Here is a 57083-nt window from a genome sequence, read left to right as displayed (position 1 = left end):
GCCGGCGACGCGCTCTCGATGATCAATCCGTTCACCGGCGAGGGGATCTTCTACGCCCTGCTCTCCGGGGCGCTCGCGGGCGCCGCGGCGGCCCGAACGCCGGAACGGGCGGTGCGACGCTACGCCGACTCGCTCCGCCGTCGGCTCGGCACCCACCTGCGGCACAGCTCACTGGCGGCCTGGCTGGCCCGGCGACGGCGGGTGGTGGACGCGGCGGTCCGGGCCGCCCGGCGCGACGACCGGGTCTACCGGAGCGTCGTGGAGCTCGGGCTGGGCGACGGACGGCTGGACGCCCGCACCCTCGCGATGATTGGGATCGGTCTCCCGGCGCGGGATGAGGCTCCGCGGCGCTGATGCCTCGGGTAGGTCGCTACGCTGCTAGGTGATGTCTCTGCGGAACCTTGTCTACTCCGTGTACGAGCGCCGCCTCAAGGCGAAGCTCGTGGGTAAGCCGGTGCCCCGGCACGTTGGCGTCATGTGCGACGGCAACCGCAGGTGGGCCCGGGACATGGGCTTCGTCGACCCGAACGACGGCCACCGGATGGGCGCCGAGCGGATCAAGGAGCTGCTGCGCTGGTGCGATGCGGCCGGCGTGGGGCATGTCACACTCTGGCTGCTCTCCACCGACAACCTCACCCGGCCGGCCGCCGAGCTGGACCCGCTGCTCCAGATCATCGAGGACCTCACCACGGAGCTGGCCGAGGAGGGCAACCCCTGGCGGCTGCGGATGGTCGGCGCGCTCGACGTGCTTCCGGCGCACCACGCCGCCGCGCTCAAGGCGGCCGAGGAGCGCACCCGGGGGCGTAGCGGTGGGGCCCAGGTCAACATCGCCGTCGGGTACGGCGGCCGGCGGGAGATCGTCGACGCGGTGCGCTCGCTGCTGCTGGAGCACGCGGCGACCGGGGGCGGCATCGAGGAGCTGGCCGAGGTGCTGGACGTCGAGCACATCGCCGAGCACCTCTACACGCGCGGCCAGCCGGACCCGGACCTGGTGATCCGGACCAGTGGCGAGCAGCGCCTCTCCGGGTTCATGCTCTGGCAGTCGGCGCACTCGGAGTTCTACTTCTGCGAGCTGAACTGGCCCGACTTCCGGCAGGTCGACTTCCTCCGGGCGCTGCGTTCGTACGCCAACCGCCAGCGGCGCTTCGGCGGCTGACCCTCCGCCCGAGCAGGCACCGGCCGGGTCAGGTGAGGTGCCGGCGGTATCAGGCGAGGTGCCGGGCGGCCTCGGCGAGGAAGTCGCCCAGCGCGGCGGGTGAGTCGATGGTGAGGTCGGCGGCGTCGGCCACCTGCTGACCGGTCTCCGGGTTGGCGACCGCGACGCAGACGCCGAGGAAGCTCGGATCGGCGGCGGCGCGGGCGCGCAGCGCGGCGAACGCCTTGATGTCGGAGACGTCGTCGCCGAAGTACCAGGCCGCGTTCACGTCCCGGACCGCCTCGCCGATCACCATGCCCTTGTCCCGGTCGACCGGTGGTTTGAGTTCGAGCACCATCCGCCCGCCCTGCACCCGCAGCCCGAGCCGGTCGGCCTGGGCCTGGCCCCACTCCTGGACCGCCTCGCCGAGCTGGGGCGCCGTACGCCAGTGCAGCGCCACCGAGAGCCGCTTGAACTCGACGAGGGTGCCGGCGGGAAGTTCGGTGCGCGCCAGCTCGGCCAGCTCGGCCATCGTGGGCACCCACGGCAACGCGGCCGGCTCGGTCACCGTCTCGCCGCCGGAGTGGCTGTGCTCCAGGCCGTAGAGCCCGTAGAGGTCGACCCCGGCGAGGCCACCGAGGCGATCGCGGAGGAAGTCCACCGGTCGGGCCGAGACGATCGCGATCCGTCGGACGAGGGGGGCGAGCGCCTCGATCGCGCCGAGCACCCTCGGTGCGGGCTGGACCGCGGTCGGGTCGTCGCCGACGGGCGCGAGCGTGCCGTCGAAGTCGAAGAAGAGCACGGTTCCGGCCGCCCGGTCGGCGTTGGCGCGCCAGGCGTCGTCGGCACTCAAAGGGGTCCTCGGCTGCTGGTTTCCCAGATTCAACGGCGGCACGCGCGTCAGCGTACCCCGGCATCGCGGGCTCATTCGTGGCTGAGCGGGGCCCCTTCGCGGGGCGTCGAATCAGCGTTCGGCGGCTCCCCTTCCCCTTCTCCCGAACGGCACGACCGCCGCGTCCTGGCCGTGGTTGAGCAGGTAGCCCTCCACGAAGCCGGTGTTGCGGTCGCCGGCGCGCGACTCGATCTCGTCCAGCCGGGCCACGAGGAACTCGGTGAGTGCGCTGACCCGGTTGTTCAACCGCTCGTTCAGCTCGGCCAGCACGGCCAGAACGACCGCTGTGCCGGCGGTGGTGAGCGTGAAGAGGTTGACGAGCAGGGGAAGCTGCCCGCCGTCGACCACGAGTGTCACCGCGTTGCCGGTGACGCACAGTGTCATCGACACCGTGGCCACCACGACTGCCAACCATTTCAGGGTCATGGACAGACCCCTCCTTCTGTCCCGCAGGGCTGGGTTCGGCCTTGTCCCGTCCCCCCGCCGACGACGAGCCCAAGCAGTACGAATAGGGACGCTAGCGTGCCCGTTCCGGCCCCGGAGCGAAACGAATGAGGCTGACCTGCTGTTCTTTCGCTATCTGAGGAACTACCCGGCCTGTTTCCCGCGCTTTCGGACATCCACCCGGAGGGTTGGGCGATAAGCGAGGTACCGAATGGTTTCTCGAATATGGAACTTCTCCGCGTCCGACACGTTCGGGTCGACGAGTCGGCGCAGTAGCGCCTCCACGTCCGGGTCCATCGGTGGGCCGGGCTGGCCGGCGTGCGGGGCGGTGGCGGCGCGTTCCCAGCCGAGCGCGGCGAACGCGGTGGCCGGGTTGAGGCCCAGGCCCTCGCAGAAGGCGACCACCCGTTCGGCCTCCGGGTCGCTGGCCCAGTCGCCCCGCACCCAGCGGTTGATGGTCTGCCGGGAGACGCCGGTGCGTCGGGAGACCTCTGTGCCGCTCCAGGCCCGGGTGGCTCGTGCCTCGTCGAGCGCGCGTCGGACGAAGGTGGCGAAGGCGATCTTCCGGGCGTTGGCGGTCTCGGTCACCTCGTGACGGTACGGCCACCCGGACGTGGAAGCGGTCCCTGGCGCGCGACTGTCACGTGAAAGTGACGGCTGGCTCGGCTTTGGGGTCAACGATCCAGCTCTGCTTTTGAGGGGTGTCACCTGGGCAGAATAGATGACCATTGGTGGCGCCGTAAGCGGACGAAAAGCTGATACTGTCACGCCCATGGGACAACCTACGGTGTGTCACGTGCCTGAGACGATTGGTGCTCACATGCGTCACGCCCCCGGTGCGAGGGGGGTGTGGTGACCGAACTCGCGACGCGTGCCCAGGCCTTCGGTCTGATCGCCGAGGGCGTCGCCGCCGGCCTGAGCGCTCCCTGGCGCCTCTACCTCGCCCGGGGCTGCCGTTACCTGTCGCTGAGCGTCGGCGACCGGGACGAGTGGAACGCCTGGCGTACCCACCTCGGCTGCCCCGAGCTGAGCGTGCGGGTCTACGAGTCCGGCGGGGAGATCCGCCGGTCCTCGGTGGCGGAGGTGGTCCTGGACTGCTGCCGGATCAGCGTCGAGCTGGTCGAGGAGGTCAGCACCGGCGACCTGGACCAGCTGCTGGTCGCCGACCCGGCCTCGGTCGACCCGGAGGAGCGATGACGCGGCACCGGCGGCGACCGGGAGCCGCCCGATGAGCCCCTTCCTCGCCATCTTCCTCGTGCTGGTGCTCGGTGCCGCCAGCTACGCGGCCGGCCGGCTGCACGGCCAGCTGAGCTACCGCATCGGCTACCGGTTCGGCTACCGGCAGGGCTACTTCGACGGCGACCGCGGCGCCTGGAACCGGCGTCGCCGGGACGCGCAGGCCGCCATCGCCTCGGCGCTCTCCGCGCCCGAGCCCGCGCCCAGCACCATCCGAGTGGCCGGGACGGTGCCCCGCCCCGGCACCACGTACACCGGCTCGTCGTTCTCGGCGCCGGCCGCCCCGGTCACCGGGCGGCACCCGACCGGCACCCTGGTCAGACGAACCGGTTGAGACGGCCGAGGCGGCTCGCCGGCCGGCAGCCGACCGACCGGCACGAAGGCGCGGTGCGTCGTCCGCGGCGGACACGCACCGTCGGGGCCACGTCAGACCGGTGACCGTGGTCCCACCGGCCGGGATGCGCGCAGGGGGCATGCATCCCGGCCGGCCCCGCCGCCCCCGGCTCGGCAGCCGGCGTGCCCGATCGCGCCGGCTGCCGCGGGGGCGTTCCTGGCGGCCGGGCGCACCGGCGACCGGTGCGATGACAGGCCGTTCATGTACCGGTCGGCGGAGAGCAACCTGCAACCTCTAGCCGGGATGCCCGAGCCCGGCTAGCGTCTAGGCATGGCACGGGGTTCTCCCGGGCCAACCGGCAAGCCCGGACCTGCGACCCACGCGCATGGGGCCCGCATCCGACCCCGTGTCCCCGGGCACCGGCGGTGGCGGAACGCGGATGGCCGGGTGCACATCCGCCGGAGCAGGCCTGTGACGACTCGCCGTACCACTGCCGGTGCCGATCAGACCCCGGCCGCGACTGCCGTGACCCGCCGAGCCACCCGGAGCCGCCGCACGGCGGCCACCGCGCCGGCCGACGCCAAGGAGCCCCGACCAGCCGGCCAATCCTTCGTTCTGGACACCTCGGTACTCCTCTCCGACCCGGCGGCCTTCCACCGGTTCTCCGAGCACGAGGTGGTCCTGCCGCTGGTGGTGATCTCCGAGTTGGAGGGGAAGCGCCACCATCCGGAGCTGGGCTGGTTCGCCCGGCAGTCGCTGCGCATGCTGGACGAGCTGCGGGTGCGGCACGGCCGGCTGGACCGGCCGGTGCCCGCGAACGACAGCGGCGGCACGCTGCGGGTGGAGCTCAACCACACCGACGACGGGGTGCTGCCGCCCGGCTTCCGCAACGAGAGCAACGACGCCCGCATCCTCTCCGTGGCGTTGAACCTTGCCGCCGAGGGGCGGGCGGTCACGCTCGTCAGCAAGGACATGCCGCTGCGGGTCAAGGCCGCTTCGGTCGGTCTGCGCGCCGACGAGTACCGGCACGGCCAGGCCAGCGACCCGACCTGGACGGGCATGGCCGAGCTGGAGCTGAGCGAGGAGCAGATCGGCCAGCTGTACGCCGGTGAGACGCTCGACCTGGACGAGGCGGCGGGGCTGCCCTGCCACACCGGCCTGGTGCTGCACTCCGGGCGGGGGTCGGCGCTCGGCCGGGTGCTGCCGGACAAGACGGTACGGCTGGTCCGCGGCGACCGGGAGGCGTTCGGCGTCCACGGTCGCTCGGCGGAGCAGCGGATCGCCCTGGACCTCCTGCTGGACGAGTCGGTCGGGATCGTGTCGCTGGGCGGCCGGGCGGGCACCGGTAAGTCCGCCCTCGCGCTCTGCGCCGGGCTGGACGCGGTGATGGAGCGTCGCCGGCACAAGAAGGTCGTCGTCTTCCGCCCGCTGTACGCCGTGGGCGGCCAGGAGCTGGGCTACCTGCCCGGCACCGAGTTGGAGAAGATGTCGCCCTGGGCCCAGGCGGTCTTCGACACCCTCGGCGCCGTGGTGCACGAGAACGTGCTGGAGGAGGTCACCAGCCGGGGGCTGCTCGAGGTGCTTCCGCTGACCCACATCCGGGGCCGCAGCCTGCACGACGCGTTCGTCATCGTGGACGAGGCGCAGTCCCTGGAGCGCGGTGTCCTGCTCACCGTGCTCTCCAGGATCGGGCAGGGTTCCCGGGTGGTGCTGACCCACGACGTGGCGCAGCGGGACAATCTCCGGGTCGGCCGGCACGACGGGGTCACCGCGGTGATCGAGGCATTGAAGGGGCATCAGCTCTTCGCCCACGTGACGCTCAGCCGTTCGGAGCGTTCGCCCATCGCGGCGATGGTGACGGACCTGCTGGAGGACAACCCGTTGTGATGACCCCTTAGTGCCAATTCATCCCGATTTACGGTGTGGTCCAAGTCACAAATCCGTCCCTTGGTTTCCCATCGGCCTCACCGTGCGCGATCGTGTCCCACGAGCGCTCACGCACCGAAGAGATCGTCAGGGATCATTCGTTACACCTGTCACGACACCGGTGCGTCGGCTGCGACCGGACGACGGTCGGGGCGCTCACGGCGCGGCCCGGCCGTTGACGACCCGGGCACCCGCCGTGTCCTTGCCCCCGACGAAGGGACCACTTCGTGAGTCGGCTGTGGAGCCGGTTGGGTGCCCGTACGGCCGCCGTCGCGCTGCTCTCCGTGGGCGTTGCCGGCGGCGTCTATCTCGGCGATGACCGGGAAGCCCAGCAAGAGGGCCTGACAGCACAGGTCAGCGCAGAGGTCGACCAGGCGGAGCACGAGTACCAGCGCGAGCGCCAGGCCGTCCACCAGGTGCAGTCCGCTCGGCAGCGGGCCGCCGAGTACCAGGCGAAGCTGCGCGCCGCCGAGGCCGCCAAGGCCGCCGCCGAGCGGGCCAAGCGGGCCGAGGAGGCGGCGGCGTCCCGCAAGCGCGAGCGCGAGAAGGCCGAAGAGGCCGAGAACGCGGCCGCGAAGCCGTACGACGGGCCGATCCCCGCCTCGTGCGAGGAGTACAGCGGCAACCGGAAGATCGGTTGCGCAGAGATGATCAAGGCGGGCTTCCCGATCAAGGAGTTCCCCTGCCTCGACAAGCTCTGGACCAAGGAGAGCGGCTGGAACCACAAGGCCCGCAACGCCTCGTCCGGCGCGTACGGCATCCCGCAGGCGAGGCCCGGCGACAAGATGAGCTCGGTGGCGGACGACTGGCAGACCAACCCGGCCACCCAGATCGAGTGGGGGCTGGGCTACATCGAGGGGCGGTACGACACCCCCTGCGGCGCCTGGGCGCACTCCCAGAGCAGCGGCTGGTACTGAGCCGGAAGCGTTCGGAAGCGGGGCGGGTGCTGAACACCCGCCCCGTTTTCCGTGCTCGGTACGAGACGTGAGTGGCGGTCGGGCGGGATTACTGATAGCAGTGGTGGGGTGACCCTGCTCTCCGGAAGCAACGACCCCCACCGGTTCGGCACCGAGGCGTTCTACGCCGCGCTCGGCCGTGCCTTCGTGGCGATGTGCGCGGTGGTGCCGTTCCTGTTCCTCATCGAGGTCGCCGACCAGGGTCTCTCGTTCGGTCTGGACGCGGCCGCGGGCATCATCCCGAAGCGGATCGACGGCCTGGACGGCGTCTTCTTCTCGCCGTTCCTGCACCACGGCTTCGACCACCTCTACAGCAACAGCATTCCGCTGATCCTGCTCGGCACCTTCGTGCTCGCGGCAGGCGCCCGCCGCTTCCTCTGGTCCACCCTGTTGATCATCCTGGTGAGCGGGCTCGGCGTCTGGTTCACCGGCTCGCCCAACTCGGTGGTGGTCGGCGCGAGCGGCGTGATCTTCGGCTACCTGGGGATCCTCTTCACCCGCGGCATCTTCGAGCGCAGCTGGTGGAACTTCGCAGTCTTCCTGCTGGTCGGGCTCCTCTACGGCTGGCAGCTGGTGGGCGTCCTGCCCACCGACGAGCGGATCTCCTGGCAGGGGCACCTGTTCGGGCTGCTCGGCGGGGTGGTCGCCGCCATCCTGTTCCGGCGTCGCCGGCACGACCCCAGCCGCTCGGAGTCCACCTTCTCCATGCCGTGAACAAGCCGGCCCAGGCCGCCGACCGCGCCGTGAACGGGCCGGGCCGGGCCGCGGACCGCGCCGTCGCGGAGCACGACGCCGGGCCCGCGTACCCGCCGTGACCTGCCCGCGCGCCACCGGCGGGACATGCTTGCCCCGGGCCGGGCGAGGGCCATACCGTCGACATCAGCACGCGTTGATCCGCGAGCGGGAAGCGACGGTACGCCATGCGCGAGGTCGATGTCGCCGTGATCGGAGCCGGTCCGACCGGCCTCTTCGCGGCGTACTACGCCGGTTTCCGCGGGCTCTCGGTGGCGGTGATCGACGCGCTGCCGGAGCCGGGCGGCCAGGTCACCGCGATGTACCCGGAGAAGCTCATCCTCGACGTGGCCGGCTTCCCGTCGGTCAAGGGCCGCGACCTGGTGGCGAACCTGCTCGCCCAGGCCGCGCCCTTCGACCCGTGCTACCTGCTGGGCACCCGCGCCGAGAAGCTCACCTACGCCGATGAACGTCCGGTGCTCGGCCTCGCCGGCGGCGAGCGGCTGCGCTGCGGCGCGGTGGTCGTCACCGGCGGGCTGGGCAGCTTCACCCCACGGCCGCTGCCGGTCGCCGAGGAGTTCGTCGGGGCCGGGATCGTCTACTTCGTGCCGCAGCCGACCGAGCTGGCCGGCCGGGACGTGTTGATCGTGGGCGGCGGTGACTCCGCCTTCGACTGGGCGCTGACCCTGCACCCGCTGGCCCGCTCGGTGACGCTGGTGCACCGGCGGGAGAAGTTCCGGGCGCACGCCGCGACCGTCTCCCGGGTTCTGGCGTTGCCCATCCGGGTGGTGGTCAACGCCGAGGTCACCCGGCTGCTCGGTGCGGAGGTGGTCACCGGCGCGGAGATCACCGTACGGGGCGGCGCCCCGGAGACCCTGCCGGTCGACACCGTCGTCGCGGCGCTCGGTTTCACCGCCGACCTCGGCCCGCTCGCCGAGTGGGGACTCCGGTTGGACCGCCGGCACATCGTCGTCGACAGCACCATGGCCACGAATCTGCCCCGCGTCTTCGCGGCCGGCGACATCACCGAGTACCCGGGCAAGGTCCGGTTGATCGCCACCGGCTTCGGCGAGGCCGCCACGGCGGTGAACAACGCGGCCGTGGTGATCGACCCGAAGGCGCACCTCTTCCCGGGCCACTCCTCGGACGGAAGCTGACCGGTATCCGATGCTGTTCCCCGCGTGGTCGCATCGTGATGTGCCACTGCCAGCCTGGGCGAATGTCGGAGCTCTATCCGCCACCGCGTGACAGCGCCCCGGCCATGCTGGCCTGGCTGGGGCACCCGGTCTCGGTGGCCGCCCTCATCCTGCTCCTGGTCAACGATCGGTTGCTCAAGGCGGAGTTCGCCGGGCCGATGACCGGCAAACTCAGCGACGTGGCGGGTCTGGTGGTCGCGCCACCGCTGATCGCCGTCCTGTTCACCCTGCTGGCCCCCCGCCTGCCGAACCGCGCGGCCGTCGGGCTCGGTCTCGGTCTGGCCGGGGTCGTCTTCACGGTGGTCAAGTCCCATGCCGACGCCGCTGCCGCGGCTTCGGCGGCCTGGAGCGTCGTGAACGGGCCGTCGCTGGTCCGGGCAGACCTCACCGATCTGCTGGCCCTGCCCGCGCTGGCCTTGGCCGCCTTCAGCTGGACCCGGGCCCGACGTGAGCGGGTACGGCGACGTACGGCACGGCTGGTTCGGCTGCTGGTGCTGCTGCCGGCGGCGACGTTCGCGGCCGCGGCCACGAGCGCGGTGCACTACCCGGACGCGGTGCGGGTCGCGGTCGTCGACGGTCGTCTCGTGGCCGAGATCGGCAGCGGTTACGGCGACTACGCCACCGATGCCGGCTCCTGGCGGGTCAGTGACGACGACGGAGGCAGCTGGCGGGACGCCACCGAGGCGGAACAGGGCGCGCTGCGAAACCGGGTAAGCCGAGAGGGCGAGCCGGCGCGGCAGGCCTGTTCGTCGGCGAACCCCTCGCACTGCTACCGCCTGGTCACCGGGCGGCTCCGGGTCGACGAGAGCGATGACGCGGGCCGGACCTGGCGGACGGCCTGGGAGGTGACCGAGCAGCAGCGGGTGGTGCTGATTCGGCAGTACGAGGAGTCCGGGGTCGGCGGTCCGCGGGTGAGCGGGCAGGAGTTGGTCGTACGGGACACGACGGACGGCCGGCACGTCGTGCTGGTCGCCAACGGCCGGGACGGCTTCGCGCTCCGGTACAGCGACGGCGCCTGGGAGCGGATCGGCTTCGCCGGGGCGGAGGTCGGGAATCATCCGTTCGGCGGACGGGCACCGACGCTGGGAGAGAGCAGCCCCGCTTCCCGGGGTCAGGATCCGCTGCGGGTGACGCTGCTGTTGGCCGGACTGGCGGTACTGGTCCTGGCAGTGTCCGGTGCCCGGGCTGGGAAGCGGGCCGGTACGGCGCACTGGCTGCCCATCACTCTGGGGCACCTCGGAGCGCTGCTGGTAGGGATGCTGCTGGTGGTCTGGCTCGACACCGCCCTGCTCGGCGCGGTGGCACCCCTCGGGCTCGGGCCGCTGCTGATCGGGACCGCCGCGTTGGCTCTGGTTCCGGCCCGAGCCCCGAACGTCCCCCGCCGCTGGGCGCTGGAGGTGTCCCTGGCCGCCGCGCTGACCGCGGCGATGGCCGCCCTACCCCTGGTCGGGTGGCTCTACGGCCGGCCCGTGTACGTGTGGACGGCGCTGCTGCTGGCGTTCCTGGCCGGCGTGCCGGGACTGCTGCTGGGATGGCGCACGGCCCGCCTCGTCGGGGCACCCACGCTTCAGGCCGATCCGCCGTACCCGTCGGTCCCGGTAAGGCCGCCGACCTGACGGCGCGCCCGCTGCTCAGGCCGTCAAGCCTGCGCCGACCGCGACGGGGCCAGGGCGGCGACGAGCACGGCGACCAGGGTGAGGGCGGCCCCGCCCAGGGTGGTGAGGCTGGGGTGCGAGGCGGCCGTCGGCACGACCAGGTCCACCAGGACGGCGCCGACGACCTGACCGGCGATGGTGGCCAGGCCGAGCAGCAGCACGCCGGTGAACCGGACGATCGCCGCGGCGACCGCGATGAAGACGATGCCGATCGGCCCACCCAGGTAGAGCCAGGGCTCGGCGGGCAGGCTTCCGGCCGGCCAGCCGCGTACCGCCACGTCGATGGCGAACGCGACGAGCAGGGCCACGGTACCGACGGTGAAGTTCACCAGGGTGGCCGTCAGCGCGCTTCCCGAGGCCCCGCGAACCCGCCCGTTCACCGCCTGCTGCCAGGCGATGCCCACGCCGGCGAGCAGCGGCAGCACGGCGAGCACCAGCGTGTCCGGCTGGTCGAACCGGTCACTGACGGAGAGCAGCACCGCGACCACGGCGAGCGAGGCCCCGGCCAGCCGCTGGCCGGTGATCGGGTGCGCGCCGGCGGGGCCGATGCCCGCCCGGTCGACCGCCAGGCTGCTGCCGGACTGGCCGGCCACCACGGCCACGGTGAAGACCGCGACGCCGAGCGTGCCGATGGTGAGCCCCTGGGTGGCGACCAGGAACGCGCCGAACACCCCGCCCAGGCACTGCCAGGGCCGCAGCGCGCCGCCGCGCAGCGCCGTGCGCAGGGCGGTCAGACCACGCCGCCCGGTCGGGGAGGCGGGAACCAGCACCAGCAGCACCAGCAGCCCGATGCCGAAGGAGATCACCGCGGCGCCGAAACCGTCGCGGAGACGTACCCCCAGCTCGCCGTTGATCCGCGACTGCACGGCGACGGCGACCCCCGAGAGGGTCGCCAGACCCACCCCGGCGATCCGCTGGGTCGCCGGCAGGACGGGCCGTTCGGTGGTGGCGGCGCTCACTCCTGTTCGGCCAGGGGGCGGCCGTCGAAGTCGACGGCCGAGTAGAGCGCCAGCTTCTCCAGACGGTGGTACGAGTCGATCACGCGGATCGTGCCGCTCTTCGAGCGCATCACGATCGACTGGGTGTACGCCCCGCCGGCGCGGTAGCGCACCCCCCGCAGCAGGTCCCCGGAGGTCACCCCGGTGGCCACGAAGAAACAGTTGTCCCCGGTCACCAGGTCGTCGGTGAAGAGCACCCGGTCCAGGTCGTGCCCGGCGGCGAGCGCCTTCTCCCGTTCCTCGTCGTCCTTGGGCCAGAGCTTCGCCTGCATCATCCCGCCCATGCACTTGAGCGCGCAGGCGGAGGTGATCCCCTCGGGGGTGCCGCCGATGCCCATCAGCACGTCGACGTCCGACTCGCCCCGGGCCGCCGCGATGGCGCCGGCGATGTCCCCGTCGGAGATGAACCGGATGCCCGCGCCGGCCCGCCGGATCTGGTCGACCAGGTCCTTGTGCCGGGGCCGGTCCAGCACGCAGACCGTCACCTCGGAGACGTCGGTGCCCTTGACCCGCGCGATCCGCCGCAGGTTGTCGGCCACGCCCGCGTTGATGTCCACCACGTCCGCGTAGGCCGGGCCCACGGCGAGCTTCTCCATGTAGAAGACGGCGCTGGGGTCGAACATCGCGCCGCGCTCGGCGACCGCCAGCACCGCGAGGGCGTTCGGCATCCCCTTGCTCATCAGCGTGGTGCCGTCGATCGGGTCGACCGCGACGTCCACCTCCGGACCCGTCCCGTCGCCGACCTCCTCGCCGTTGAAGAGCATCGGGGCGTTGTCCTTCTCGCCCTCGCCGATCACCACGACGCCGCGCATCGGAATCGAGTTGATCAGTTTGCGCATGGCGTCGACGGCGGCCCCGTCGCCGCCCTCCTTGTCGCCACGGCCGACCCACCGGCCGGCGGCCATCGCCGCCGCCTCGGTGACCCGGACCAGGTCGAGGGCGAGGTTGCGGTCCAGATTCTGCGGGACGCGGGTCCTGGTGTTCGTCATGACGGCTCCTCCTCGCGACGGTGCGGGGTGGGCCGGGCGTCGCGGGCGTGCTCCGCTGCCGGCTATGTCGCTGATCCTCACACGATCGCGGATGCGGCGCTGGGGCGGGGCGGTGATGGCCCGGATACCGCCGGTCGGGGCGGCTGCGAGAATGGCGGGGTGGAACCCGCACAGCCAGCCGACCGCGTACCCACCGACCGGACCCCGACCGACGGCCCCGACCCGGCCACCGCCGGACCGGCGGACGCCCGCGCCGAGATCGACGGGCAGCCCGCCGAGACCCCGGTGGCTGCCGCCGACCGAGTGCCGGCGGCCGGCGAGCCGGCCCTGGTCGAGGCGAGCGCCGCGCTGCAGGATCCGCCCGAGGCCGGCCGGCCCGAGCCGTCGACGGCAGCCGCGCGGGAGTCTGCCGCGTCGCCGGTGGTGGCCGCCACGCGCCGTTCCGAGCGGTCACCGAAGGACATGGCGATCTCGCTGCTGGTGCTGCTGGTCCCGATCGCGCTGCTGTTGGCGTTCTACCGGGGCTTCCTCGGCGGTGACCAGCCGACCCCGGTCGACCCGGCGCCCGCCGTCGAGCAGGCCCAGGCCGCGAACGCCTTCCCGGTGAGCCAGCCGGCCGGTCTCGGCGAGGAGTGGCGTCCGGTGAACGCCCGCTACCAGGCGGCGGAGGGGGGCTCGACGCTGCGGATCGGCTACGTGACCCCGGAGGGGAAGGGGGCGCAGCTGCTGCAGAGCAACGTGCCCGCCGAGCAGTTGATCCCCACCGAGCTGACCGACCGGGCGCAGCCGCAGGGCCAGACCGAGCTGGCCGGGCGGAACTGGCAGCGGTACACCGCCCGGGAGAACGAGCAGGCGCTGGTGCTGCTGGAGCCCGGCCGTACGGTGATCGTCGTGGGCGACGCCCGGGAGAACGAGCTGCGCGAACTCGCCGGCTCGCTGCGCTGAGCCGACCACCCGGTCCCGAGGTCGATCGGCGATTTGTCGTCCCCGTTCCCGAAAAGGGGAAGCCGGGCGATTGCCCGGACCGTGGGCAGGGAACAGAGGAGGGGCGAGCGGGTCTGCCGATTTCTCGGCGGGGCCGGCTCGCGCGGCGTGGCCGAGGATCGCTGCGCCGCCCCGTTCCGGCGCACGAGCCCGCGTCGGGTGACCTTCTCGGGAGACACGGATGACTGTTCGACGACGACTCGGCGCCGGCCTGGTGGCTGCCGCGCTCTTCACCCCGGGCCTCGCCGCGTGCAACGCCGAAGCCCCGGGAGGCGCCGCCTCGCCGACCGCCTCCGCAACGGCCACCGCCACCGGCAGCGCGTCGCCGGGGAGCGGTGACGCGAAGCAGGCGCTGCTCGCCTCCACGGCGGCGATCCGCGACGGCAACTTCCGGTTCAGCATGACCGGCGCCGGGAGCACTGCCGAGGGGCAGGTGCACGAGCCGAGCCAGAGCGCGCGGATGAAGGTGTCGATCGGTGACGCCTCCTCCGACCTGTCGATGACGCTCGACGTGATCCACTCTCGGCCGGACAGCTGGGTGAAGGTCGACCTCGGCGGTCGGGCGGCGCAGAGCGTACCGGGGCAGGAGGCGCTGAACCTCGGCAAGTACCAGCACCTCGACCAGACCCGGATCAAGGGCAACCGCAATCTCGGCTTCGACTTCGACCGGCTCGACCCGGCCGGCAGTGAGGTGCTCACCCAGGGCGTCACCGAGGTACGGCGTACCGGCGAGGGCGCCTACGCCGGCACGATCGACGTGTCGAAGGCGGCCGAGGCCGGATCGCTGGACGCCACCATGATCACTGCGCTCGGGCCGCAGGCGAAGTCCGTCCCCTTCACCGCGCGCGTGGACGCCCAGGGCCGGCTCAGTGAGCTGGTGATCCAGGTCCCGGCGGCCGGTCAGCAGAAGGCTCAGGACGTGCGGATCACCTACTCGGACTACGGCAACGCCACCGCTGCCCAGAAGCCCGCGCCCGACCAGGTCGTCGAGGCCCCGGCCGAGCTGTACAACCTCTTCAACTGATCCGTCGCGGTTCTCGAGCCCTCGATCGCGCGGCTGCGGTTGCGGCACCCGTTCCGGGTGCCGCAACCGCGTCTCCGGCGGGTGGGCCCGGGGTGGGCGAGGTCAGGAGGTCTCGGCTTCCCGGGCGGCTTCGATTCGTGCCCGGGCGCCGTCCAGCCAGCGCTGGCAGATCACCGCCAGCGCCTCGCCCCGCTCCCAGAGCGCGAGCGACTCCTCCAGCGACGTGCCACCGGCCTCCAGGCGCTCGACCACCGACGCCAGCTCCGCGCGGGCCTGCTCGTAGCTGAGCCGCTCGTCCGGCCCGGCCTTCGTCTGCTCTGTCATCGGCTCCATCCCAGCACAAGGCCGTCCCGTGCCACGAGCGGCTTCCTGTCGTTCCGTAACTCGGCGCGGCTCGCAGGGCCGCCGCGGCAGATCGAGCGGGTCACCCGTCCACCGTCGCGGCCAGCTCGCCGTCGGCGAGGCGTACCCGCAGCGGGTCGCCCTTGCCCACCTCGGAGGCGGCCCGGACCACATGCCCGTCGGCGCGTTGGACGATCGCGTACCCGCGATCGAGCGTGGCCGCCGGAGAGAGCGCGCGGAGCCGGGCCAGGGTGTGCCGCAGCTCGTCGTCGGCGGCGGTGAGCCGGTGGCGCAGGCAGCGCCCGGAGCGCTGGCGGAGCAGGGTCAGCTCGGTGCTCCGCTGGTCGATCATGACCTGGGGGCGGGCCAGGACCGGCCGGGAGCGCAGCGCGTCAAGCCGGTGCGCCTCGCGGTCGATCAGGTTGCGTACGGCGCGTTCGAGGCGGTTGCGCGCCTGCCCGATGAGGCGTACCTCCTCCGACAGGTCCGGCACGACCCGCTTGGCCGCGTCGGTCGGTGTCGAGGCGCGCAGGTCGGCGACGTAGTCGAGCAGCGGCGCGTCGGTCTCGTGGCCGATCGCGCTCACCACCGGCGTGCGGCAGGCGAAGACCGCCCGGCAGAGTGCCTCGTCGGAGAAGGGGAGCAGGTCCTCGAGGCTGCCACCGCCTCGGGCGATGATGATCACGTCGATGGTCGGATCGGCGTCGAGCACCTTGAGCGCGTCGACGATCTGCGGCACCGCGCCGGGCCCCTGCACCGCCACGTTGACCGTGCGGAACTCCACTGCCGGCCAGCGCCGGCGGGCGTTGGTGAGCACGTCCCGTTCGGCCGCCGAGGCGCGGCCGGTGATCAGACCGATCCGGTTGGGCAGGAACGGGGTGCGGCGCTTGCGGGCCCGGTCGAAGAGCCCCTCGGCGGCGAGCAGCTTCTTGAGCTTCTCCAGCCGGGCCAGCAGCTCACCGAGGCCCACCTGGCGGATCTCGTCGGCACGCAGGCTCAGCGTGCCGCGGGCGGCGTAGAACTCGGGCTTGGCGTGCAGCACCACTCGGGCGCCCTCGCGCAGCTCGGGTGCGCCGGCGTCGAGAACGTCGCGGTTGGTGGTGACGGTGAGGCTCAGGTCGGCCGACGGGTCCCGCAGGGTGAGGAAGACGGTGCTGGCGCCGGGGCGGCGGCTGATCTGCGCCACCTGCCCGTCGACCCAGACCCAGCCGAGTCGGGCGATCCAGGCGCCGATCTTCTGGCTGACCACCCGGACCGGCCAGGGCTCCTCCGACGTGCTCCGATCCACCTCACCCGTGCTCACCCGCCCACCCTACGGCCCACCCCCGACCATCCTGCTGTTGATCATGGGGTTGACGGCGGAGTCGAGCTCCGGAACCGCCGTCAACCTCATGATCAACAGGGTGGGTGAGGCCACGGGCAGGTGGCACGGGGGGGGTCGCAGCGGGAGCCCGGTCCCGGGCGGGCACGTACGATGGACGGGTGACTCAGGATGAAGCGACTCCCCGGACCGGTAAGCGCGTGCTCCTGGCCAAGCCCCGCGGCTACTGCGCGGGAGTCGACCGCGCGGTGCAGACCGTGGAGGAGGCGCTGAAGCTCTACGGCGCCCCGATCTACGTCCGTAAGCAGATCGTGCACAACAAGCACGTGGTGCAGACGCTCGAGGCGCAGGGCGCGATCTTCGTCGAGGAGAACGAGGAGGTGCCGGAGGGCGCCACCGTCGTCTTCTCCGCGCACGGCGTCGCGCCCGAGGTGTACGAGCAGGCGAAGTCGCGCTCACTGAAGGCGATCGACGCGACCTGCCCACTGGTCACCAAGGTGCACCACGAGGCGAAGCGCTTCGCCGCCGAGGACTACGACATCCTGCTGATCGGCCACGAGGGGCACGAGGAGGTCATCGGCACCTCCGGCGAGGCCCCCGAGCACATCCAGCTCGTCGACGGCCCGGACGCCGCCGACCAGATCACCGTCCGCGACCCCAACAAGGTCGTGTGGCTCTCCCAGACCACCCTCTCCGTAGACGAGACGCTGGAGACGGTCGCCCGGCTCAAGAAGCGGCTGCCGCTGCTCCAGTCCCCGCCCAGCGACGACATCTGCTACGCCACGTCGAACCGGCAGCACGTGGTCAAGCAGATCGCGCCGGACTGCGACGTGGTGCTCGTCGTGGGTTCGCGGAACTCGTCCAACTCGGTCCGGCTCGTCGAGGTCGCGCTGGACGCCGGCGCCCGCGGCGGCCACCTGATCGACTTCGCGCACGAGATCGACGACGCCTGGCTCTCCGACGCCCGTACGGTCGGCGTGACCTCCGGCGCGAGCGTCCCCGAGGAGCTGGTGCAGGAGGTGCTCGAGCACCTCGCCGCGCGGGGCTTCGGCGAGGTCGAGGAGATCACCACCGCCAACGAGCGGCTCACCTTCTCGCTCCCCCAGGAGCTCAAGCGGGACATGCGGGCCGCCGCCGCGGCGCGTGGCTGACCCGGGAACTCCCGGCCGTCCCGACACGTCCGATACCGGTATGAGGACTCTTCGGCTCGCCGCCGTCGCCCTGGTCGCCGTCGCCGCGCTGAGCGCCTGCGGCGGTCAGGACGGCACCGGCACCACGACCACCACGCCCACCGCCACGGGAGCAGCTCCGGTGACCGACCAGCCCGCGACCCCGTCCACCTCTCCGACCGACCCGGCCACGCCCAGGCCGGCCTCGACCCCGCCGCGCGGGACGATCAAGCCGGGCGGTCCCACCCTGCCGCCGCCGGTCGGCGGCACCGAGCTGACCGGCACGATCGTGGCCGGCGTCGAGCCGAACTGCCTGCTGCTCGACGGCTACCTGCTGATAGGTGGCCCGCGCGACGTCCTCGCCGTGGGTGCCGAGGTGACCGTCAGCGGACGCGTCCAGCCCGGCATGATGACCACCTGCCAGCAGGGCACCCCGTTCGTCGTGGAGGCCGCGCGGCGCTCCTGAGGCGGGTGCCCCGGCCGCCTCGGCGAGCCGGGATCAGCGCGACGGCAGCTCGTTCTCGGCCGCGTCGAGCAGCTCCGGCGCCTGCGGCTGCCGGGGCGCCAACTCGACCTGCGCCGGGGCCTCCAGCTCCCGGTCCGAGACGCCCAGCTCGGCGAGCTTGCGGGCACTGACCAGCACCCGCGCCTCCAACGAGCCGACCGCCCGGTTGTACGCGGTCACCGCGCCGCCCAGCGCCGTACCGAGCTTGGAGACGTGGTCGCCGAGCGTGGCGAGCCGGCCGTGCAGCTCCCGGGCCAGCGAGTGCACCGCCGCCGCGTTGCGGGCCAGCGCCTCCTGCCGCCAGGAGTAGGCGACGGTACGCAGCAGCGCGACCAGGGTGGCCGGGGTGGCCAGCACCACGTTGCGGGCGAAGGCGTGCTCCAGCAGCGTCGGGTCGCGCTGGAGGGCCACGTCGAGGAAGGGATCCGCCGGCACGAAGAGCACCACGAACTCCGGTGTGCTGTCGAACGCGGCCCAGTAGGTCTTGGCGGCCAGGGCGTCGACGTGCGCCCGCAGGTGCCGGGCGTGCGCGTCGAGGTGGGTGTCCCGGCTGCGCTCGTCGCGCGCCTCCATCGCCGTGAGGTACGCGTCGAACGGTGCCTTGGCGTCGACCACCACCGAGCGGCCGCCGTGCAGTCGTACGACCAGGTCGGGGCGGACCACCTGGTGATCGGTGGCTGCCGTGACCTGCTCGGCGAAGTCGCAGTGCTCCAGCATGCCGGCCGCCTCGACGATCCGGCGCAGCTGGTGCTCGCCCCATCGGCCGCGGACCTGCGGGGCGCGCAGCGCCGCCACGAGCTGCTTCGTCTCGGTGCGCAGCTCACCCGAGACCACGCTCATCGAGCGCACCTGCTCACGCAGCTCCGCGTACGCGTCGACCCGCTCGTGCTCCAGGTCGGCAACCCGCTGCTCGTAGCGGCGCAGGGTCTCGTGCAGCGGCGCGACGGCCCGGGAGACCGCCTCCTGGGACTGCGCGGTCGCCTCGTAGCTCAGCGCCCGGAGGGACTGCTCCAGCCGCCCCTCGCCCTCGCGCGTGGCGCGCAGGGTGGCGTCCAACCGGGCGATCTCGGCCGAGGCGCGGGACCGGGCGGCGAGCCACCCCACCGCGCCGCCGGCGCCGAGACAGACCACCACCACGGCGAGCGTCGGGAAGTCCATCACCGAAGCTTGCCAAACGCGTACGACCTTGCCGGCTTCGGTACCGTCGTGGCCATGAAAATTCTGCTCGTGGTCGTCCTCGTGGCGGTGGTCGTGGGTGCGTTGGTCTGGTGGCGGCGCGAGACGGCTGCCCGGCACGCCCGCGAGCTGGCTGACGTGCGCGCCGACGCCCAGCGCTGGTACGAGCGTCTCGGCGGCCAGGTGATGAACCTGCACGGTGACGAGCCCGCGGTGCGGCAGGCGCTGGTCGACGCGTCCGAGCGGTACAACGCCGCCGGAAGTCAGCTGGAGCAGGCCGCGACGGTGCACCAGTTCCGGCTGGCCCGGGAGACGGCGCTGGAGGGGCTCGCCTACGCGCGGGCGGCCCGGATCGCGCTCGGCATCGATCCCGGCCCCGAGCTGCCGCCGCTGACCGCCGCGGCGGGCACCGGGGAGCTGACCCGGGAACGGCAGGTCGAGGTGCAGGGGCAGACCTTCAAGGCGGGGCCCCAGCCGGGCCGGGATACGCCGTACTACTACCCGGGCGGCCGGTTCCAGGGGCGGCCGGTGCCGGCCGGCTGGTACTCGACGCCCTGGTGGAAGACCGCGCTCGGCGCCGGAGCGGGGGTGCTCGGCGGCGTGCTCATCGCCGACGCCCTCTTCTCGCCCGCCTTCGCCGACCCGGGTTACGGCTACGAGGCCGGCTACCAGGAGGGCTTCGCCGACGGCAACGACTTCGGTGACCAGGGCGGCGCGGACCAGGGCGGCGGCGATTTCGGCGGTGGCGGCGATTTCGGCGGGGGCGACTTCGGCGGCGGCGACTTCGGGGGTGGCGGCGACTGATCCCGCCCCGCGCGGCGCGCGCCCCGACCGGCGCGGAAGAGCCTGATACCGCTGCAGCAATTTATGACTCAGCGGTATCAGGCTCTCGTCGGTGAGTGTGCGAATCCGGAGGCCCCAGCTTCCGACGCGCGCCTGGAAGCGGCGCCCCTGCCGGAGACCTGGCAACTCGTCCGCGCGCCCTCCGGGCCGGCCCGAACGTGCCGCGCGGCGGTCAGCCCGTGTTGCGCATCCCGGCCGCGATCCCGTTGACCGTGGTGAGCAGCGCCCGCTCCAGCGCCGTACCGTCGCTGGGAGCCCGCCGACCGCCCGGCGCGGTGGCGACCGCCCGGCCGGCGGCGCCCGAGTCGCGGTACTGACGCAGCAGCGCCACCTGGAGGTGGTGCAGTGGCTCCAGGTAGGTGTCCCGCACCGCGAGGGTGCGCTGCAGCACCGGGGAGCTGTCGAGCAGCGCGGGGGACCCGGTGACGGCGAGCACCTCACGCCGGGTCAGCTCGTACTCCTGCTCGATCTTCTCGAAGATCGGGTGGAGCTGCTCCGGTACGAGCGTCTCGACGTAGCGCCGGGCGATGCCGAGGTCGGTCTTGGTCAGCATCATCTCCACGTTCGACAGGAACGTGCCGAAGAAGTGCCAGTTTCGGTGCATCTCGGCCAGCACGTCGGCGAGGCCGGCCTCGCGGGCCGCGGCCAGCCCGGAGCCGACCCCGAACCAACCCGGCACGATCTGCCGGGTCTGCGTCCAGCCGAAGACCCACGGGATGGCCCGCAGACCGGCCAGGCCCGCTCCCGTGTTCGGTCGCTTCGCCGGGCGGGAACCGATGTTGAGCGCGCCGAGCAGCTCGGTCGGCGTGGACGCCCAGAAGTACGCGGGCAGGTCCGGATCCTCCACCAGCGACCGGTACGACCGGTACGCCGACGCCGAGACGACGTCCATGGCGGCGTCCCACCGCTCCAGCATCTCGGCGGGCTGCCGCGGCGCGGTGTGCAGCAGGGTCGCCTGGAGCACCGCGGCCAGGGTCAGCTCCAGGTTCTCCCGGGCCAGCGACGGCAGGGTGTACTTGTCGGAGATGACCTCACCCTGCTCGGTCACCTTGATCGCGCCGTCGAGGGTGCCGTACGGCTGGGCCAGGATCGCCTCGTGCGTCGGCCCGCCGCCGCGCCCCACCGTGCCGCCACGACCGTGGAAGAGGCGCAGGTGGACCCCGTGCCGGGCGGCCACGTCACGCAGCGCCCGCTGCGCCCGGTGGATCGACCACTGGCTGGTGGTGATGCCCGCCTCCTTGTTGGAGTCGGAGTAGCCGAGCATGACCTCCTGCACGTCGCCGCGGGCCGCGACCAGCGCCCGGTAGGCCGGCAGGGAGAGCAGCTCGTCGAGGAGCTCACCGCCGGCGTTCAGCTCCGCCGGGGTCTCCAGCAGCGGCACGAAACCGACCCGGGCCCGGCCGCTGTGCACGTCCACCAGGCCGGCCTCGCGGGCGAGCACCACCGCGGCGAGCACGTCGTCCACGCCGAGCGTCATCGAGATGATGTACGACTCGATGACCTCGTCGCCGAACCGGTCCTGCGCCTCGCGGACGGCGCCGAAGACGTCGAACGTCTTGCGGGCCGGCTCGGTGAGCGGGGTGTCCAGGGTGGAGAGCGGCCGGCGGCCGGTCAGCTCGTCGGCGAGCAGCTTCGTCCGCTCCAGCCGGCTGAGCGCCGGATAGTCCGAGACCTCGCCGACGGCGGCGTAGAGCTGCGCCAGCACCGCGTGGTGCGCCTCGGCGTGCTCCCGGACGTCCATCGTGGCCAGGTGCAGACCGAACGCGGAGACGGTGCGGATGGTCGAGGCGAGCCGTCCCACGGCGGTGAGCTGGCCGGAGTTGCGGGCCAGCGAGGCGCGCAGCAGCTCCAGGTCGGCGATCAGCTCGCTGGAGCCCCGGTAGTCGCGGCCCGGCACGTGCGGCGTGCCCTGCCGTAGCCGCTCGCGGGTGTTGGCCAGCTTGGCCTTCACACAGCGCGCCTTGAGCCGGTACGGCTCCTCGGCGTTGACCCGGCGGAACCGGGGTGCCACCTCGGGCAGCGCGTCCAGGTCGGCGGCGAGGCTCGCGGAGAGGTCCAGCGACACCCCGCGCAGTCGCCGGGAGACCGACACCTCGTTGATCAGGTGCTCCATGGCCGTCTCGGTGGCCTGGATGCCGTGCTCGTGCTGGATCCGCAGGACCTCGCGGGTCACGGTCGGGGTGACGAACGGGTTGCCGTCCCGGTCGCCGCCGATCCACGTGCCGAAGCTCAGCGGCCGGGCGGTCGGCGAGGTCTCCACGCCGAGGGCGCGCAGCGTCTCGGCGAGGTCGTCGAGGACCTGCGGGGCGGCTTCGGCGTACAGGTCGCGCAGATAGTAGATGGCGTTGCGGGCCTCGTCGGTCGGGTCTGGCCGATCCAGCCGCAGCTCGTCGGTCTGCCACATGAGGTCCAGCAGCTCGGCGAGGCGCCGGTTCGCCGGGCCCTCGTCGCTCGCCCCGTAGAGGATCGCGTTGGCGGTCTCGGCGTCCAGTTCGTCGGCGATCGCGCGCAGCTTCGACAGGATCGACCGGCGGGCCGCCTCGGTCGGGTGCGCGGTGAAGACCGGCCGGACGGCGAGCCGGCGGGCCACGGCGGCGACCTCCTCGGCCGGCACCCCGCGCTCGGCGATCATCTTGGCCGCCTGGTCCAGCCAGCCGCCGTGCGTGGCCCGGCGGCGGCGCAGGTCACGGGCCCGGTGCACCTGCTCGGTGATGTTCGCGAGGTGGAAGTAGGTGGAGAAGGCCCGGGCCAGCTTGGTGCCGGTGGTCACGTCGAGCGTGGCGAGCCGCTGGGCGGCGGTGGGGGCCTCGGAGCGGACCAGCGCGCGGATCTCCTCGACGAGGTCGAGCAGCGGGCGGCCCTCCTGGCGGGCGAGGGTCTGGCCGAGCAGGGTGCCGAGGCGGCGGATGTCGGCTCGCAGGGCGGCGTCGGGGCCGTCGTGGTCGTGCTGGTCGGTCACGGGGCGCTCCTTACGTGGCGTACGAAGGACAGCGCTGTCCGACTTACTGGATCGTATCCGCGTGGACGTGGATGTAAGGAGGGGACCCTGGCTATCGCTTTTTTCATAGCCGGGGGCTCTTGCCATCGTCGCGGGCCGGTCGTAGGTGAGGCTCGGACGCTCTCCACCCGTGGAAAAGGGATTGTCGAGCCGACTAGCGTTCGATCATGCCGCCGTTGCGTTATCCGCCGAAACCGAAACCGGGCGACCGCGTCGCCGTCGTCTCGCCCTCCGCCGGGCTCCCGGCGATCTTCCCCCACGTGTACGAGCTGGGGCTGCGGCGCCTGCGGGAGGAGTTCGGCCTGGAGCCCGTCGAGTACCCGACCACCCGGGTGATGGGTGCCGACCCCCGGGACCGGGCCCGGGACCTCACCGCCGCGTTCGCCGATCCGTCGATCACCGCCGTGCTGGCGACCGTCGGCGGCGACGACCTGATCACCGTCACCCCGCACCTGGACGACGCGGTGCTGCAGGCCAACCCGAAGCCGTACTTCGGGTACTCCGACAACACCAACGTCCTCAACCACCTGCACCGGCTCGGGTTGGTCGCGTACCACGGTGGGTCGGTGCTGGTGCACCTCGGCCGTGCCGGCGCGCCGCACCGGCTGACCTTCGACTCGCTGCGCGCCGCCCTCTTCACCTCCGGCTGGTACGAGCTGACGCCCGCGCGGGAGTGGGGCGACGAGCCGCGCGACTGGCGTGACCCGGCGGCGCTGGCCGAGGAGCCGGTGATGTTCCCCGGCGAGGGCTGGCGCTGGCAGGGCCCGGAGCGGGTGGTGCAGGGGCCGACGTGGGGTGGGAACCTGGAGATCCTGCACTGGTTGCTGGCCGCCGATCGGGTCCCCTCGGCCGCCGAGCTGGCCGGCTCGGTGTTGATCCTCGAGACCTCCGAGGAGCTGCCGCCCGACACCGAGGTCTTCCGGATCGTGCGGAACATGGGCGAGCGCGGCCTGCTCGCCGGGTTCCCCGCCATCGTGGTCGGCCGGCCGAAGGCGTGGGAGTTCGACAAGCCGCACACGCTGGAGCAGCGGATCGCCTGGGGCGAGGCGCAGCGGGCGGCGGTCACGAAGGCGCTGGCCGCGTACCACCCGGACGCCGTGGTGGTCTTCGACGTCGACCTCGGTCACACCGACCCGCAGTTGATCATCCCGTACGGCGGCGAGATGCGGATCGACGCCATCGAACGCCGGATCAGCGTGCGCTACTGAGCCCCCGGCCGGGATCCCCGCAGCCTCCCGGAGGTCGCCGGCTCCGCCTCGCCCGAGGCGGCGACCTCCGGGCGGTCGTCGCGCCGGGTGTCAGGCGTCGACCACCGCGAACGCGCGGACCGGGAAGGTGCCCATGCCGGCGACCCGGGGCGGGGCGGCGGTGAACCGGAAACCGTCCGGCGGCAACGCGTCGAGGCCGGTCAGGTGCTCCACGATCGGGATGCCGGCGGCGAGCAGGGCGGTGTGCGCCGGGCGCTCGCCGTTCGCCGCCGGGCTCATGTCGTCGATGTTGATCGAGTCGATGCCGACCAGCGCGGCTCCCGCCTCGGCGAGGGCCCGTGCGGCCTCCCCGGTCAGGTGGGGCGCCTCGGGCGCGCCGTACCGCGGGGTGCCGAAGTGGGCGGCCCAGCCGGTGTGCAGCAGCACCGCCCTGCCGGCCACGTCGTACGGGGCGAGCATCAGCCGGTCCAGCGCCCGGGCGCCGGGCGGCACCCGGACCACGATCCCGGGCAGGTCGGCGAGGCGGTCCAGCGGCACCCCGGTCAGGTCGGCCCCGTCGGGGAAGCGGTGCGCCGGGGTGTCCAGGTACGTGCCGGTGTTGGCGATCATGTCGATCCGGCCGACCTGGAACTCGGTGCCCGGGGCGTAGTTCGCCCGGGACGCCTCCCGGGTCAGCCACTCGCTCACCCGGGGCGCCGGCCAGCCAGGCAGGGTGACCAGCCCGTCGTGGATGACGTGACTCAACTCGACGAGCCGGCGGCCGCCGGGCGCCGCGCCGGCCACGCCCCGGCCGCCCTTGTGCGGCTCCTGGATGATCGTCACGTTGCTGATCCGTACCTCGGCCACCATCAGCAGGCCGAGGTGGCGGACCAGGAGCGCCGCCAGGTCGGCGTCGCTGATCTTCCGGCCGGGGAGGTCCAGCCGGAAGCCCTCCGTACGCAGCCCGCCGCCGTTGGCGAAGCTCACCTCGGCGTCGAACTGCGCCCGCCACTGCTCGCTCATCCCGAAACCCGACCACGGCGCCCCGCGCCCGGTCAAGATCCCCACCCGTCCTCGAGGATCCGCGCGACTCCGGGGAGGCCGCAGCTGCGGGGAAGTAGCGGCCTCCGCTGGCCCGGAGACCACCACTTCGGGGAAGTTGCGCGGATCTTGCTGGATCGACCCGGCGGTGCGCCGTCGGCCGGCGGGGTCGCAGACGGGTGGGCAGGTGACGGGCGGGGCGGAACGGGGCCACCGTCGGTCGGCGGAGATAGGCTGGTGGTCGTGCACCCCCCGTCCGGCTGGACGCGGGGTCTCTGTCGTGTGCCCCGAGCGCACCACACGCGTCGACTCCTCTGGAAGTGATCGCAGATGCTCACCGGACTCTTCTCCGCCGCCCTGGCCGACCCCGGGCTGGCCCGGGCGCGTGACCTGGCGCGCTCCGGTGCCGCGCACGCCGACGGCCTCGACATCACCGCCCCGTCGGCGCTGCGCCCGTTCGCGGTGGCCGCCGTGGCCGCCGACGCCGGTCCGGAGGGCGCCGGTGGCGCCGGCCGGCCGGTCCTCGCGGTCACCGCGACCACCCGGGAGGCCGACGACCTCGCCGCCGCCCTGGGCAGCCTGCTGCCGGCGGAGCAGGTGGCGGTCTTCCCGTCCTGGGAGACGCTGCCCCACGAGCGGCTCTCGCCCCGCTCCGACACCGTCGGCCGACGGCTCGCCGTGCTGCGCCGGCTGGCCCACCCGGAGGCGGCGGACGCGCACGGTCGTACCGGCCCGCTGCGGGTCGTGGTCGCCCCGGTGCGCTCGTTGCTGCAACCCCAGCTCAAGGGGCTCGGCGACCTGGAGCCGGTGCAGCTGGCCCCCGGCGCCGAGGCGGACCTGGAGGAGGTCGCCCGCCGGCTCACCGACATGGCGTACGCGCGGGTCGACCTGGTCACCAAGCGCGGCGAGTACGCCGTGCGCGGCGGCATCCTCGACGTCTTCCCGCCCACCGACGAGCACCCGTCCCGAGTCGAGTTCTGGGGCGACGAGGTGGAGGAGATCCGCACCTTCGCCGTCGCCGACCAGCGGACCATCGAGCAGGTCGACCAGCTCTGGGCGCCGCCGTGCCGGGAGCTGCTGCTCACCCCGCAGGTGCGGGAGCGGGCCGCGGCGCTGGCCGAGCAGCACCCGGAGCTGGCGGAGATCCTCGACAAGCTCGCCGAGGGCATCCCGGTCGAGGGGATGGAGTCGCTGGTCCCGGCGCTGCTCGGCGACGAGAGCCTGGAGCTGCTGCTGGACGTGCTGCCGGCCGGCACCCACGTGCTGCTCTGCGACCCGGAGCGGATCCGCACCCGGGCGCACGACCTGGTGCGTACCTCCGAGGAGTTCCTCCAGGCCAGCTGGGCCGCGGCGGCCGTCGGCGGTCAGGCGCCGGTCGACCTCGGCGCGGCCGCCTTCCGCAGCCTCGCCGAACTGCGCGCCGCCGCCGGCAAGCTGGGCCAGGCGTGGTGGACGCTCTCCCCGTTCGGCCTGATCGAGGCGGAGGCCGCCCCGGCGCGCCAGCCCTGGGAGGACGCGCCGGACGAGGCCACCGTCACCCCCGACGACGCGATCTCGGTGACGCTGGCCGCGCAGCCGGCGCCGCTCTACCACGGCGAGACCGCGCGGGTGGTCGAGGACCTGAAGCGTTGGGCCGGCGAGGGCTGGTCGATCGCGCTGGTCTTCGAGGGGCACGGTCCCGCCACGCGAGCCGTCGAGGTGCTTCGCGACGCCGGGCTGGGCGCCCGGCTCACCGAGCAGGTGCCCGCCGCGCCGACCGCCGGTGAACTCCTGGTCACCTGCGGCTCGCTCAGCGCCGGCTTCGTCGACGAGGCGTCCCGCTTCGTGCTGCTCACCGGCAACGACCTCACCGGCGGTCGGGGCACGTCGACCCGCGACATGCGCAAGATGCCGAGCCGGCGGCGCAACACCATCGACCCGCTGGAGCTGAAGGCCGGCGACTACGTGGTGCACGAGCAGCACGGCATCGGCCGCTACGTCGAGCTGGTGCAGCGCACCGTCAACGGGGCCAGCCGGGAGTACCTGGTCATCGAGTACGCCGCGAGCAAGCGCGGCCAGCCCGGCGACCGGCTCTTCGTCCCGACCGACCAGCTCGACCAGCTCAGCCGGTACGTCGGCGGTGAGCAGCCCACGCTGCACAAGATGGGTGGCTCGGACTGGCAGAAGTCCAAGGCCCGCGCCCGCAAGGCGGTCCGGGAGATCGCCGCCCAGCTGATCCAGCTCTACGCCGCCCGGAAGGCATCCAAGGGGCACGCGTTCGGCCCGGACACGCCGTGGCAGCGGGAGCTGGAGGACGCGTTCCCGTGGCAGGAGACGCCGGACCAGCTCGCCGCGATCGAGGAGGTCAAGCGGGACATGGAGCAGACGGTCCCGATGGACCGGCTGATCTGCGGCGACGTCGGCTACGGCAAGACCGAGATCGCGGTACGGGCGGCGTTCAAGGCGGTGCAGGACGGCAAGCAGGTCGCCGTGCTGGTGCCGACGACGCTGCTCGTGCAGCAGCACTACAACACCTTCGCCGAGCGGATGGGCCAGTTCCCGTTGACCATCCGGCAGCTGTCCCGGTTCCAGACCCCGAAGGAGGCCGAGCAGACCCTCGCGATGGCCGCGGACGGGACGGTCGACATCGTCATCGGCACCCACCGGCTGCTCCAGGCGGCGACCCGGTTCAAGTCGCTCGGCCTGGTGATCGTCGACGAGGAGCAGCGCTTCGGCGTCGAGCACAAGGAGCACCTGAAGACGATGCGCGCCTCGGTCGACGTGCTGAGCATGTCGGCCACGCCGATCCCGCGCACGCTGGAGATGGCCATCACCGGCATCCGGGAGATGTCCACCATCGCCACCCCGCCGGAGGAGCGGCACCCGGTGCTCACCGCCGTCGGGGCGTACGACGACCGGCAGGTGGCCGCCGCCGTGCACCGGGAGCTGCTCCGCGACGGGCAGGTCTTCTACCTGCACAACCGGGTCGAGTCGATCGAGCGGGCGGCCCGACGCATCCGGGAGCTCGTGCCCGAGGCGCGGGTCGCGGTGGCGCACGGGCAGATGAGCGAGGAGGCGCTCGAGAAGGTGATGGTCGGCTTCTGGGAGAAGGAGTTCGACGTACTGGTCTGCACCACGATCGTCGAGTCCGGTATCGACATCCCGAACGCCAACACCCTGATCGTCGAGCGCGCCGACCTGCTCGGCCTGGCCCAGCTGCACCAGATCCGGGGCCGGGTCGGCCGGGGTCGGGAGCGGGCGTACGCGTACTTCCTCTACCCGCCGGAGAAGCCGCTCACCGAGCACGCGCACGAGCGGCTGGCCACCATCGCCCAGCACACCGAGCTGGGCGCCGGCATGTACGTGGCCATGAAGGACCTGGAGATCCGGGGCGCCGGCAACCTGCTCGGTGGTGAGCAGTCCGGGCACATCGAGGGCGTGGGCTTCGACCTGTACGTGCGGATGGTCGGCGAGGCGGTGCAGGCGTTCAAGGGCGAGGGTCCCGAGGAGGAGACCGACGTCAAGATCGACCTGCCGATCGACGCGCACCTGCCGCACGACTACGTGGGGGTGGAGCGGCTGCGGCTGGAGATGTACCGCAAGCTCGCCGAGGCGCGCGACGAGGAGCGGCTGCGCGAGGTGGTCGCCGAGATGACCGACCGGTACGGCGAGCCGCCCGTCCAGGTGCAGAACCTGGTCGCGGTGGCCCGGTTCCGGCTGCTGGCCCGCCGGTACGGCCTCACCGACGTCTCCATGCAGGGCAAGCACCTTCGGTTCAGCCCGCTGCCGTTGCCGGACTCGAAGCAGCTGCGGCTCAAGCGCTACCACCCGGACGCGGTCTACAAGCAGGCCGCCGACCAGGTCAGCGTGCCGCGGCCGAGTACCCGTCGGGTCGGCGGCGAGCCGCTGCGCGACCAGGCCCTGCTGGAGTGGTGCGCCCAGCTCCTCTCCGACGTCCTCGGCGAACCCGCCCTCGCGGCCACCCCCGCCTGACCCTCCGCCCCTCCGCCCCTCCGCGTCGATCATGAAGTTGTTGCTGCGACACACCGCCACCACGCGCAACAACTTCATGATCGCGGGTGGTGGGGCCGGGCCGGGTGGGGGGCGTCACAGGTGGATGGTCGGCGTGAGAGAGTGACCTTCATGCGTGCTCGCCGACTCATCGCCGCCGCCAGCGTCGCGGCCCTCGCTGTGCTCTCCCTCGCCGCCTGCGGCCGGTCCGCGCCCGACGTCGCCGCGTACGTCGGTGACGCCACCTGGTCGACCGAGCGGGTCGACGCGATCTACGACGACGTCCAGGCGGATTTCGGTGAGGCCGTGCGCCAGGAGCTCGGCCGCACCGGGGTGAGCCCGTCGCCCGAGCAGCTGCGGTCCACGGTGACCCGGCAGGACGTGCTGAACCTGCTGGTCAGCCTCGAGCTGGGCAAGCGCGTCGTGGCCGAGAAGAACCTGCAGGTCGCGGACAACGTCAGCGCGACGCAGCTGGAGAGCGTGCTGCGGGTGCCGGCCACGACCGAGTACACCCGGCTGTGGAGCGAGTGGATCGACATCCTCGAGGCGCTGAACCAGCAGCTCCCGCCGGCCGAACTCAGCGACGACTCCGTGATGGCCGTCTACCACGCCATCGCCGAGACCGGCGCGATCGACAGCGGGCTCTCGGTGGCGGAGGTCCGCCAGGCCTTCGGCGACGGCGGTTTCGTGCGCAGCGCGACGGCGGTCAGCGTCGCCCTCCAGGAGGAGGCCGAGCGGGCTGACGTGTCGGTCAACCCGCGGTTCCGCTCCCTCGGCGTGCCGTCCTTCGTGAGCGGCCCGCAGGGCCCCATCGTGTACGCGTTGCCGTACGTCGACGAGGATGGCCCGGTGACCGACATCTCCACCCCGGAGCCGCCCCAGTCGAGCGAGCCGGCCGAGCCGGTCGACCCGAACGACCCGGCCGGAGTGACCGAGCCGGTGCGCAACTGAGCATGTCGGCCCGGATCGTCCTGCTGGTCACCTCGCCCCGGCTGCCGGCCGGGCTGCTGAGCGCGGCCGCGTGGGACGTCGTACGCTCCGCTCCGGTGCTGACCGGCGCGGAGAGCGAGTCGACGGTGGCGATCCGTGCCGTCGGCGGTCGGGTCACGGTGGTCGACGGCCCGGCGACGCAGGCGTTGCTCGACGCGGTCCGCGAGCACGGCACCGTGGTCTGGTTGGCCGGGCCGAGCGGTGACGAGGCGCTCGCGCGGGAGCTGGGGCTGCGGCTGGCCCGGGAGCCCGGCCTGGCGGAGCTGGAGCTGATGTACGGCTCGTGGGACCCGCCCGGCGCCCGGCTGCTCGACGCGGTCGCCGTGATGGACCGGCTGGCCTCTCCCGGTGGTGATCCGTGGAAGCGGGCGCAGACGCACGAGAGCCTGTCCCGGTTCCTGCTGGAGGAGTCCTACGAGGCGTACGACGCGATCAGCGCCGGTGACACCGACGCCCTCCGGGAGGAGCTGGGCGACGTGCTGCTCCAGGTGGTGCTGCACGCCCGGCTCGCCGAGGAGCTGCCCGAGGGCGAGCGGTGGAACGTGGACGACGTGGCGGGCGGCCTCGTCGAGAAGATGATCCGGCGCAATCCGCACGTCTTCGCCGGTGTCGAGGCGGAGACCCTGGAGGAGATCACCGCCAACTGGGACCGGATCAAGCGGGCCGAGAAGCCGAACGGTTCCGTGCTGGACGGGGTCGCCCTCAGCCAGCCGGCGCTCGCCCTGGCCGCGAAGATCCTGGAGCGCGCCGAGCGGTTCGGGTTGGCCGTGCCGCCGCCGCTCGCGCAGGGGCAGGTGGACGCGGAGGCGCGGCTGGGTGCCGGTCTGCTGGCCACTGTCGCCGCCGCCCGCGAGGCCGGTCTCGACCCGGAAGCGGCTCTCCGCCGCGCCGCCCTCTCCTACGCCGAAGCCATCCGCGCCGCCGAACCCCCCACCCCCGAACCCCCCACCCAGCCAAGTTGATCAAGAGGTTCGCGTCAGAAACGGCCACCCCGGTGACGCAAACCTCTTGATCACCGCGGCTGGGGCCGGGCGGGGGTTCGGGGGGAGTGCGGGCCGAGTCGGTAGGGTCGGCGGGTGGAATCGTTTGCCCCGCTGGCCGAGCGGATCGTCGAGGCGCTGCTGGAGAGCCGACCCGATCTGGCCTCGTCCGCCGGTGACCACCGCTTCGACGACCAGCTGCCCGACTTCTCGCCCGATGGGCGCACGGCCGACCGGGCCATGCTCACCGACGCCGCCAACGCGCTCTCCGAGATCGACGGGGACGCGCTGGAGGACGAGGAGCGGGTCGACCACGCCCTGCTCAGCGCCCTCGTCGACCGGGAACTCTTCGAGCTGACCGAGATCCGGGCGTACGAGTGGGACCCGCTCCGGCACAACCCGGGTCCGCTGCTGCACGCGATCGTGGCCCGCCCGTACGCCCCGGCGGACGTGCGGCTGACGCAGCTCGCCGGGCGGCTCGCCGCCGTACCGGACACCCTGGCGATCGCCCGGGGGACGCTGCGTGACATGCCGCGGATCCACGCGGAGACCGCAGTCGGTCAGTTCACCGGCACGGCGGCGCTGATCCGCGACGAGGTGCCGGCGCTGCTCGCCCAGGCCCCGGAGCTGTACGACCGGGTGGAGCCGGCCGCCACCGCGGCGATCGCGGCCGTGGAGGAGTTCGTCGCCTGGCTGCGCACCGGACTCGCCGCCGACGCCGGCCCGGGACGTGATCCGCGGCTGGGCCGGCGCCGCTGGGAGGCGCGGCTCTGGCACACCCTCGACACCGAGCTCGGTGCCCCGGAGATCCTGAAGCGGGCCTGGGCCAACCTGGACCGGATCACCGAGCAGATCCGGGAGGCGGCGGTCGAGCTGGTCGGTGGTCCCGCCGACGACGAGACCGTACGCCGGGCGCTGGGTCTGCTCGCGGCCGAGCATCCGGACGACGCGACCATCGTGGAGCTCGCCTCGAACACCCTCGACGAGGCGACCGACTTCGTCCGCGCCCACGACCTGGTCACGCTGGTGGACGACCGGTGCGTGATCCAGGAGATGCCGGAGTTCGCGCGGGGCGTGGCGGTCGCCTACTGCGACGCGCCCGGGCCGCTGGAGGTCGCCGACGTCCCCACCTTCTACTGCCTCGCGCCGACCCCGGCGAGCTGGTCCGCGCAGCGGGTCGAGTCGTTCTACCGCGAGTACAACAACCACATGATCCGCAACCTGACGGTGCACGAGGCGATGCCGGGGCACTTCCTCCAGCTCGCGCACGCCCGCCGGTACGCCGGTGGAACCCGGGTGCGGGCGCTCGCCGAGTCCGGCCCCTTCATCGAGGGGTGGGCGGTCTACGCCGAGGAGGTGATGACCGGGCTCGGCTTCGGTGGCGTGCCGGTGCGGTTGCAGCAGCTCAAGATGCAGCTGCGGATGACCATCAACGCGCTGCTGGACCAGCTGGTGCACTGCGAGGAGCTGTCCGAGGCGGAGGCGATGGCGCTGATGACCGAGCGGGGGTTCCAGGAGGAGGGCGAGGCGGCCGGAAAGTGGCGGCGGGCCCTGCTGACCTCCACCCAGCTCTCCACGTACTTCGTGGGCTACACCGAGGTCGCCGAGATCGCCGCGGCCCGGCCGGAGGGTGTGCCGCTGCGGGACTGGCACGACGCGATGCTCGGCCACGGCAGCCCACCGCCGCGCCACCTTCGGTCCCTGCTCGACCTGTAGGGGCCTCGCCCGGGTGCTCCTGGCGAGGCGCCTAGCGCCGCGTCCCAGCGCGGGTCGCGTCGATCAGCCAGCGGGAGATGGAGTACGCGGGCGGCAGCTCGGCCGGCAGCGCGTCGAGTGGGAACCAGCGGGCCGCCACCAGCTCCCGGCCGTCCACCACCGGCTCGGCGGTGGGGTCGGCCGAGGTGGCGGTGAATCCGGTGAGCAGCACGCCCGGGCCGGACATGGCCCACGGCTGGCTGCCGAAGTAGACCGGCTCGGTCAGCGTCAGCCCGACCTCCTCGCCGGCCTCGCGGTGCACCGCCGCCTCCAGCGTCTCGCCCGCCTCGACGAAGCCGGCGACCAGCGCCCACAGCTCGGTCGGCCCGTACGAGTGCCGCACCAGCAGCAGCTCGTCGGGGCGGCCGGCGGGGCCGGGCCGGGTGACCGCGACCAGCACTGCGGGAGAGAGCTGCATCGGGACGTAGAGACCGCAGTCGGGGCAACGGCGGGCGGGCTCGCCCGGCACCTCGGCCAGCTCGGCTCGGCAGGCACCGCACCAGCGGTGGCTGCGCCGCCAGGTGATCACCTGGAGCGCCCGCCCGGCCAGCGCGGCGAGCGGCGCGGAGACCTCGGCGGCGAGGGCCGGCCAGCCCGTCCAGCGACCCGGCTCGTCGGTGCGGGCCCCGTCGGCCGCCGGCTCCTCGCCGTCCGGCTGCGCGCCACCCCAGGCCGGTACGCCGTCGAGCGTGCCGAGCGGCACCCAGTCCGAGCGGGCGGGCAGGTCGCGGATGCGGGGAAACCGGCCGTCGGCGCCGAGCAGCAGCCGCCGGCCGGCCACCACCAGCGCGAGATGGTGCGGCTCCGGCGGCCCCGGCACACCCGCACCGGGCAGGAAGAGCGGCTCGGGCCCGGTGGCCGGGGCGGGGACCGGCTCGGCGTCGGGGACGGGCACCGGCGCGGTGGTCACGAGGTGGTCGAGCGCCGGTCGACGATGCCGGCGCCGGGCGGCAGGTCGAACGCCGAGCTGTCGATCGTCTCCGAGTAGCGGTTCAGCGTCACCTCGACCGGCTCGCCGTCGACCTGCCCGGTGAAGCTGCCGAGCACGCCGTCCGTGGTCACGCAGGCGACGAAGTCGTCGCCCGCCCGGTCGACGTCCACGCAGGTGGCGTGGTGCCCCGCCACGGTGGTGTCGTCCTGCTTGATGATCGCCTCGGGTTCGAGCGCGGCGGCGGTCAACATGCCCACCACGACCGGCGGGGTGATCAGGCCGCGTCGTTTCGCCTCCGCGAAGACGGCCACCGAGGGCTTGCTCCCGGCGGCCGGGGGCGGGGCCAGCGTGCAGACCGTCCGGCCGCCGGTCGCCTCGCACTGGGTGGTCGCCTCGCCGGTGACGGTGAGCTTGCCACCCGGGTAGCTGTACGCGGAGCGGGCCGGATCCTGCGCCTGGGCGATCGAGGCGCTCTGCCCGCCCGGCAGCTGGTAGTCGGCCGAGTAGGTCAGTTCGAGCGCCCGGTCCAGCCGGGCGGCGAGGTCGTTGACCAGATCGGCTCGCCCGACCACCCGTCCGGCGTCGTCCAGGGTCTGGCATCCGGTTACCGTGAGCGACGCGATGACCGACACGGCGAGCACGCGGAGTTTGGTCGAGGCGGCGGGCATGGTGCCCAGCCTTATAGATCGGGTCCACCCGATGCAAACCCGTTGCCGGTTGAGGCCGGAGAATCCGGGAATGTCCGGGCACGGTGCCGCGAAGGTCAGGTGGCGGAGAGGCCCGCGTACGCCCGGACGGCCCGGGCCCCAGGGTCGCCCGCTACGCTGCGTTCAACACCTGCCTCAGCCGCACCGTCGCGGCCGCACCCGAACCACACATACGAGGAGCGACTCAGTGGCAACCATCGAGGGAATCGTCGCCCGGGAGATTCTCGACTCGCGGGGCAACCCGACCGTCGAGGTCGAGGTCGGTCTGGACGACGGCACGGTGGCCCGCGCCGCGGTGCCCTCCGGCGCCTCCACCGGCGCCTTCGAGGCACTCGAGCTGCGCGACGGTGACGCCGACCGGTACCTGGGCAAGGGCGTCGAGAAGGCCGTCGCGAACATCGAGGACCGCATCGTCGATCAGATCATCGGCTTCGAGGCCAGCGAGCAGCGCCTCATCGACCAGAAGATGCTCGACGTCGACGGCACCGACACCAAGTCGGAGCTGGGCGCCAACGCGATCCTCGGCGTCTCCCTGGCGGTGGCGAAGGCCGCCGCGGGCAGCGCCGAGCTGAGCCTGTTCCGCTACCTCGGTGGCCCGAACGCACACCTCCTGCCGGTGCCGATGATGAACATCCTCAACGGTGGCGCGCACGCCGACTCCAACGTCGACATCCAGGAGTTCATGATCGCGCCGATCGGCGCCCCCACCTTCCGTGAGGCGCTGCGCTCGGGCGCGGAGGTCTACCACGCGCTGAAGTCGGTGCTGAAGAAGAAGGGCCTGTCGACCGGGCTCGGCGACGAGGGCGGCTTCGCCCCGAACCTGCCGACCAACGCGGCGGCGCTGGACCTGATCGCCGAAGCGGTCGAGAAGGCCGGCTACCGCCTCGGCACCGACATCGTGTTCGCGCTCGACGTGGCGGCCACGGAGTTCTTCGAGAACGGCACCTACACCTTCGAGGGCGCCGCGAAGTCCGCCGAGGACATGAGCACCTACTACACGAAGCTGGCCGACGAGTACCCGATCGTGTCGATCGAGGACCCGCTGGCCGAGGACGACTGGAGCGGCTGGCAGACGCTGACCGCCTCGATCGGCGACCGGGTGCAGATCGTCGGTGACGACCTGTTCGTCACCAACCCGCAGCGCATCGCCCGTGGTATCGCGGAGAAGGCGGCGAACGCGGTTCTGGTCAAGGTGAACCAGATCGGTTCGCTCACCGAGACCCTCGACGCCGTGGACCTGGCCCACCGTGCCGGTTTCAAGTGCATGATGAGCCACCGCTCCGGCGAGACCGAGGACACCACCATCGCCGACCTCGCCGTGGCGACCGGCTGCGGCCAGATCAAGACCGGCGCGCCGGCCCGATCGGACCGTGTCGCCAAGTACAACCAGCTCCTGCGGATCGAGGAGGAGCTGGCCGACGCGGCGCGGTACGCCGGCGCCGGCGCGTTCCCGCGCTACCGTTCGGCCTAGACACGCGAGGCCTCGGGGGAGGGGTGTGACGATGCAGCAGCGCCGCACACCGGGTGGTCAGCGTCCCGCCCGCCGGCCCGGCCAGTCGGGTCGGCCGGGCGGGGCCCGCGCCCGGGGGTCGCTCCGGGAGGCCGGCGTCCGCGCCGAGCCGAGGAGCGCCGCCGGTCGCGCTCCGGGCGTCGCCCGGGGCACCGAGGGCGTACGCTCCGCGAGCCGGCCGGCCGCGGCCCGGCGCACCGGCGCCGGCGGTCCGGTCAAGCGGCTCTCCGCGCCCCGTCCCCGACGCCTCACCGGGCGGGCCACCGTGCTGTTCGCGGTGCTCATCGCGCTCGCCCTGGCCTACACCTACCCGGTCCGGGTCTACCTGGAGCAGCAGGCCGACATCGAGCGGATGGAGGCCGCGCAGGCGGCGCAGGAGGAGCTGATCGCCGACCTCTCCGAGGAGGCCGCCAAGTGGCAGGACAAGGCCTTCATCGAGGCCGAGGCGCGGGACCGGTTCTTCATGGGCCGGCCGGGGGAGAAGCTGGTGATCGTGCTCAATGACCCGGAGGGCGCGGCCCGGGACGCGGGGAAGGCCGGGCCCGGCGCGCCGGCCACCCCGGACCCCTGGTACGACACGCTCTGGTCGAGCGTGCGGGCGGCCAACGAGCAGCCCGCGAAGTGAGCACCGGCCGAGGTCGCGAACGAGAGATGGGGACAGTGACTGTCGTACCACCGCAGCAGCCCGCGGCGGATTCCGTACCCCCGCCGCAGCGGGAACCGGCCACCGAGGCCGACCTGGCGGCGGTGGCCGCGCAGCTCAGCCGCCCACCCCGCGGTACGCGGGCGGTGGCGCACCGCTGCCCGTGCGGCCTGCCCGACGTGGTGGAGACGACGCCCCGGCTGGCCGACGGAACTCCCTTCCCGACGCTCTTCTACCTCACCTGTCCCCGGGCGACCGCGGCGTGCAGCCGGCTGGAGTCGGCCGGGCTGATGAAGGAGATGGCCGACCGGCTGGCGGCCGATCCCGAGCTGGCGGCCCACTACCGGGCCGCGCACGAGGATTACCTGGCCCGGCGGGAGGCGATCGGCCACGTGCCGGAGATCGACGGGATCTCCGCCGGCGGGATGCCCGGCCGGGTGAAGTGCCTGCACGTGCACCTCGGGCACGCGCTCGGCGCGGGGCCCGGGGTGAACCCGTTCGGCGACGAGACGTTGGCCCTGGTGGAGCCCTGGTGGACGACCGGACCCTGCGTGGACGTGCCGGCGGCGGAGTGAGCGCGGTGACCGACGAGATCGTGGTACGGCGGGCGCGCACCGGGGACGTGCGCGGGATCCGTCGGCTGGTGGACACCTACACCGATGACCGCCGACTGCTCAGCAAGGCCACCGTCACGCTCTACGAGGACGTGCAGGAGTTCCGCGTCGCGGTACGCGCCGACGACGGGACGGTCGTCGGCTGCGGTGCGCTGCACGTGATGTGGGAGGACCTCGCCGAGATCCGGACCGTGGCGGTCGACCCGTCGTACCGGGGGTTGAAGCTCGGACATCGGATCGTCGGCGAGCTGATCGACTCGGCGCGCGAGCTGGGCGTCGCGCGGATCTTCGTGCTCACCTTCGAGACGCGCTTCTTCGGCTCGTTCGGCTTCACCGAGATCGACGGCGCGCCAGTGCCGCAGGCGGTCTTCGAGCAGCTGCTGCGCTCGTACGACGAGGGTGTGGCGGAGTTCCTCGACCTGGAGCGGGTCAAGCCGAACACCCTCGGCAACAGCCGGATGCTGCTGCGTCTCTGACCGCCGCCGAGGTCGGTCCCGCTCAGGAGCGGCGCGGGTGGGCGGAGAAGAACTCCCAGATCAGATCGGTCGCCTTCACCCCGGCGTCGGCGGCGGCGAGCTGCCCGGCGGCCGCCCCGGGCCACGAGTGGCCCATCTCCGGCAGCGTGTAGACGGTGACGTCGCTGCCGTCGGCGCAGCGGGCGTCCGTGCGGGTGACTCCCGGCGCTCCGGTGTTCCCGACCGGCGTCGGCTTGCATCCGAGCCGTCGCTGCCAGGTCTGCACTCCCGTGCGGAAGATGTCGAAGTACCGGTCCTGGCCGCCGATGAAGGTGATCACCGAGACCGGCTGCTTCGGCACGAACTCCTCCGACTCGGTCAGCTGGCCGCTGTAGCCGCCGCTGACCACGCCGATGGCGGCGAAGACGCCGGCCGCCTCCACCGCGGCGCGGAAGCTCATGTCGCCGCCGTTGGAGATGCCGGTCAGGTAGACCCGGTCGGCGTCGGCACCCCAGGTGCTCACCAGGTGCTCGGTGAGGGCGGTGAGGAAGCCGACGTCGTCGGCGGTGCCGCAGCAGATCAGGGCGTTGAAGCCGCCGGAGAGCCCGTCCGGGTACGCGACCAGGATGTTCTCCCGGTCGGCGAGGGCGTCGAGGCCCACCATCTCCTGCATCACGGTGCCCTTGCCGGGGTAGGGGTGCAGCGCGACGACCAGGGCGCTGGGCTTCGTCCGGTCGTACGTCGGCGGGGCGTGCAGGAGGTAGCTGCGCTCCTGCCCGCCGTGCGTGAGGGTCAGCCGGTGGTCCCCGGGGGCCGGCTGCGCGGCCGCACCGGAGGGCGACGATTCCGGCGTTGCGGCGCCCCCGTCACACGCGGTACCGAAGAGCATCAGTCCCACCGCCGCTACCGCCAAGAACCGTCGCATGCCTGTCCCTTCGTCCTCGATCGCGCACACCCTCGGCCACCGTGCGTTACCCGGTCAACCCTTTCGGTCCTGCCCGAAGGCGGGCAGGCTGCTCGCATGCTTCGCCTCCGGCTCCGATCGGCGGACCTTCGCCGGATCCGTTTCGCCGACCGGCTGCATCCGGTGGGCACGGCGTTGCTGGCCAGTCAGGCGCTGCGTGGCCCGACGGTCGCCGCGAACGCGCCTGCCCTGGTCGACCGGGTCGGCGGGGTCACCAGCGGCGACTTCCGGGCCGCGACGGCGGCGCTGGCTCACCTGCTGCCCGCCCGTGGCCGGCTGCCGGATTTCCTGACCCCCTTCGACGGACTCGAGTCGTTGGAGGCGGGCCTCGACGCGATCCGGGCGGTGCCGGCCCGGCGGGTACGGGCGGACGTCACCGCCGCGTACGCCGAGCTGCCGGCCACCTCGTTGCGGCGGCGCTTAGCGGCGGCCGATCCGGAGGTCTTCGACCTGCTCGTGCGGGCGACGCGCACCTGGTTCGAGGCGGTGCTCGCACCGCACTGGGCGCAGCTGGTGCTCGCCCACCAGCGGCAGGTGGAGACCGCCGCGCAGCAGTACGCGTCGACGGGGCTGGACGGCCTGCTCGACGGGTTGCACCCGCTCATCCGGTGGCGGGCGCCGGTGCTCGACGTCGAGACGTGGTGGAGCGGTGACCTGCCCGGTACCGGGCAGGGGCTCATTCTGGTGCCGTCGCCGCTGGCCGGTATGCGGCCGCGGGTGCTGGTCGAGCCGGACCGGCCGGTGCTGCTGGTCTATCCCGTCGCGGTCGGTTCGGCGTTGATCGCCGCACCAGAGGTGGATCCCCTCGCCCGGCTGCTCGGTCGCACCCGGGCCGCCGTCCTGCGCCGGCTGGGCGAGCCGGGCGGACACACCACCACGACGCTCGCCCGGGCGACCGGGATCAGCCTCGCGTCGGCCTCGGAGCACGCCACCGCCCTGCGCGGCGCGGGCCTGCTCAGCACGGATCGGACGGGTGGAGCAGCGCGGCACCGACTGACGCCGCTGGGCGCGCACCTGCTCGGTGCGCCGCCGGCGGCGTGACCGCCGGTGACCACGGTTGCGGCCCGGCGGCTGCCGTAGGGTTGCGGGCGTGACGACGCGCGTGGCCGCCATCGACTGCGGTACCAACTCGATCCGGCTCCTGGTGGCGGACCTGCCCGATCCGGCGGCCGGGGCGGAGAGCCCGCTCATCGACCTCAGCCGGCGGATGGAGATCGTCCGGCTCGGGCAGGACGTGGACCGCACCGGGCGCCTGGCGCCCGAGGCGATCGAGCGGACCCGGGTCGCGCTCGTCGACTACGCGGCCGAGATCGAGAAGCTCGGCGCCGAACGGGTGCGGATGTGCGCCACCTCGGCGAGTCGGGACGCCGAGAACGCCGACGAGTTCCGGGCCATGGTCGAGCGGACCCTCGGGGTCGCCCCCGAGGTGGTTAGCGGGGACGAGGAGGCGCGGCTCTCCTTCACCGGCGCGGTGCGTGGGCTGCCGGCCGACGCGAAGGCGCCGTTCCTGGTGGTGGACATCGGTGGTGGCTCCACGGAGTTCGTGGTCGGCGACCGTGTGAACGGTGTGCGGGCGGCGGTCTCCATGGACATCGGCTGCGTCCGGATGACCGAGCGGCACCTGCACGGCGACCCGCCGAGCGTGGCCGAGATCGCCGCCGCGCAGGCCGACATCGCGGTCGCCGTCGACCGGGCGCTGGCGGTGGTGCCCGGTCGCGAGGCGGCCACCCTGGTCGGGCTCGCCGGGTCGGTCACCACCGTGGTGGCGATCGCTCAGGGCCTGCGGGCGTACGACCCGGCGCGCATCCACCACGCCCGGGTGTCGTACGAGGCGGTCGCCGAGGTGACCGCCGATCTGCTCGGGAAGACGCGGGAGCAGCGGTTGGCGATTCCGGTGATGCACCCGGGCCGGGCCGACGTCATCGGTGCCGGAGCGCTGGTGCTCAAGGTGATCATGGAGCGGGCCGCGATGCCCTCCGTGGTCGCGTCCGAGCACGACATCCTCGACGGCATCGCCTGGAGCCTCGCGCCGAGCGTCGGCTGACCCCGCCGGCCCCGGTCCGGGGCGATCATCATCCGCGCCGCCGTGACGGCGTGCCGAGCCGGCCTGCGTTCGTTGACGCTATTACGCAAAACACAGTAGTGTGCGATACGTGGATACGACCCAGCTCCTCAAGGGCGTGCTGGATCTCGCCGTGCTCGCCGTGCTCCGCGACGAGGACGGCTACGGCTACGACATCCTCCGCCGGCTCCGGGAAGCCGGTCTGGAGGAGGTGGGCGACGCCTCCGTCTACGGCACCCTGCGCCGGCTCTTCGCCGCGGGACTGCTGACCACCTACGTCGTGCCGAGCGAATCCGGCCCGCACCGCAAGTACTACTCACTCAACGCCGCCGGGCGGGACCAGTTGGCCCGCTCCGGCAAGCTGTGGCGCTCGTTCGCCACCACGATGGACGCACTGCTCGACGAACGGGGGGCGGCGGCATGACCGTCACTGAGCAGGAGATCACGGAGTACGTCGCCCGGGTCCGGGCCGCGCTGGCGGACCTGCCGCCCGCGCTGCGCGAGGAGTTGACCGAGGATCTGCCCGAACACCTGACCGAGGTGGCCGCCGAGGGCGAGGGCGCGCTGGTCGACCGGCTCGGCACCCCCGAGGCGTACGCCGCGGAGCTGCGGGACGCCGCCGGGGCCCCCGACCTCAAGCGGCGGAAGCTGGACCAGCGGGTGGCCGGCCTGGTGAGCGGTGCCCTGGGTCGGCTGCGTGCGCTCGACCGGCGGCTCGGCCCGCCGCTGGGGTACCCGAGCGGGAGCGACTTCCTACGGCTGCTCCGCCCCGGCTGGTGGGTCCTGCGCGCCTACCTGGCCGCCATGCTGGTGACCGTCGTGACCACCGGTGGCTCGCTCGGTCTCCTTCCCCGCTTCGGCGGCGAACTCCTCGCCGGCGTGGTGATGCTCATCGGGTTCCTGTTCGGCTCGATCTGGCTGGGCCGCCGCTCGGAGCGGCTGCGTCGCTGGCCCCGGTTGGCCCTGCACGCCAGCAGCATCGTGCTGGTCGTCTTCGGCCTGGCCGGTCTGGCCGACGGCGAGCGGCGGGCGGGTTACGGCGGCTACGACCCGATCGCCGTCGTCAACCCGTACGACCAGGTCCGGGACGTCTTCGTCTACGACAGCGAGGGGCGGTTGGTGCAGAACGCCCGGCTCTTCGACCAGAACGGGAACCCGATCCGGCTCGGCTATCCGGACTGCCTCGACGAGTTCGATCCGCAGGGCGGAACCCAGCCGGGCAACCCGTTGCTGCGTCCGTACCCGTACTGCCCGGACCAGGCGCCCTTCGCGCCGCGGGCACCGGTCGGCGCCTCGCCGGCACCGGCCCTTCCACCACTGTCGAGCCCCTCCGCGACCGCGGCTGCCTCGCCGACGACCACCCCGGAGGCGACGACCACCTCCGGGCCGTCGACCACCCCGGAGGCGTCGATCACTCCGGAGCCGACCGCAACCGCCGATCCGGGTGGGCCGGCGAGCGTGACGCCAACGCCGAGCGTCACGGGTTGAACGCCTGCGGAACCCCTGGCCGCCCTCCGGTGGCGACCGGGGGTTCCGCCCGTACGGCTGAAGCTGTGAGGTTGCTGTAAATGCTGAGAAATAGCTGAACGGATGAGGTTCGTGGGGCGGCGGACGGCGTTCATGATCGCTAGCGTGTCGTCTGCTCATTCACCCCCCGGAAGGAACCCCCGTGTCAGAGCAGGTCGCACCGCCCCCCTCGGCCACTCCTGAGCAGCCGCACCCGGCGCCGCAGGCCCCGTCGGCCGAGCAGGTCCCGCCAGCCGGGCAGGTGCCGCCTCCGGCCGAGCCGGAGACGAAGAAGTCCGGGGGCAAGAAGGCCCTCGGCATCATCGGCGCGATCGTCGTGTTCGTGGTCATCGCGGGGCTCAAGTTCGGTCTCGCCAGCGTGATCAGGAACGTCTTCGACAAGGACGCCACCGCCGAGGCCAAGGTCGGCGACTGCATCGCCGAGCTGCCCAAGGTTCTCGGCACCGAGGAGGAGGAGGTCGACGACGCCAAGATCGTCGACTGCACCTCGACCGAGGCCGTGTACAACGTGGTCGGTCGCGTGGACGGGCAGACCGAGGCGCAGGCGCAGGCCGGCACCGCGTGCGAGCCGTTCTTCAAGGAGGGCCAGGACGGCTACCTCTTCTACAGCATCGAGCCCGGCAAGACCGGCTACCTGCTCTGCCTGACCGACAAGGCCTGATCGCAGCAGGCCTGCCAGGACATCCGGCAGACACTTCCGACGGCGGCGCGAACACTCGCGCCGCCGTCGGCGTATGCCGAACGCACAGCGAGGGAACAGGAGGTGAATACCACTGTTCCGGCATCTTCCCGGCGCGGTCGCGGCGTGGCAGGCTACCGGCACTGGGCGACCAGCCAACGATGACTGACCGCTAGGAGGAGCGCCGATGGGCGAAATGGTGAGCTATCGCAGCCAGGGCGCGGCCGAGGGATATCTCGCGATACCCTCCGGCGGTGCGGCCAGCCCCGCGGTCATCGTCATCCAGGACTGGTGGGGACTGGTGCCCCACGTACGGGCCGTCGTGGACCGGTTCGCCGAGGCCGGATTCGTCGCCCTCGCTCCGGACTTCCGCCACGGTGAGCCGGCCAGCAGACCGAGCGAGCCGAGGCAGATGCTGAACAGCGTGCAGATGGACGAGGCGGCGGCCGACATCGCGGCCGCGGCCGACTACCTCGCCGGTCGTGGCGAGGTGGCCGGCAAGGTCGGCTGCGCCGGTTTCTGCGCCGGAGCCAGCCTGGCCCTCTGGTCGGCAACCCGATCGGAGCGGATCGTCGCCGCTGCGGCCTTCTACCCGCGGCTGCCGTGGGACGGGATGAGCGACGAGTGGAACGACTACGCGGGCAAGGCGGCGGTCATCCACTGCTCCGAAGCGGACGGCACCTCCTCCGACGACGGCGTCCAGACCGCACGCCGGGCCATCGAGAACGCCGGCGGTACCTGCCAGACGTACGACTACCCGGGCACCGCCCACGCCTTCTTCAACGAGGACCGGCCGGAGAACTACGACCAGCGCGCCGCCGCGACCGCCTGGGCCCGCACCCTCGAACTCTTCCGGGCCAAGCTTGGTTGAGTTCCGTACGCCGGAGGAGGTGGTCGAGCGCGCCGCGCGCGCGACCGACCTCGCCGACCTCGACTCGGCGGTGAGCGACTGCTTCGCCTGCCCGCGTCTGGTCGACTGGCGGGAGGAGGTGGCGCGGACCCGCCGCGCGGCGTTCCGCGACCAGCGGTACTGGGGTCGCCCGGTGCCGGGTTTCGGCGATCCGGACGCCCGGATAGCCATCCTCGGGCTCGCGCCCGCCGCACACGGCGGCAACCGCACCGGCCGGATCTTCACCGGTGACCGCTCCGGCGACGTCCTCTTCGCAGCGCTGCACCGGGCGGGTCTGGCGAACCAACCGACCAGCGTCGCCCTCGACGACGGGCTCACCCTGCGCGACACCCGGATCTTCGCCGGGGTGCGCTGCGCGCCACCGGAGAACAAACCCACCCCGCAGGAGCGGGACAACTGCGCCCCCTGGCTGCGCCGGGAGGTGACCCTCATCCGGCCCACGCTGCGCGTCGTGGTCGCGCTGGGCGCGTTCGCCTGGGCCGCATGGTGGCCGACGCTCCGCCAGGTGTACGGCCTGCGTCCGCCCAGCCCGCGACCCGCCTTCGCGCATGGGGCACACTGGTCCGGCACGGCCGTACCGGATCTGCTCGGCTCCTACCACGTCAGCCAGCAGAACACCTTCACGGGACGGCTGACACCAGGAATGCTGGACGACGTGTTCGCCCGGGCGAAGCAGCTGGCCGGAGTGGACTGAACCTGCGTGGGACGGTGGCGATGACGAACGGTGCGCGTCAGCCCACGACGTACGCTCCGGGCGAGGACGCCGCCCCGCGCAGCGGTACCGGCCTGATGCGTCGCTGGTGGCCGGTGGTCGCGGTGGTGCTGCTGTTGGGCGTCGCCGCGGTGGCGGCCGGTCACTCGTCGATCGGTGCGAGCCGGATCCCGCCGGCCGCCAAGGAGCTCCCGTTCCTGCCCGAGTACCCGTCGGCGCAGCCGTCGATTCCCGTCGAGCCTCGCGACACCGGCCAGGCCAACGCGCGGGAGATCCCGCAGTGGATCGTCACCGTCGCGATAGTGCTCGGCGGGCTGGCCGTCGCCGCCGCCCTCGGCTACCTGTTCTGGATCCTGCTGCGCGGGGCGCTGCGGCGACGGACCCGCGCGCTGCCCCGCCAGCGACGCCGGCACACCGCCCAGGGCACGGCCCGGGACGTGGTGGCCGCGGTCGACGCCGGTCTCGTCGAGCTCGACGACCAGGCCATCGACCCGCGGGTCGCGGTGATCGCCTGCTGGGTACGGCTGGAGGAGGCGGCCGGCGCGGCCGGCGTGCCCCGGCTGGCCGGCGACACCTCGACCGACCTGGTGCTGCGCCTGCTTCGCGGCGACCCGTCGGCCGGGGTGCCGGCGATCGCCAGCACCGACGTGCTGGCCGAGTTCGCGCACGTCTACCGCGAGGCGCGGTACGCGACCCGTCCGGTCGACGAGCGGACCCGCGACCAGGCCCGGGCCGCGCTGCGGCGACTGCGCGGCGAACTCACCGCTGAGCGCAGCGAGGCGGCGTCATGAGCGAGCGTCAGCGAGTGAATCATCGTTGCTGTGCTGTGGTGCCTCATGGCGACGCTGAGCGCAGCGAGGCGGCGTCATGAGCGAGCGTCAGCGAGTGAATCATCGTTGCTGTGCTGTGGTGCCTCATGGCGACGCTGAGCGCAGCGAGGCGGCGTCATGAGCGGTAGTGCCAGCATCGACGACCTGCTCACCTTCGAGGAGGAGCGGCCCCGGCGGGAGGAGCAGGGCGGGCGCGGCCGGCTCGGTGGGCTGCTGCGCCTGCTCCTCGGGGTCGCCGCGGTCGTCGTCGTGGTGATCGTCGGTCTGCGCGCGGTCGGTCTGCAGGTCTCGCTGCTGATCCTGATCACCGGGGTGCTCGCCCTCTTCGTCGTACGCCGGATCGTCGCCGCGCTCGCCCCCGGACCGCTCCCACCCCCACCCCGGCGCCCGGTCACCCGGGCGGACGACGGCACCTGGAACTGGACCGCCCAGGACGCGCTGCGTCGAGCCATCGACGGCTGGGCGACGCCACTCGAGTGGTCGAACACCCGGCCCGAGCGGTTCACCGGGGTGATCCTGCCCCGCCTCGTCGAGCTGGCCGACGAGCGGCTACGGCTGAGGCACGGCGTCACCCGCGAGTCGGACCCGGCCCGCGCCCGCACCCTGCTGGGCGAACGGCTCTGGACGTTTCTGGAGACTTCCCCCCGCCGCACACCGTCGCCGCGCGACCTCGCGGCGATCGTCGCCGAACTGGAGAACATCTGATGAACGACGTGGACCGGAGCATGCCCGCCGTCGAGGTGGGGCACCTGGCCCGGGCGGTGCTGGACGCGGTCGGCACGGTCGTGGTCGGCAAACGGGACGCGTTGGAGCTGGTCCTCGCGGGGATCCTGGCCGGCGGGCACGTCCTGCTGGAGGACCTGCCCGGGCTCGGCAAGACGCTCACCGCGCGTTCGTTCGCGCAGGCGCTCGGGCTGGACTTCCGCCGGCTCCAGTTCACCCCCGACCTGCTCCCCGCCGACGTCACCGGTTCGTTCCTCTACGACCAGCGCAGCGGCGACTTCTCCTTCCGGGCCGGGCCCGTCTTCACCAACCTGCTCCTCGCCGACGAGATCAACCGGACGCCGCCGAAGACGCAGTCGGCCCTGCTCGAGGCGATGCAGGAGAAGCAGGTCTCCGTCGAGGGCGTCACCTACCGGCTGGACGAGCCGTTCCACGTCCTGGCCACCGCCAACCCGGTCGAGTACGAGGGCACCTACCCGCTGCCCGAGGCGCAGCTCGACCGGTTCCTGCTCCGTGTCTCGTTCGGTTACCCCGACCACGAGGAGGAGTGGGAGGTGCTGCGCCGGCGGATGGCCCGCCGCCGGGAGGAGGCCGAGATCAAGCCGGTGGTGGACGCGGCGACGCTGCGCGCCATGCAGTCGGCGCTCGAGAACGTCGTGGTCGAGGACTCGATCGGGCGGTACATCGTGGCGCTCACCGCGGCCACCCGCGAGCACCCGTCGGTGCTGGTCGGCGCGTCGCCACGCGGTTCGCTGGCACTGCTGCTGCTCTCCCGGGTCCGGGCCGTCTTCGGCGGTCGGGACTACGTGGTGCCGGAGGACGTCAAGGAGGTGGCCGCCCCGGCGCTGGCGCACCGGATCACGCTCCGGCCGGAGATGTGGCTGCGCCGGGTCGATCCGTCCTTCGTGGTCGGTGAAGTGCTGGAGGGCACCCCGGCACCGGCCAGTGGCGCCCTGCCCAGCTACGCGGCGGGCGGGCACAGTCGCTGATGGCCGAGGCGAGCGTGCCGGACCAGCAGCCGGCGGCGACTGGCTGGGCGCCCACCCGGGCGCTCGGCCGCGCCGTGCTGCTCACCGGCCTGCTGCTGGTGGCGGGGGTGGTGCTCGGCCGGATTGACCTGATCGTGCTGGCCGCGCCCTTCGCGCTCGGCACCGCGTACGCGCTGCGCCGCCGGCCCGCCGCCCTGCCGCAGGTGTGGGTCGAGACCGACGATGGGCACCTGGTCGAGGGGAGTGATCTGGCCGCCGCGGTCGCCGTCGGTAATCCGGACACCGTCGACTACGAGGTGGTGGTGGTCCGGAGCCGCCTCTCGCCCTGGTTGCGGATCGACCGGGCCGGGTTCGCCAGCGGCGTCCGGGCCGAGGGGCGGGCGGCGACGGAGCGGCCGTTCGTGACGTCGGTGCCCACTGCGGCGGCGGTCGACCTGGAGCTGACCGGCACGGCGCTGCGCTGGGGGCGGCATCCGATCGGCCCGGCCGGCGCGCGGGTCGCCGCGGCCGGCGGCCTGCTGGTCTCCCGGGCGGTGGTCACCGAACCGGTCAAGGTGAAGGTCTACCCGAAGACCGAGCCGTTCGAGGCGGTGGAGGCGATGCCCCGGGCCGCCGGCCTGGTCGGCGCGCACCGGTCCCGACGGCCGGGCGAGGGCGGTGAGCTGGCCGGCGTACGGGTCTTCGCGCCCGGGGACCGGCTGCGCCGGATCGACTGGCGGGTCTCCCTGCGGGCGCGGCAGCTGCACGTGGCGGCCACCCTCTCCGACCGGGACGCCGAGGTGGTGGTGCTGCTCGACGTGCTCGCCGAGGCGGGCCGCTCGGGCGGCGTCGACGGCGCGGCGTCCGTGCTGGACACCACGGTGCGGGCGGCGGCCGCCATCGCCGAGCACTACCTGCACCGCGGTGACCGGGTGTCCCTGCTGGAGTACGGTCCGGCCGCCCGCCGGCTGCGCCCCGCGACCGGTCGCCGGCAGTACCTGACCGTGCTGGAGTGGCTGCTCGATGTGCACGTCGACGGCGGCGGCCCGCACGAGCCGTACGACCAGGTCTTCGGCCCGCAGCTGCTCTCCTCGGACGCGCTGGTGGTGGTGCTCACCCCGCTGCTGGACGAGCGCTCCGCGCAGATGCTGGCCCGGCTGACCCGTTCGGGCCGGTTCGTGGTCGCGGTGGACACGCTGCCCGGCGACCTCGCCCCGCCGAAGGACCGGGGCTGGGCCGAGGTGGCGTACCGGCTGTGGTGGCTGGACCGGGACACGATGATCGCCCAGCTCCGCGAGCACGGTGTGCCGGTGGTGCGGTGGGCCGGCGCGGGCAGCCTGGATCAGGTGCTGCGCGACGTGGCCCGGCTGGCCACCGCGCCTCGGGTGGGCGGCCGGTGAGCGCGGGAGGCCGGCCGGTGGACGGAGGTGGGCCGCGATGATCGACGCCCTGACCACGCGGGTGCGCACCTTGGCGTCGGCCGCCACCCGGATCAGCCTGCCGCCGCTGCTCGTCCGCGCCGGCGTCTTCCTCACCGTGCTGGCCGGCTTCGTGCTCGCCTACCCGGTGCAGGTGCTCTCCGGCCGGACGCTCGGCCTGCTGGCGCTCGCGGCGCTGCTGCCCGCTGTCGGCCCGCGCCGGGTCTGGCCGACCTTCGCGGCGCTCGTCGCGGTGGGCGGATGGCTGCTCGCCGCGGACGGGTACGACCGGCCGGTCGAGTTGTGGCGGCTGCTCGCCCTGGCCGCCCTGCTCTACCTGGCGCATACGCTCTGCGCGCTCGCCGCGTTGCTGCCCTACGACGCCGTGGTGGATCCGGACGTGATCACGCGCTGGCTGCTGCGGGCGGGTGCGGTGGTGCTGGCGGCTTCGGTGCTCGGTGTGCTGGTCATGGTGGCCGGTGGGCTGGGCGGGAATTCGGGGCATCAGCTGGTCACGGTGGGTGGACTGCTGGTCGCCGTGGGTGTGGCCGCGTTGCTCGGCTGGCTGCTGAGGCGGAGGTGAAACCAGGGGTCTGAGAACGTTGCGCAGGTCACAGCGGTTGTGCTCCGTCACAGAAGAGGGGCGCGATCGGGATTAGCCGAGCGGCCCGGGGAAAGATAGCTGGCGTGAATCCGAAGCGGATCCTTGTGGTGGGTGCTGGTCACGTCGGCCTCTACGCGGCCCTGCGCCTGTCGAAGAAGCTCAGCTCCCTCGAGGCTGAGGTCATCGTGGTCGACCCCCAGCCCCACATGACCTACCAGCCCTTCCTGCCGGAGGCCTCGGCCGGCAACATCTCCCCCCGGCACTCCGTGGTGCCGCTGCGCCGGGAGTTGCGCCGCTGCACGGTCGTGTCTGGTGCGGTCACCCGGATCGAACACGCCCGTAAGGTCGCGACGGTTCAGCCGATCGCCGGGCCGACCCGGGAGATCGCGTACGACCACGTGATCGTGGCCCCCGGCTCGGTCTCCCGTACCCTGCCGATCCCGGGCCTGCACGAGCACGGCATCGGGTTCAAGACCATCGGTGAGGCGATCTACCTCCGCAACCACGTGCTGGCGCGGCTCGACCTGGCGGCCGCCACCTCCGACCCGGACGTCCGTCGGCGCGAGCTGACCTTCGTCTTCGTCGGCGGCGGCTACGCCGGCATCGAGGCGCTGGCCGAGATGGAGGACATGGCCCGCGACGCGCTGCGCTACTACCCGGAGCTCAAGCCGGAGGACATGCGCTGGGTGCTCGTCGAGGCGACCCAGCGGGTGCTGCCCGAGGTGGATCGGGACATGGGCGCCTACACCGTGCAGCAGCTGCTCAAGCGGAACATGGACATCCGGCTGGACACCCGGCTCGAGTCCTGCGTCGACGGGATCGTGAAGCTCTCCGACGGTGACAGCTTCCCGGCCGGCACGATCGTCTGGACCGCCGGTGTGAAGCCGTCGCCGCTGCTCGCGAAGACCGATCTGCCGCGGGGCGAGCGGGGCCACCTCACCTGCGTGCCGACGCTCCAGCTGGTCGACGGCGACAAGGTGGTCGAAGGCGCCTGGAGCGCGGGCGACTGCGCCGCGGTGCCGGACCTGACCAAGCCGGCGGGCGCCTACTGCTCGCCGAGCGCGCAGCACGCGGTGCGGCAGGCCGCCCGGATGGCCGACAACATCGCGAACGTGATCCGCGGGCGCGAGCCGGTCGAGTACAAGCACAAGCACGCCGGCAGCGTGGCCAGCCTCGGTCTGCACAAGGGTGTCGGCCAGGTGTACGGCATCAAGGTGAAGGGCTGGCCGGCCTGGTTCATGCACCGGACGTACCACATGAGCCGGATCCCCTCGTTCAACCGCAAGGTCCGGGTCGTGGTCGACTGGACGCTCGCCTTCTTCCTCAAGCGGGAGGCCGTCGCCCTCGGTCAGCTGCACGAGCCGCGCGAGGAGTTCCTCGAGGCGTCGGCGCCGGTCGGTTCCCGCCAGGGCTGACCCGGCTCTCGTGTGCGACCCCTTCGGCCGGCTGGCCGGGGGGGTCGCGTCGTCTCCGTGCCGCTGACCGTGCCGGGCGGGCGGGCCGGGCCGGTCACACCCGCCAGGTCCAGGCGTCCGCGATCCGGGTGGCCGGCCCGTAGAGCTGTTCCAGGACGATCCGCAGGCTATTCGCGTGCGGGGTGCCGTCGGTGAGCGCCACGCAGGAGGCGTTCCAGAAGTCCACGTCCCGGGCGGCCTGCTGCCGCTGCTCGGGCCCGATCACCGGGCGGTCGCCCCGCTTGGCGACCTCGGCGAGCAGGCGCGACGTGGGCCGCGGGTAGGTGCCGAACGCGGCGGTGCCGCGACGGCCGTACGGGCCGATGAAGAAGCCCTCGGGCAGCCCGAACGCCGGGTCGGCGGCGGCCCAGCGCATCGGCCAGGGATCCTTCGGGCTGGGCAGCGGCACCGGAACCAGCACGCCTCCCGGCTCGACGCACGCCCGCCAGTGCCCGCCGGTGACGAACTCCGGCAGCGGTGGGCGTTCGACGGTCGGCAGCGGGGTGGGCAGCAGCGGGAGCAGGGCCGCGCCGACCGCCGCCGGAACCAGCCGCCGGGCCCGCCCGGTGCCGCGCAACGCCCGGTCGACCGCCAGCACCAGTAGCGTCCCGACCAGCGGCAGCACGGCGAGCGCGAACCGCATCGGCAGCGCCCCGTCCACCACCGGCAGCCCGGCCAGCAGGGCGTACGGTCCGGGCACCCCGGTACGCGTACCGCCGAGCACCAGCGCCGGCCCGAGGGAGAGCGCCGCCATCACCACCGCGGCGACCACGCAGGCGGTGGCCACCATCCGCCGGCGGCGGCCCAGCCAGACGGTGCAGCCCACGGTGACCAGCAGGAGGGGCCAGCCGAGGAAGGTGTTGTACTCGGCCGGTCCGGTGGTCAGCGCGGCCGCGCTCTCGGTTCCGCCCAGCGAGAGCGGGGAGATCGCCCACCAGCTGTGCAGGTCGGCCGAGAAGTGCAGCGGGTTGAAGACCCCGTCGGCGACGCCCTGCGGGCCGGCGAACTGGAACCACAGCGGGTACGCGAGCACCAGCGAGGCGAGGCCGGTGGCGAGCGCCATGCCGCCGGCGAAGCCGGGCAGGGCCCGGCGGGCCAACTCCCGGTCCACCACGACGCAGGTCACGGCCATGATCAGCAGAGTGACCGCAGCGAGGAAGAGCACCTCCTCGCCGATGAAGACCTGGGCGCTGACCGTGACGGCGAGACCCACCGCGGAGCTCACCATCCGGCGGCGGTCCGCGCCGAACCTGACGACGCCGCCCGGTGCAGCGGAGGCGGCCAGCCGGCGCGGGTCGGCGGCGCGCAGCAGCCGGACCACCAGCCACACGATCACGGGTACCAGCCACTGCGCCGTCATGTGCAGGTGACTGTTGGTCTGCGACACCATTCCCGGGCCGAAGCCGCACAGGCCGGCGCCGAGCCCGGCGGCGAGCCGGCGGGCGCGCAGGACCCGGGTGAAGAGCAGGTACCAGGCGATCGCGGTGCCGGCCACGTTCGCCGCCGCCAGCAGTGCGAACGTGACGGGCGCCCCGAGCAGCAGGGTGACCGGGGCGAGCACGATGCCGAGCGCGATGACCGAGGTGTTGGTCATCAGGTTCACCCCGGCCGGCGCGTTCAGCCCGTCGCTGAGCAGACCGAAGTCGCCGAGCAGGGCCCGCGCGTCGATGGCCAGGAACCACTCGTAGAGCGCCTGGTCCGCGGGGTTCAGTGCCAGCGTTCGGGTACCGGGGTTCGGCCACAGCCCCTGGGTGAGCCAGCCGGCGAGCAGGACGAAGAGGAGCGAGACCGCGAGGTCGCTGCGGTGCCGGCCGAGGGCGGCCCGGATCCGGGCGGCACGGGGGCGGCTCGCGGCCCGCTCGGCGGGGCCGGGGGCACGCTCGGGGACGACGTCGGTTGCCGTGGTGGCTGCGCTGCTCACAATCCGGCAACGGCGACGGGGTGCGCCGAGTCGCGGGCGACCGGTTAACGTGGCATTGCACCGCCGCGTGTCGACGCGCCGGTGCCGCCCGGCCCGGGTGGTGGAACGGCAGACACGGCCGCCTTAAAAGCGGCTGCCGCAAGGCGTGCGGGTTCGACCCCCGCCCCGGGCACCGACACATTGCGATCCCCCTCATCCGATCGATGATCTCCACGGATGGGCGTGGCGGTTTACTCTTGGGTGTGCGCGTCTACGTGCATGACGACCCCCTGAGGGAGGCCAGACAGTGAAGACCTCGAACCCGGTGCTCGCCCGGCTCGGCCAGGCGGCCGAGCGTGAGCGCTCCGCCGGGTACGCCCCGACCGGGCCGTACGGCGCGCCCGGCGTTCCGCAGCAGTACCCGAGCCAGGCCGGTTACCCGGCGGCGCCGCCCACCGTGGCGCCCATGTCCATCGACGACGTGGTGGTCAAGACCGTCACCCTCCTCGGCATCCTCGGTGTCTCCGCCGCGGCCGCCTGGGTGCTCGTGCCCGACGCGCTGGTCGGCGTGGCCTGGATCGGCGCGGCCGTCGTCGGCCTGGTCCTCGGTCTGATCATCTCGTTCTCCCGGATGGCGAACCCGGCTCTGGTCGTCACCTACGCCGTCGTCGAGGGTGTCTTCGTCGGCATGGTGAGCAAGGCCTTCGAGCGGGCGTACGACGGCATCGTGCTCCAGGCCGTGGTCGCGAGCTTCGGCGTCTTCTTCGTGATGGCGATGCTCTACAAGGCGCGGGTCATCCGGGCCACCCCGGCGTTCGTCAAGGGCATGGTCGCCGTGATGGCCGGCCTCTTCGCCGTGATGCTGATCAACCTGGTGCTGGCGCTCTTCGGCGTCAACACCCACCTGCGCGACGGCAGCAAGCTCGCCATCGGGTTCAGCCTGATCTGCATCGTGGTCGCCGCGCTGAGCTTCGTGCTCAGCTTCAAGGAGGTCGAGGACGGCGTCCGGATGGGCCTGCCGCAGCGCTACTCCTGGGTCGCCGCCTTCGGCATCCTGGTCAGCCTGGTCTGGCTCTACCTGGAGCTGCTGCGCCTGCTCAGCTACTTCCAGGGCGACGACTGACAGTCCTCGTCCACGTCCGACCGGCGCCCGTACCCGCACCGCGGGGCGGGCGCCGTCGCGTTGGGTCACGTCCCGCTGGGGCGTTTACCCGCCGCCGTCCGACCCGCCGGTGCAGAGTGACTGCGAGGGGTACGGCGGCGAGGGGGTGACGCGGTGCGCAGCAGCAACCCGGTATTGAACCGGGTCGACGAGACCACGCGGCTACCGGGCCAGGGGGTCGGCGTCGCGGACGCGATGACCGTCGACGACGTGGTGGTCCGTACCGTCGGGCTGCTCCTGCTCACCGGCGTCACCGCGCTGATCTCCTGGATCTTCGTGCCGCCGGCGGTCTGGGCGCCCTTCGCGCTCGCCGGCACCGCCCTGGCGGCGATCGTGCTGGCCCTGGTCATCTCCCTGCGCGCGATCACCAACCCGATACCCATGATCGCGTACGCGGTGATCGAGGGGCTCCTGCTCGGTGTGGCGAGCCGGGCGTTCGAGCTGGTCTATCCGGGCATCGTGGCGATGGCGGTGGCCGGGACGTTCGGTGTCTTCCTCGGCATGGCGCTGCTCTACCGGGCGAGGCTGATCCGGGCCACGCCCCGGTTGGCGCGGCTGGTCATCGGCACCCTGCTCGGCGTCGTCGCGATCGGCCTGGTGAACCTGGTGGTCTACCTGGTCACCGGCCGGCAGGGCCTGGTCGTCTACAGCCTCACCGGCGAGGTCGGCGGGTGGGCGTACGGCTTCGCCATCATCGCGATCATCGCGGGCGCCTTCAGCTTCATCCTCGACTTCGACCTCATCGAACGCTCGGTCCGCGCCGGCCGGCCCCGCCGGTACGCCTGGCTCTGCGCGTTCGGGCTCCTCACCGGCCTGGTCTTCCTCTACTGGCAGCTGCTACGGCTGCTCAGCTACCTGCGCCGCTGAACCCGGCGACGCGCGCCGCCACGGCGCCGGCCGGTCCGTAGACTCGGCGCGGTGAGCGCAGCGGAGTTGGAACGGGCGGTACAGCTGCTGGTCCGTCAGGTCGGGTACTGGGAGCAGCCCCGGTGGGCGGCGACCGGGGAGACCGGGAACGTCTCCCGAGCGGACGTGGTGCACCGGTTGGTGCAGGAGGTCGCCAACCTCGGGGCCGACGCCGAGGGCGAGCCGCGCCGCACGGTGCCCAGGCTGACGAACGACCTGGCCCTGACCGACCAGCTCCGGGTGGTGGCCACCGACCTCATCGCGGCCGGCGCGGCACCCGAGGTGCTCGCCCGGGCCGCCGCCGAGGTGACGGCGACCCGCAGCGCGCTCTGACCTTCCTCGGCGGCGGGCCGGCTCAGCCGAGCCGCTCGATCACCATGGCCATGCCCTGACCGCCACCGACGCACATCGTCTCCAGGCCGACGGTCTTGTCGTGCCACTCGAGGGCGTTGAGCAGGGTGCCGGTGATCCGCGCGCCCGTCATCCCGAACGGGTGCCCGACGGCGATCGCGCCGCCCATCACGTTCAGCTTCTCCAGCGGGATGTCCAGCTGCCGGTACGAGGGGATCACCTGGGCGGCGAACGCCTCGTTGATCTCGACCAGGTCGACGTCGTCGATGGTCATCCCGGCCCGCTCGAGCGCCTGCCGGGACGCCTCCACCGGGCCGAGGCCCATGATCTCCGGAGAGAGCGCGGTGACCCCGGTGGAGACGATCCGGGCCAGCGGGGTGATGCCCAGGTCCCGAGCGCGCTGGGCGCTCATCACCACGACGGCCGCGGCGCCGTCGTTGAGCGGACAGCAGTTGCCGGCGGTGATCCGCCCGTCCGGCCGGAACACCGGCTTGAGCCCGGCCACCCCCTCCAGGGTGACCCCGGCGCGCGGGCCGTCGTCGGTGCTGACCACCGTGCCGTCCGGAGTGGTCACCGGGGTGATCTCCCGGGCCCAGAACCCGTCCGCGATGGCCTTCTCGGCGAGGTTCTGGCTGCGTACGCCGAACTCGTCCATGTCGGCGCGGGTCACGTCGTACACCTGCGCCAGGTTCTCGGCGGTCTGCCCCATGGCCAGGTAGATGTCGGGCAGTTCGCCGGACTCGCGCGGGTCGGTCCAGACCTCGGCGTCGCCCTGGGCCCGGGTCTTCGACCGGGCACGGGCGGCGGCGAAGCGGGGGTTCTCCCATCCGCCGCCGACCAGCGCCTGCGCCTCCGCCGGCAGGCCGTCGGAGCTGCCCCGGGCGTACCGGGAGACGGTCTCCACGCCCGCGGAGACGAAGACGTCGCCCTCACCGGCCCGGATCGCGTGCATCGCCATCCGGGTGGTCTGCAACGAGGAGGCGCAGTAGCGGGTGAGGGTCGCACCGGGCAGACCGTCCAGGCCCATCAGGGTGGCGACCACCCGGGCCATGTTGAAGCCCTGCTCGCCGCCGGGGAGACCGCAACCGAGGTAGAGGTCGTCGATCTCGCCCGGGTCGAGTTCGGGGAGCTTGTCGAGGGCGGCCTGGACGATGGTCGCGGTCAGGTCGTCCGGGCGTACCTCACGCAGGGATCCCTTGTGGGCCCGGCCGATGGGGGAGCGGGCGGTGGCGACGATGACGGCGTCGCGGGACGACTCAGTCGGCATGGCGCAACGTTAACCCGCCGGTAACTTCGGGTGGAAGCCGGCGACGCAACGAGAAATGTCACTACCGGTCAGTGCGGTGAGGCGACCGCCGCCGCCGCGGCGACCGCCGGCAGCAGCGCGTGCGCCCAGACCCGGTAACCGTCCGCCGAGGGGTGGTAACCGTCGTGGCAGAGCGTCCCGGCGTCGGCCCGGAAGACCGGCCCGGTCTCGGTGGCCAGATCGACCACCGTGCCACCGGCGTCCAGCACGGCGGCCGTCTGGGCGCGGGCGATCCGCCGTCCCGACCAGCCGACCACCTGCCGCAGCGGCGGTGCGATGGCCCGGGCCGCGCCGAGATCCGGGCAGGTGCCGACCACGACCTCCACACCCGCCTCGCGCAGCCGATGCACGGCAGCGGCCAGGTAAGCCGCCGCCTCGGCGGGTCGGCGCAGCCCGGTGGCGTCGTTCGCCCCGATGAGGATCAGCGCCACGTCGGGCCGCCTGCCCAGCAGGGCCCGGGCAACCTGGGTGGCGAGGTCGGTCGAGCGGGAGCCGCTGACCCCGACGCTGGAGAGGTGCACCAGCCGGCCGGTCGGCCCCTCGGCGAGCAGGTTCGCCAGTTGGCCGCCGATCGTGTCGTCGAGCCGGTCGACGCCGACGCCCAGGGCGGACGAGTCGCCGAGCAGGACCAGCCGCAGCGGCGGCGCGCCGGTCCGGCCGACCGTCGCGCGCAGGGCCAGCCCGAGTTCGGGCTCGGCGTAACGCCGGTGCCGGGCGATGAACGCCTCGCCGGCCAGCACGGCGGCGCCCCCCACCGTGCCCGCGACCAGGGTGAGCAGCGCCGCGCGGCCGAGCCGCCCGGCGAGCCTGGTGGCCAAGTCCCGCTCGCTCATGCCGCCGCCTCGCTGCGCTCGCCGCCGTCCTGAGGCACCACCGCGCTGTGCTGATGATTCGCTCGCTTGCGCTCGCTCATGCCGCCGCCTCGCTGCGCTCGCCGCCGTCCTGAGGC

The 57083-nt window shown here is 73.0% G+C and carries 55 protein-coding genes and 1 tRNA gene (1 of these 56 running past the window's edge); 40 read left to right on the top strand and 16 right to left on the bottom strand.

Going from position 1 to position 57083, the window contains the following annotated elements; genetic code table 11:
• Positions 1-354: the end of an NAD(P)/FAD-dependent oxidoreductase gene (locus D7044_RS26105; RefSeq protein ID WP_120690468.1), read on the top strand. The gene continues 789 nt to the left of window position 1, outside the view; only the last 354 of its 1143 coding nucleotides appear in the window; the start codon falls outside the window, past its left edge; the stop codon is at positions 352-354.
• A gap of 31 nt (positions 355-385) precedes the next feature.
• Positions 386-1156, top strand: a complete 771-nt coding sequence (locus D7044_RS26100) for an isoprenyl transferase (RefSeq protein WP_120673344.1) — start codon at positions 386-388, stop codon at positions 1154-1156.
• Between the two features lie 49 nt (positions 1157-1205).
• Here the strand turns inward: D7044_RS26100 and otsB are convergent, their stop codons facing one another.
• The 3 genes from otsB to D7044_RS26085 all read right to left on the bottom strand — a co-directional run bounded on the left by otsB (position 1206) and on the right by D7044_RS26085 (position 3059).
• Positions 1206-2030, bottom strand: coding sequence for a trehalose-phosphatase (gene otsB / locus D7044_RS26095; protein ID WP_120673343.1), 825 nt, complete (start codon positions 2028-2030; stop codon positions 1206-1208).
• Positions 2031-2099: 69 nt separating this feature from the next.
• The gene (locus D7044_RS26090) at positions 2100-2453 is read right to left on the bottom strand and encodes a hypothetical protein (RefSeq protein WP_120673342.1); all 354 of its coding nucleotides are present in this window, start codon (positions 2451-2453) and stop codon (positions 2100-2102) included.
• Positions 2454-2615: 162 nt separating this feature from the next.
• Entirely contained in the window at positions 2616-3059 is a 444-nt protein-coding gene (locus D7044_RS26085) for an XRE family transcriptional regulator (RefSeq protein ID WP_120690467.1), read from the bottom strand.
• 264 nt (positions 3060-3323) lie between these two features.
• Between D7044_RS26085 and D7044_RS26080 the strand changes: the two genes are divergently transcribed.
• The 7 genes from D7044_RS26080 (at position 3324) to D7044_RS26050 (ending at position 10467) form a co-directional block, all read left to right on the top strand.
• Positions 3324-3668, top strand: a complete 345-nt coding sequence (locus tag D7044_RS26080; protein WP_120673923.1) for a hypothetical protein — start codon at positions 3324-3326, stop codon at positions 3666-3668.
• Between the two features lie 31 nt (positions 3669-3699).
• Positions 3700-4041: a hypothetical protein gene (locus D7044_RS26075; protein ID WP_120673340.1), complete on the top strand. Its 342-nt coding sequence runs from the start codon at positions 3700-3702 to the stop codon at positions 4039-4041.
• Positions 4042-4512: 471 nt separating this feature from the next.
• Entirely contained in the window at positions 4513-5928 is a 1416-nt protein-coding gene (locus D7044_RS26070) for a PhoH family protein (RefSeq protein WP_120673339.1), read from the top strand.
• Between the two features lie 266 nt (positions 5929-6194).
• Positions 6195-6884, top strand: coding sequence for an aggregation-promoting factor C-terminal-like domain-containing protein (locus D7044_RS26065; protein WP_120673338.1), 690 nt, complete (start codon positions 6195-6197; stop codon positions 6882-6884).
• A 108-nt stretch (positions 6885-6992) separates the two neighbouring features.
• Positions 6993-7637, top strand: a complete 645-nt coding sequence (locus D7044_RS26060; protein ID WP_120673337.1) for a rhomboid family intramembrane serine protease — start codon at positions 6993-6995, stop codon at positions 7635-7637.
• Between the two features lie 206 nt (positions 7638-7843).
• Positions 7844-8812 (top strand): NAD(P)/FAD-dependent oxidoreductase, encoded by a 969-nt coding sequence (locus D7044_RS26055; RefSeq protein ID WP_120673336.1) that lies wholly within the window; start codon positions 7844-7846, stop codon positions 8810-8812.
• Positions 8813-8874: 62 nt separating this feature from the next.
• Positions 8875-10467 carry a hypothetical protein gene (locus D7044_RS26050; protein ID WP_120690466.1) on the top strand — a complete coding sequence of 531 codons (1593 nt, stop codon included), beginning with the start codon at positions 8875-8877 and terminating at the stop codon, positions 10465-10467.
• A 23-nt stretch (positions 10468-10490) separates the two neighbouring features.
• Here the strand turns inward: D7044_RS26050 and D7044_RS26045 are convergent, their stop codons facing one another.
• Positions 10491-11435 carry a DMT family transporter gene (locus tag D7044_RS26045; protein ID WP_120690510.1) on the bottom strand — a complete coding sequence of 315 codons (945 nt, stop codon included), beginning with the start codon at positions 11433-11435 and terminating at the stop codon, positions 10491-10493.
• A 26-nt stretch (positions 11436-11461) separates the two neighbouring features.
• Complete coding sequence (gene glpX, locus D7044_RS26040; RefSeq protein WP_120673335.1) at positions 11462-12493, bottom strand: class II fructose-bisphosphatase; 1032 nt, start codon at positions 12491-12493, stop codon at positions 11462-11464.
• 159 nt (positions 12494-12652) lie between these two features.
• On the opposite strand from glpX, the gene D7044_RS26035 reads away from it, so the two are divergent.
• Together D7044_RS26035 and D7044_RS26030 are read left to right on the top strand one after the other, a co-directional pair.
• A complete protein-coding gene (locus D7044_RS26035) occupies positions 12653-13438 on the top strand; it encodes a DUF4245 family protein (protein ID WP_120673334.1) in 786 nt (261 codons plus the stop codon).
• Positions 13439-13658: 220 nt separating this feature from the next.
• Positions 13659-14501 carry a hypothetical protein gene (locus tag D7044_RS26030; protein WP_120690465.1) on the top strand — a complete coding sequence of 281 codons (843 nt, stop codon included), beginning with the start codon at positions 13659-13661 and terminating at the stop codon, positions 14499-14501.
• Between the two features lie 102 nt (positions 14502-14603).
• On the opposite strand, the gene D7044_RS26025 is transcribed toward D7044_RS26030, so the two are convergent.
• The gene (locus D7044_RS26025; protein ID WP_120673921.1) at positions 14604-14825 is read right to left on the bottom strand and encodes an exodeoxyribonuclease VII small subunit; all 222 of its coding nucleotides are present in this window, start codon (positions 14823-14825) and stop codon (positions 14604-14606) included.
• Positions 14826-14925: 100 nt separating this feature from the next.
• The gene (gene xseA, locus D7044_RS26020; RefSeq protein WP_199716775.1) at positions 14926-16146 is read right to left on the bottom strand and encodes an exodeoxyribonuclease VII large subunit; all 1221 of its coding nucleotides are present in this window, start codon (positions 16144-16146) and stop codon (positions 14926-14928) included.
• Between the two features lie 179 nt (positions 16147-16325).
• Here xseA and D7044_RS26015 point away from each other — a divergent pair, with 179 nt between their 5' ends.
• Entirely contained in the window at positions 16326-17315 is a 990-nt protein-coding gene (locus D7044_RS26015) for a 4-hydroxy-3-methylbut-2-enyl diphosphate reductase (protein ID WP_120690464.1), read from the top strand.
• Positions 17316-17355: 40 nt separating this feature from the next.
• A complete protein-coding gene (locus tag D7044_RS26010) occupies positions 17356-17799 on the top strand; it encodes a hypothetical protein (protein ID WP_120690463.1) in 444 nt (147 codons plus the stop codon).
• Between the two features lie 33 nt (positions 17800-17832).
• Here the strand turns inward: D7044_RS26010 and D7044_RS26005 are convergent, their stop codons facing one another.
• Entirely contained in the window at positions 17833-18996 is a 1164-nt protein-coding gene (locus D7044_RS26005) for a DNA recombination protein RmuC (RefSeq protein ID WP_120690462.1), read from the bottom strand.
• Between the two features lie 54 nt (positions 18997-19050).
• Here D7044_RS26005 and D7044_RS26000 point away from each other — a divergent pair, with 54 nt between their 5' ends.
• Positions 19051-19818, top strand: a complete 768-nt coding sequence (locus D7044_RS26000; RefSeq protein WP_120673919.1) for a hypothetical protein — start codon at positions 19051-19053, stop codon at positions 19816-19818.
• A 211-nt stretch (positions 19819-20029) separates the two neighbouring features.
• On the opposite strand, the gene ppc is transcribed toward D7044_RS26000, so the two are convergent.
• Entirely contained in the window at positions 20030-22816 is a 2787-nt protein-coding gene (ppc, locus tag D7044_RS25995; protein ID WP_120690461.1) for a phosphoenolpyruvate carboxylase, read from the bottom strand.
• A 206-nt stretch (positions 22817-23022) separates the two neighbouring features.
• Here ppc and D7044_RS25990 point away from each other — a divergent pair, with 206 nt between their 5' ends.
• On the top strand, positions 23023-24063 hold the full coding sequence (locus D7044_RS25990) for a S66 family peptidase (RefSeq protein ID WP_120690460.1): 1041 nt from the start codon (positions 23023-23025) through the stop codon (positions 24061-24063).
• Between the two features lie 90 nt (positions 24064-24153).
• Here D7044_RS25990 and D7044_RS25985 read toward each other — a convergent pair whose 3' ends face one another.
• Positions 24154-25065, bottom strand: a complete 912-nt coding sequence (locus tag D7044_RS25985; RefSeq protein WP_120690509.1) for a cyclase family protein — start codon at positions 25063-25065, stop codon at positions 24154-24156.
• Between the two features lie 348 nt (positions 25066-25413).
• Between D7044_RS25985 and mfd the strand changes: the two genes are divergently transcribed.
• From mfd to D7044_RS25965, 4 genes are all read left to right on the top strand, one after another.
• Positions 25414-29055, top strand: a complete 3642-nt coding sequence (gene mfd / locus D7044_RS25980) for a transcription-repair coupling factor (protein ID WP_120690459.1) — start codon at positions 25414-25416, stop codon at positions 29053-29055.
• A gap of 150 nt (positions 29056-29205) precedes the next feature.
• Positions 29206-30024 carry a hypothetical protein gene (locus tag D7044_RS25975; RefSeq protein WP_120673917.1) on the top strand — a complete coding sequence of 273 codons (819 nt, stop codon included), beginning with the start codon at positions 29206-29208 and terminating at the stop codon, positions 30022-30024.
• Positions 30025-30026: 2 nt separating this feature from the next.
• Complete coding sequence (locus D7044_RS25970; protein ID WP_120673326.1) at positions 30027-31025, top strand: nucleoside triphosphate pyrophosphohydrolase; 999 nt, start codon at positions 30027-30029, stop codon at positions 31023-31025.
• A 114-nt stretch (positions 31026-31139) separates the two neighbouring features.
• A complete protein-coding gene (locus tag D7044_RS25965; protein WP_120673325.1) occupies positions 31140-32759 on the top strand; it encodes a DUF885 domain-containing protein in 1620 nt (539 codons plus the stop codon).
• Between the two features lie 31 nt (positions 32760-32790).
• Here the strand turns inward: D7044_RS25965 and D7044_RS25960 are convergent, their stop codons facing one another.
• Together D7044_RS25960 and D7044_RS25955 are read right to left on the bottom strand one after the other, a co-directional pair.
• Positions 32791-33708 carry an NAD(+) diphosphatase gene (locus tag D7044_RS25960; RefSeq protein ID WP_233565133.1) on the bottom strand — a complete coding sequence of 306 codons (918 nt, stop codon included), beginning with the start codon at positions 33706-33708 and terminating at the stop codon, positions 32791-32793.
• The gene (locus D7044_RS25955; protein WP_120673324.1) at positions 33705-34397 is read right to left on the bottom strand and encodes a hypothetical protein; all 693 of its coding nucleotides are present in this window, start codon (positions 34395-34397) and stop codon (positions 33705-33707) included. Before D7044_RS25955 ends, D7044_RS25960 begins: the two co-directional genes overlap by 4 nt.
• 226 nt (positions 34398-34623) lie before the next feature.
• Here D7044_RS25955 and eno point away from each other — a divergent pair, with 226 nt between their 5' ends.
• The 4 genes from eno to D7044_RS25935 are packed head-to-tail and all read left to right on the top strand — an operon-like array spanning position 34624 to position 37679.
• Complete coding sequence (gene eno, locus D7044_RS25950; RefSeq protein ID WP_120673323.1) at positions 34624-35907, top strand: phosphopyruvate hydratase; 1284 nt, start codon at positions 34624-34626, stop codon at positions 35905-35907.
• Between the two features lie 31 nt (positions 35908-35938).
• Positions 35939-36571 carry an FtsB family cell division protein gene (locus tag D7044_RS25945; RefSeq protein WP_120673915.1) on the top strand — a complete coding sequence of 211 codons (633 nt, stop codon included), beginning with the start codon at positions 35939-35941 and terminating at the stop codon, positions 36569-36571.
• A gap of 35 nt (positions 36572-36606) precedes the next feature.
• Positions 36607-37164, top strand: coding sequence for a DUF501 domain-containing protein (locus D7044_RS25940; RefSeq protein ID WP_120690458.1), 558 nt, complete (start codon positions 36607-36609; stop codon positions 37162-37164).
• A complete protein-coding gene (locus D7044_RS25935) occupies positions 37161-37679 on the top strand; it encodes an amino-acid N-acetyltransferase (protein ID WP_199716776.1) in 519 nt (172 codons plus the stop codon). Before D7044_RS25940 ends, D7044_RS25935 begins: the two co-directional genes overlap by 4 nt.
• A 22-nt stretch (positions 37680-37701) precedes the next feature.
• Here D7044_RS25935 and D7044_RS25930 read toward each other — a convergent pair whose 3' ends face one another.
• Positions 37702-38583: a CE1 family esterase gene (locus tag D7044_RS25930; protein WP_233565132.1), complete on the bottom strand. Its 882-nt coding sequence runs from the start codon at positions 38581-38583 to the stop codon at positions 37702-37704.
• A gap of 96 nt (positions 38584-38679) precedes the next feature.
• On the opposite strand from D7044_RS25930, the gene D7044_RS25925 reads away from it, so the two are divergent.
• The 13 genes from D7044_RS25925 (at position 38680) to D7044_RS25865 (ending at position 50470) form a co-directional block, all read left to right on the top strand.
• The gene (locus D7044_RS25925; protein WP_120690457.1) at positions 38680-39663 is read left to right on the top strand and encodes an ArsR/SmtB family transcription factor; all 984 of its coding nucleotides are present in this window, start codon (positions 38680-38682) and stop codon (positions 39661-39663) included.
• A 61-nt stretch (positions 39664-39724) separates the two neighbouring features.
• Positions 39725-40666 (top strand): Ppx/GppA phosphatase family protein, encoded by a 942-nt coding sequence (locus D7044_RS25920; protein WP_120690456.1) that lies wholly within the window; start codon positions 39725-39727, stop codon positions 40664-40666.
• A gap of 109 nt (positions 40667-40775) precedes the next feature.
• Positions 40776-41108 carry a PadR family transcriptional regulator gene (locus D7044_RS25915; RefSeq protein WP_076471171.1) on the top strand — a complete coding sequence of 111 codons (333 nt, stop codon included), beginning with the start codon at positions 40776-40778 and terminating at the stop codon, positions 41106-41108.
• Positions 41105-42172: a DUF1700 domain-containing protein gene (locus D7044_RS25910; RefSeq protein ID WP_120673319.1), complete on the top strand. Its 1068-nt coding sequence runs from the start codon at positions 41105-41107 to the stop codon at positions 42170-42172. The genes D7044_RS25915 and D7044_RS25910 overlap by 4 nt, the downstream gene beginning before the upstream one ends.
• Positions 42173-42353: 181 nt before the next feature.
• The gene (locus D7044_RS25905; RefSeq protein ID WP_120673318.1) at positions 42354-42872 is read left to right on the top strand and encodes an LppU/SCO3897 family protein; all 519 of its coding nucleotides are present in this window, start codon (positions 42354-42356) and stop codon (positions 42870-42872) included.
• 205 nt (positions 42873-43077) lie between these two features.
• On the top strand, positions 43078-43761 hold the full coding sequence (locus D7044_RS25900) for a dienelactone hydrolase family protein (protein ID WP_120673317.1): 684 nt from the start codon (positions 43078-43080) through the stop codon (positions 43759-43761).
• 19 nt (positions 43762-43780) lie between these two features.
• The gene (locus tag D7044_RS25895) at positions 43781-44494 is read left to right on the top strand and encodes a uracil-DNA glycosylase (RefSeq protein ID WP_120673316.1); all 714 of its coding nucleotides are present in this window, start codon (positions 43781-43783) and stop codon (positions 44492-44494) included.
• Between the two features lie 20 nt (positions 44495-44514).
• Positions 44515-45303, top strand: coding sequence for a DUF4129 domain-containing protein (locus D7044_RS25890; RefSeq protein WP_120690506.1), 789 nt, complete (start codon positions 44515-44517; stop codon positions 45301-45303).
• Positions 45304-45459: 156 nt separating this feature from the next.
• On the top strand, positions 45460-46047 hold the full coding sequence (locus D7044_RS25885; protein ID WP_120690455.1) for a hypothetical protein: 588 nt from the start codon (positions 45460-45462) through the stop codon (positions 46045-46047).
• Entirely contained in the window at positions 46047-47054 is a 1008-nt protein-coding gene (locus D7044_RS25880) for an AAA family ATPase (RefSeq protein ID WP_120673314.1), read from the top strand. Before D7044_RS25885 ends, D7044_RS25880 begins: the two co-directional genes overlap by 1 nt.
• Entirely contained in the window at positions 47054-48433 is a 1380-nt protein-coding gene (locus tag D7044_RS25875) for a DUF58 domain-containing protein (protein WP_120673313.1), read from the top strand. Before D7044_RS25880 ends, D7044_RS25875 begins: the two co-directional genes overlap by 1 nt.
• A 40-nt stretch (positions 48434-48473) precedes the next feature.
• Positions 48474-49034, top strand: a complete 561-nt coding sequence (locus D7044_RS25870) for a hypothetical protein (protein ID WP_407663304.1) — start codon at positions 48474-48476, stop codon at positions 49032-49034.
• Between the two features lie 104 nt (positions 49035-49138).
• Complete coding sequence (locus D7044_RS25865) at positions 49139-50470, top strand: NAD(P)/FAD-dependent oxidoreductase (RefSeq protein WP_120673311.1); 1332 nt, start codon at positions 49139-49141, stop codon at positions 50468-50470.
• Positions 50471-50564: 94 nt separating this feature from the next.
• Here the strand turns inward: D7044_RS25865 and D7044_RS25860 are convergent, their stop codons facing one another.
• A complete protein-coding gene (locus tag D7044_RS25860; protein ID WP_120690454.1) occupies positions 50565-52430 on the bottom strand; it encodes a hypothetical protein in 1866 nt (621 codons plus the stop codon).
• Positions 52431-52521: 91 nt separating this feature from the next.
• Between D7044_RS25860 and D7044_RS25855 the strand changes: the two genes are divergently transcribed.
• From D7044_RS25855 to D7044_RS25840, 4 genes are all read left to right on the top strand, one after another.
• Positions 52522-52602, top strand: a tRNA-Leu gene (locus tag D7044_RS25855).
• A 114-nt stretch (positions 52603-52716) separates the two neighbouring features.
• Positions 52717-53532 carry a Bax inhibitor-1/YccA family protein gene (locus D7044_RS25850; protein WP_120673309.1) on the top strand — a complete coding sequence of 272 codons (816 nt, stop codon included), beginning with the start codon at positions 52717-52719 and terminating at the stop codon, positions 53530-53532.
• A 153-nt stretch (positions 53533-53685) separates the two neighbouring features.
• Complete coding sequence (locus D7044_RS25845; protein ID WP_120673308.1) at positions 53686-54438, top strand: Bax inhibitor-1/YccA family protein; 753 nt, start codon at positions 53686-53688, stop codon at positions 54436-54438.
• A gap of 51 nt (positions 54439-54489) precedes the next feature.
• Positions 54490-54810 (top strand): hypothetical protein, encoded by a 321-nt coding sequence (locus tag D7044_RS25840; RefSeq protein WP_120690453.1) that lies wholly within the window; start codon positions 54490-54492, stop codon positions 54808-54810.
• A 22-nt stretch (positions 54811-54832) separates the two neighbouring features.
• Here the strand turns inward: D7044_RS25840 and D7044_RS25835 are convergent, their stop codons facing one another.
• Both D7044_RS25835 and D7044_RS25830 read right to left on the bottom strand, forming a co-directional pair.
• Positions 54833-56095 (bottom strand): acetyl-CoA C-acetyltransferase, encoded by a 1263-nt coding sequence (locus D7044_RS25835; RefSeq protein ID WP_120690452.1) that lies wholly within the window; start codon positions 56093-56095, stop codon positions 54833-54835.
• 68 nt (positions 56096-56163) lie between these two features.
• Positions 56164-56967: an SGNH/GDSL hydrolase family protein gene (locus tag D7044_RS25830; RefSeq protein ID WP_120690451.1), complete on the bottom strand. Its 804-nt coding sequence runs from the start codon at positions 56965-56967 to the stop codon at positions 56164-56166.
• Positions 56968-57083: the final 116 nt, after the last annotated feature.

This window comes from Micromonospora musae (assembly GCF_003626635.1).
Classification (GTDB): domain Bacteria; phylum Actinomycetota; class Actinomycetes; order Mycobacteriales; family Micromonosporaceae; genus Micromonospora; species Micromonospora musae.
The sequence above is the reverse complement of the archived record's forward strand: the minus strand, read 5'-3'. Positions and strand labels throughout refer to the sequence as shown.

Bases quoted from the DNA above. Each gene is read 5' to 3' on its own strand.
- D7044_RS26100 (WP_120673344.1), top strand. From the start codon at position 386: ATGTCTCTGCGGAACCTTGTCTACTCCGTGTACGAGCGCCGCCTCAAG.
- D7044_RS26090 (WP_120673342.1), bottom strand. From the start codon at position 2,453: ATGACCCTGAAATGGTTGGCAGTCGTGGTGGCCACGGTGTCGATGACA.
- D7044_RS26075 (WP_120673340.1), top strand. From the start codon at position 3,700: ATGAGCCCCTTCCTCGCCATCTTCCTCGTGCTGGTGCTCGGTGCCGCC.
- D7044_RS26055 (WP_120673336.1), top strand. From the start codon at position 7,844: ATGCGCGAGGTCGATGTCGCCGTGATCGGAGCCGGTCCGACCGGCCTC.
- D7044_RS26050 (WP_120690466.1), top strand. From the start codon at position 8,875: ATGTCGGAGCTCTATCCGCCACCGCGTGACAGCGCCCCGGCCATGCTG.
- glpX (WP_120673335.1), bottom strand. From the start codon at position 12,493: ATGACGAACACCAGGACCCGCGTCCCGCAGAATCTGGACCGCAACCTC.
- D7044_RS26030 (WP_120690465.1), top strand. From the start codon at position 13,659: ATGACTGTTCGACGACGACTCGGCGCCGGCCTGGTGGCTGCCGCGCTC.
- D7044_RS26025 (WP_120673921.1), bottom strand. From the start codon at position 14,825: ATGACAGAGCAGACGAAGGCCGGGCCGGACGAGCGGCTCAGCTACGAG.
- D7044_RS26010 (WP_120690463.1), top strand. From the start codon at position 17,356: ATGAGGACTCTTCGGCTCGCCGCCGTCGCCCTGGTCGCCGTCGCCGCG.
- D7044_RS26005 (WP_120690462.1), bottom strand. From the start codon at position 18,996: ATGGACTTCCCGACGCTCGCCGTGGTGGTGGTCTGTCTCGGCGCCGGC.
- D7044_RS26000 (WP_120673919.1), top strand. From the start codon at position 19,051: ATGAAAATTCTGCTCGTGGTCGTCCTCGTGGCGGTGGTCGTGGGTGCG.
- D7044_RS25990 (WP_120690460.1), top strand. From the start codon at position 23,023: ATGCCGCCGTTGCGTTATCCGCCGAAACCGAAACCGGGCGACCGCGTC.
- D7044_RS25985 (WP_120690509.1), bottom strand. From the start codon at position 25,065: ATGAGCGAGCAGTGGCGGGCGCAGTTCGACGCCGAGGTGAGCTTCGCC.
- mfd (WP_120690459.1), top strand. From the start codon at position 25,414: ATGCTCACCGGACTCTTCTCCGCCGCCCTGGCCGACCCCGGGCTGGCC.
- D7044_RS25975 (WP_120673917.1), top strand. From the start codon at position 29,206: ATGCGTGCTCGCCGACTCATCGCCGCCGCCAGCGTCGCGGCCCTCGCT.
- D7044_RS25970 (WP_120673326.1), top strand. From the start codon at position 30,027: ATGTCGGCCCGGATCGTCCTGCTGGTCACCTCGCCCCGGCTGCCGGCC.
- D7044_RS25955 (WP_120673324.1), bottom strand. From the start codon at position 34,397: ATGCCCGCCGCCTCGACCAAACTCCGCGTGCTCGCCGTGTCGGTCATC.
- D7044_RS25945 (WP_120673915.1), top strand. From the start codon at position 35,939: ATGCAGCAGCGCCGCACACCGGGTGGTCAGCGTCCCGCCCGCCGGCCC.
- D7044_RS25930 (WP_233565132.1), bottom strand. From the start codon at position 38,583: ATGCGACGGTTCTTGGCGGTAGCGGCGGTGGGACTGATGCTCTTCGGT.
- D7044_RS25925 (WP_120690457.1), top strand. From the start codon at position 38,680: ATGCTTCGCCTCCGGCTCCGATCGGCGGACCTTCGCCGGATCCGTTTC.
- D7044_RS25910 (WP_120673319.1), top strand. From the start codon at position 41,105: ATGACCGTCACTGAGCAGGAGATCACGGAGTACGTCGCCCGGGTCCGG.
- D7044_RS25900 (WP_120673317.1), top strand. From the start codon at position 43,078: ATGGGCGAAATGGTGAGCTATCGCAGCCAGGGCGCGGCCGAGGGATAT.
- D7044_RS25890 (WP_120690506.1), top strand. From the start codon at position 44,515: ATGACGAACGGTGCGCGTCAGCCCACGACGTACGCTCCGGGCGAGGAC.
- D7044_RS25885 (WP_120690455.1), top strand. From the start codon at position 45,460: ATGAGCGGTAGTGCCAGCATCGACGACCTGCTCACCTTCGAGGAGGAG.
- D7044_RS25880 (WP_120673314.1), top strand. From the start codon at position 46,047: ATGAACGACGTGGACCGGAGCATGCCCGCCGTCGAGGTGGGGCACCTG.
- D7044_RS25875 (WP_120673313.1), top strand. From the start codon at position 47,054: ATGGCCGAGGCGAGCGTGCCGGACCAGCAGCCGGCGGCGACTGGCTGG.
- D7044_RS25835 (WP_120690452.1), bottom strand. From the start codon at position 56,095: ATGCCGACTGAGTCGTCCCGCGACGCCGTCATCGTCGCCACCGCCCGC.
- D7044_RS25830 (WP_120690451.1), bottom strand. From the start codon at position 56,967: ATGAGCGAGCGGGACTTGGCCACCAGGCTCGCCGGGCGGCTCGGCCGC.